Annotated in this window: 55 protein-coding genes and 1 tRNA gene; 26 read left to right on the top strand and 30 right to left on the bottom strand. The window is 64.2% G+C overall.

The genetic code is table 11. From position 1 onward, the window contains the following. Window positions 1–132: 132 nt before the first annotated feature. A complete protein-coding gene (locus tag ACL02S_RS15565) occupies window positions 133–1,554 on the bottom strand; it encodes an MFS transporter (RefSeq protein WP_412803131.1) in 1,422 nt (473 codons plus the stop codon). 106 nt (window positions 1,555–1,660) lie between these two features. Between ACL02S_RS15565 and ACL02S_RS15560 the strand changes: the two genes are divergently transcribed. The 6 genes from ACL02S_RS15560 (at window position 1,661) to ACL02S_RS15535 (ending at window position 10,483) form a co-directional block, all read left to right on the top strand. Continuing rightward, a complete protein-coding gene (locus ACL02S_RS15560; protein WP_412803130.1) occupies window positions 1,661–2,227 on the top strand; it encodes a helix-turn-helix domain-containing protein in 567 nt (188 codons plus the stop codon). Window positions 2,228–2,562: 335 nt separating this feature from the next. Further along, window positions 2,563–4,107: a type I restriction-modification system subunit M gene (locus ACL02S_RS15555; protein ID WP_412803129.1), complete on the top strand. Its 1,545-nt coding sequence runs from the start codon at window positions 2,563–2,565 to the stop codon at window positions 4,105–4,107. Continuing rightward, a complete protein-coding gene (locus ACL02S_RS15550) occupies window positions 4,104–5,279 on the top strand; it encodes a restriction endonuclease subunit S (RefSeq protein ID WP_412803128.1) in 1,176 nt (391 codons plus the stop codon). The genes ACL02S_RS15555 and ACL02S_RS15550 overlap by 4 nt, the downstream gene beginning before the upstream one ends. Beyond that, window positions 5,276–6,202: a restriction endonuclease gene (locus ACL02S_RS15545; protein ID WP_503129062.1), complete on the top strand. Its 927-nt coding sequence runs from the start codon at window positions 5,276–5,278 to the stop codon at window positions 6,200–6,202. The genes ACL02S_RS15550 and ACL02S_RS15545 overlap by 4 nt, the downstream gene beginning before the upstream one ends. A gap of 219 nt (window positions 6,203–6,421) precedes the next feature. Continuing rightward, entirely contained in the window at window positions 6,422–6,784 is a 363-nt protein-coding gene (locus tag ACL02S_RS15540) for a hypothetical protein (protein WP_412803127.1), read from the top strand. Between the two features lie 255 nt (window positions 6,785–7,039). Beyond that, complete coding sequence (locus ACL02S_RS15535) at window positions 7,040–10,483, top strand: DEAD/DEAH box helicase family protein (protein ID WP_412803126.1); 3,444 nt, start codon at window positions 7,040–7,042, stop codon at window positions 10,481–10,483. 123 nt (window positions 10,484–10,606) lie between these two features. On the opposite strand, the gene ACL02S_RS15530 is transcribed toward ACL02S_RS15535, so the two are convergent. The 5 genes from ACL02S_RS15530 to ACL02S_RS15510 all read right to left on the bottom strand — a co-directional run bounded on the left by ACL02S_RS15530 (window position 10,607) and on the right by ACL02S_RS15510 (window position 15,002). Continuing rightward, complete coding sequence (locus ACL02S_RS15530; protein ID WP_412803125.1) at window positions 10,607–12,076, bottom strand: hypothetical protein; 1,470 nt, start codon at window positions 12,074–12,076, stop codon at window positions 10,607–10,609. Next, window positions 12,060–13,052, bottom strand: coding sequence for a hypothetical protein (locus ACL02S_RS15525; protein ID WP_412803124.1), 993 nt, complete (start codon window positions 13,050–13,052; stop codon window positions 12,060–12,062). The genes ACL02S_RS15530 and ACL02S_RS15525 overlap by 17 nt, the downstream gene beginning before the upstream one ends. 236 nt (window positions 13,053–13,288) lie before the next feature. Further along, window positions 13,289–14,212 carry a PfkB family carbohydrate kinase gene (locus ACL02S_RS15520; RefSeq protein ID WP_412803123.1) on the bottom strand — a complete coding sequence of 308 codons (924 nt, stop codon included), beginning with the start codon at window positions 14,210–14,212 and terminating at the stop codon, window positions 13,289–13,291. Next, a complete protein-coding gene (locus tag ACL02S_RS15515; RefSeq protein ID WP_412803122.1) occupies window positions 14,212–14,487 on the bottom strand; it encodes a hypothetical protein in 276 nt (91 codons plus the stop codon). The genes ACL02S_RS15520 and ACL02S_RS15515 overlap by 1 nt, the downstream gene beginning before the upstream one ends. Before the next feature lie 441 nt (window positions 14,488–14,928). Then, window positions 14,929–15,002 (bottom strand) — tRNA-Pro (locus ACL02S_RS15510). Between the two features lie 242 nt (window positions 15,003–15,244). Between ACL02S_RS15510 and ACL02S_RS15505 the strand changes: the two genes are divergently transcribed. The 4 genes from ACL02S_RS15505 to ACL02S_RS15490 all read left to right on the top strand — a co-directional run bounded on the left by ACL02S_RS15505 (window position 15,245) and on the right by ACL02S_RS15490 (window position 19,156). Further along, complete coding sequence (locus tag ACL02S_RS15505; RefSeq protein WP_412803121.1) at window positions 15,245–15,655, top strand: hypothetical protein; 411 nt, start codon at window positions 15,245–15,247, stop codon at window positions 15,653–15,655. Between the two features lie 130 nt (window positions 15,656–15,785). Beyond that, window positions 15,786–16,136 carry a hypothetical protein gene (locus ACL02S_RS15500; protein WP_412803120.1) on the top strand — a complete coding sequence of 117 codons (351 nt, stop codon included), beginning with the start codon at window positions 15,786–15,788 and terminating at the stop codon, window positions 16,134–16,136. 128 nt (window positions 16,137–16,264) lie between these two features. Further along, the gene (locus ACL02S_RS15495; RefSeq protein ID WP_412803119.1) at window positions 16,265–17,797 is read left to right on the top strand and encodes a carboxylesterase/lipase family protein; all 1,533 of its coding nucleotides are present in this window, start codon (window positions 16,265–16,267) and stop codon (window positions 17,795–17,797) included. A gap of 390 nt (window positions 17,798–18,187) precedes the next feature. Next, a complete protein-coding gene (locus tag ACL02S_RS15490; RefSeq protein ID WP_412803118.1) occupies window positions 18,188–19,156 on the top strand; it encodes a glycosyltransferase in 969 nt (322 codons plus the stop codon). Here ACL02S_RS15490 and ACL02S_RS15485 read toward each other — a convergent pair. The 3 genes from ACL02S_RS15485 to lpqS all read right to left on the bottom strand — a co-directional run bounded on the left by ACL02S_RS15485 (window position 19,125) and on the right by lpqS (window position 22,104). After that, complete coding sequence (locus tag ACL02S_RS15485) at window positions 19,125–20,471, bottom strand: MDR family MFS transporter (protein WP_412803117.1); 1,347 nt, start codon at window positions 20,469–20,471, stop codon at window positions 19,125–19,127. The genes ACL02S_RS15490 and ACL02S_RS15485 overlap by 32 nt on opposite strands. Then, window positions 20,468–21,595: a PLP-dependent cysteine synthase family protein gene (locus ACL02S_RS15480; RefSeq protein ID WP_412803116.1), complete on the bottom strand. Its 1,128-nt coding sequence runs from the start codon at window positions 21,593–21,595 to the stop codon at window positions 20,468–20,470. Before ACL02S_RS15480 ends, ACL02S_RS15485 begins: the two co-directional genes overlap by 4 nt. Before the next feature lie 101 nt (window positions 21,596–21,696). After that, complete coding sequence (gene lpqS / locus ACL02S_RS15475; RefSeq protein WP_503129060.1) at window positions 21,697–22,104, bottom strand: putative copper homeostasis (lipo)protein LpqS; 408 nt, start codon at window positions 22,102–22,104, stop codon at window positions 21,697–21,699. A gap of 289 nt (window positions 22,105–22,393) precedes the next feature. Here lpqS and ACL02S_RS15470 point away from each other — a divergent pair, with 289 nt between their 5' ends. After that, entirely contained in the window at window positions 22,394–23,902 is a 1,509-nt protein-coding gene (locus tag ACL02S_RS15470; RefSeq protein WP_412803232.1) for a DHA2 family efflux MFS transporter permease subunit, read from the top strand. Here ACL02S_RS15470 and ACL02S_RS15465 read toward each other — a convergent pair. Continuing rightward, window positions 23,893–24,324 (bottom strand): type II toxin-antitoxin system Rv0910 family toxin, encoded by a 432-nt coding sequence (locus tag ACL02S_RS15465; RefSeq protein WP_412803114.1) that lies wholly within the window; start codon window positions 24,322–24,324, stop codon window positions 23,893–23,895. The genes ACL02S_RS15470 and ACL02S_RS15465 overlap by 10 nt on opposite strands. A 389-nt stretch (window positions 24,325–24,713) precedes the next feature. On the opposite strand from ACL02S_RS15465, the gene ACL02S_RS15460 reads away from it, so the two are divergent. The 6 genes from ACL02S_RS15460 to ACL02S_RS15435 all read left to right on the top strand — a co-directional run bounded on the left by ACL02S_RS15460 (window position 24,714) and on the right by ACL02S_RS15435 (window position 30,449). Further along, window positions 24,714–26,081, top strand: a complete 1,368-nt coding sequence (locus ACL02S_RS15460; protein WP_503129059.1) for an ATP-binding protein — start codon at window positions 24,714–24,716, stop codon at window positions 26,079–26,081. Then, window positions 26,081–26,506, top strand: coding sequence for a roadblock/LC7 domain-containing protein (locus ACL02S_RS15455; RefSeq protein WP_412803112.1), 426 nt, complete (start codon window positions 26,081–26,083; stop codon window positions 26,504–26,506). The genes ACL02S_RS15460 and ACL02S_RS15455 overlap by 1 nt, the downstream gene beginning before the upstream one ends. A 73-nt stretch (window positions 26,507–26,579) precedes the next feature. Continuing rightward, window positions 26,580–26,930 (top strand): DUF742 domain-containing protein, encoded by a 351-nt coding sequence (locus ACL02S_RS15450; RefSeq protein WP_412803111.1) that lies wholly within the window; start codon window positions 26,580–26,582, stop codon window positions 26,928–26,930. Beyond that, on the top strand, window positions 26,905–27,510 hold the full coding sequence (locus ACL02S_RS15445; RefSeq protein ID WP_412803110.1) for a GTP-binding protein: 606 nt from the start codon (window positions 26,905–26,907) through the stop codon (window positions 27,508–27,510). The genes ACL02S_RS15450 and ACL02S_RS15445 overlap by 26 nt, the downstream gene beginning before the upstream one ends. 430 nt (window positions 27,511–27,940) lie before the next feature. After that, window positions 27,941–29,209: a cytochrome P450 gene (locus tag ACL02S_RS15440; protein WP_412803109.1), complete on the top strand. Its 1,269-nt coding sequence runs from the start codon at window positions 27,941–27,943 to the stop codon at window positions 29,207–29,209. A gap of 10 nt (window positions 29,210–29,219) precedes the next feature. Beyond that, window positions 29,220–30,449, top strand: coding sequence for a cytochrome P450 family protein (locus ACL02S_RS15435; RefSeq protein WP_412803108.1), 1,230 nt, complete (start codon window positions 29,220–29,222; stop codon window positions 30,447–30,449). Between the two features lie 116 nt (window positions 30,450–30,565). On the opposite strand, the gene ACL02S_RS15430 is transcribed toward ACL02S_RS15435, so the two are convergent. The 3 genes from ACL02S_RS15430 to ACL02S_RS15420 all read right to left on the bottom strand — a co-directional run bounded on the left by ACL02S_RS15430 (window position 30,566) and on the right by ACL02S_RS15420 (window position 32,433). Next, window positions 30,566–31,111: an OmpA family protein gene (locus ACL02S_RS15430; protein WP_412803107.1), complete on the bottom strand. Its 546-nt coding sequence runs from the start codon at window positions 31,109–31,111 to the stop codon at window positions 30,566–30,568. Window positions 31,112–31,423: 312 nt separating this feature from the next. Further along, window positions 31,424–31,822, bottom strand: coding sequence for an NUDIX hydrolase (locus ACL02S_RS15425; RefSeq protein WP_412803106.1), 399 nt, complete (start codon window positions 31,820–31,822; stop codon window positions 31,424–31,426). 194 nt (window positions 31,823–32,016) lie between these two features. Further along, the gene (locus ACL02S_RS15420) at window positions 32,017–32,433 is read right to left on the bottom strand and encodes a hypothetical protein (protein WP_412803105.1); all 417 of its coding nucleotides are present in this window, start codon (window positions 32,431–32,433) and stop codon (window positions 32,017–32,019) included. Window positions 32,434–32,605: 172 nt separating this feature from the next. Between ACL02S_RS15420 and ACL02S_RS15415 the strand changes: the two genes are divergently transcribed. Both ACL02S_RS15415 and ACL02S_RS15410 read left to right on the top strand, forming a co-directional pair. Then, window positions 32,606–33,013, top strand: coding sequence for a TIGR03668 family PPOX class F420-dependent oxidoreductase (locus tag ACL02S_RS15415; RefSeq protein WP_503129063.1), 408 nt, complete (start codon window positions 32,606–32,608; stop codon window positions 33,011–33,013). A 146-nt stretch (window positions 33,014–33,159) separates the two neighbouring features. Further along, on the top strand, window positions 33,160–33,591 hold the full coding sequence (locus tag ACL02S_RS15410; RefSeq protein WP_412803103.1) for a nitroreductase/quinone reductase family protein: 432 nt from the start codon (window positions 33,160–33,162) through the stop codon (window positions 33,589–33,591). Window positions 33,592–33,617: 26 nt separating this feature from the next. Here ACL02S_RS15410 and ACL02S_RS15405 read toward each other — a convergent pair whose 3' ends face one another. Further along, window positions 33,618–34,835, bottom strand: a complete 1,218-nt coding sequence (locus ACL02S_RS15405; RefSeq protein ID WP_412803102.1) for an MFS transporter — start codon at window positions 34,833–34,835, stop codon at window positions 33,618–33,620. A gap of 500 nt (window positions 34,836–35,335) precedes the next feature. Between ACL02S_RS15405 and ald the strand changes: the two genes are divergently transcribed. Next, window positions 35,336–36,442 carry an alanine dehydrogenase gene (gene ald, locus ACL02S_RS15400; RefSeq protein WP_412803101.1) on the top strand — a complete coding sequence of 369 codons (1,107 nt, stop codon included), beginning with the start codon at window positions 35,336–35,338 and terminating at the stop codon, window positions 36,440–36,442. Window positions 36,443–36,463: 21 nt separating this feature from the next. Here the strand turns inward: ald and ACL02S_RS15395 are convergent, their stop codons facing one another. Continuing rightward, window positions 36,464–36,976 (bottom strand): Lrp/AsnC family transcriptional regulator, encoded by a 513-nt coding sequence (locus tag ACL02S_RS15395; protein WP_412803100.1) that lies wholly within the window; start codon window positions 36,974–36,976, stop codon window positions 36,464–36,466. 75 nt (window positions 36,977–37,051) lie between these two features. After that, entirely contained in the window at window positions 37,052–38,449 is a 1,398-nt protein-coding gene (locus ACL02S_RS15390; RefSeq protein WP_412803099.1) for an amidase, read from the bottom strand. Between the two features lie 180 nt (window positions 38,450–38,629). Between ACL02S_RS15390 and ACL02S_RS15385 the strand changes: the two genes are divergently transcribed. Then, complete coding sequence (locus ACL02S_RS15385) at window positions 38,630–40,189, top strand: phytoene desaturase family protein (RefSeq protein ID WP_412803098.1); 1,560 nt, start codon at window positions 38,630–38,632, stop codon at window positions 40,187–40,189. Here ACL02S_RS15385 and ACL02S_RS15380 read toward each other — a convergent pair. The 9 genes from ACL02S_RS15380 to ACL02S_RS15340 all read right to left on the bottom strand — a co-directional run bounded on the left by ACL02S_RS15380 (window position 40,177) and on the right by ACL02S_RS15340 (window position 48,488). Continuing rightward, the gene (locus ACL02S_RS15380) at window positions 40,177–41,163 is read right to left on the bottom strand and encodes a zinc-binding dehydrogenase (RefSeq protein ID WP_412803097.1); all 987 of its coding nucleotides are present in this window, start codon (window positions 41,161–41,163) and stop codon (window positions 40,177–40,179) included. The two genes, ACL02S_RS15385 and ACL02S_RS15380, sit on opposite strands and share 13 nt — an antisense overlap. 17 nt (window positions 41,164–41,180) lie before the next feature. Further along, window positions 41,181–41,603, bottom strand: coding sequence for an organic hydroperoxide resistance protein (locus tag ACL02S_RS15375; RefSeq protein ID WP_412803096.1), 423 nt, complete (start codon window positions 41,601–41,603; stop codon window positions 41,181–41,183). Window positions 41,604–41,605: 2 nt separating this feature from the next. Continuing rightward, window positions 41,606–42,052, bottom strand: a complete 447-nt coding sequence (locus ACL02S_RS15370) for a MarR family winged helix-turn-helix transcriptional regulator (RefSeq protein ID WP_412803095.1) — start codon at window positions 42,050–42,052, stop codon at window positions 41,606–41,608. A 92-nt stretch (window positions 42,053–42,144) separates the two neighbouring features. Beyond that, entirely contained in the window at window positions 42,145–43,065 is a 921-nt protein-coding gene (locus ACL02S_RS15365) for an LLM class F420-dependent oxidoreductase (RefSeq protein WP_412803094.1), read from the bottom strand. 33 nt (window positions 43,066–43,098) lie between these two features. Continuing rightward, window positions 43,099–43,893 carry a M50 family metallopeptidase gene (locus tag ACL02S_RS15360; RefSeq protein WP_412803093.1) on the bottom strand — a complete coding sequence of 265 codons (795 nt, stop codon included), beginning with the start codon at window positions 43,891–43,893 and terminating at the stop codon, window positions 43,099–43,101. A 125-nt stretch (window positions 43,894–44,018) separates the two neighbouring features. Beyond that, window positions 44,019–45,011 (bottom strand): LLM class flavin-dependent oxidoreductase, encoded by a 993-nt coding sequence (locus tag ACL02S_RS15355; RefSeq protein ID WP_412803092.1) that lies wholly within the window; start codon window positions 45,009–45,011, stop codon window positions 44,019–44,021. A gap of 226 nt (window positions 45,012–45,237) precedes the next feature. Beyond that, window positions 45,238–45,639: a DUF779 domain-containing protein gene (locus ACL02S_RS15350; protein WP_412803091.1), complete on the bottom strand. Its 402-nt coding sequence runs from the start codon at window positions 45,637–45,639 to the stop codon at window positions 45,238–45,240. Continuing rightward, entirely contained in the window at window positions 45,639–47,156 is a 1,518-nt protein-coding gene (gene adh, locus ACL02S_RS15345; RefSeq protein ID WP_412803090.1) for an aldehyde dehydrogenase, read from the bottom strand. Before adh ends, ACL02S_RS15350 begins: the two co-directional genes overlap by 1 nt. A 126-nt stretch (window positions 47,157–47,282) precedes the next feature. Beyond that, entirely contained in the window at window positions 47,283–48,488 is a 1,206-nt protein-coding gene (locus ACL02S_RS15340) for a helix-turn-helix domain-containing protein (protein ID WP_412803089.1), read from the bottom strand. Between the two features lie 131 nt (window positions 48,489–48,619). Here ACL02S_RS15340 and ACL02S_RS15335 point away from each other — a divergent pair, with 131 nt between their 5' ends. Next, window positions 48,620–49,129, top strand: coding sequence for a mycothiol transferase (locus ACL02S_RS15335; RefSeq protein ID WP_412803088.1), 510 nt, complete (start codon window positions 48,620–48,622; stop codon window positions 49,127–49,129). Window positions 49,130–49,164: 35 nt separating this feature from the next. Here the strand turns inward: ACL02S_RS15335 and ACL02S_RS15330 are convergent, their stop codons facing one another. Then, window positions 49,165–50,472, bottom strand: coding sequence for an AIM24 family protein (locus tag ACL02S_RS15330; RefSeq protein ID WP_412803087.1), 1,308 nt, complete (start codon window positions 50,470–50,472; stop codon window positions 49,165–49,167). Window positions 50,473–50,642: 170 nt separating this feature from the next. Then, window positions 50,643–50,939: a hypothetical protein gene (locus ACL02S_RS15325; protein ID WP_412803086.1), complete on the bottom strand. Its 297-nt coding sequence runs from the start codon at window positions 50,937–50,939 to the stop codon at window positions 50,643–50,645. Between the two features lie 241 nt (window positions 50,940–51,180). On the opposite strand from ACL02S_RS15325, the gene ACL02S_RS15320 reads away from it, so the two are divergent. After that, entirely contained in the window at window positions 51,181–51,369 is a 189-nt protein-coding gene (locus tag ACL02S_RS15320) for a hypothetical protein (RefSeq protein ID WP_412803085.1), read from the top strand. Window positions 51,370–51,886: 517 nt separating this feature from the next. Here ACL02S_RS15320 and ACL02S_RS15315 read toward each other — a convergent pair. Beyond that, window positions 51,887–52,636 carry an LGFP repeat-containing protein gene (locus ACL02S_RS15315; RefSeq protein WP_412803084.1) on the bottom strand — a complete coding sequence of 250 codons (750 nt, stop codon included), beginning with the start codon at window positions 52,634–52,636 and terminating at the stop codon, window positions 51,887–51,889. 177 nt (window positions 52,637–52,813) lie between these two features. Then, window positions 52,814–53,710 (bottom strand): LysR family transcriptional regulator ArgP, encoded by an 897-nt coding sequence (locus tag ACL02S_RS15310; RefSeq protein ID WP_412803083.1) that lies wholly within the window; start codon window positions 53,708–53,710, stop codon window positions 52,814–52,816. Window positions 53,711–53,783: 73 nt separating this feature from the next. Between ACL02S_RS15310 and ACL02S_RS15305 the strand changes: the two genes are divergently transcribed. From ACL02S_RS15305 to ACL02S_RS15295, 3 genes are all read left to right on the top strand, one after another. Then, a complete protein-coding gene (locus tag ACL02S_RS15305) occupies window positions 53,784–54,407 on the top strand; it encodes a LysE/ArgO family amino acid transporter (RefSeq protein WP_412803082.1) in 624 nt (207 codons plus the stop codon). A gap of 109 nt (window positions 54,408–54,516) precedes the next feature. Continuing rightward, the gene (gene curA / locus ACL02S_RS15300) at window positions 54,517–55,533 is read left to right on the top strand and encodes an NADPH-dependent curcumin/dihydrocurcumin reductase (RefSeq protein WP_412803081.1); all 1,017 of its coding nucleotides are present in this window, start codon (window positions 54,517–54,519) and stop codon (window positions 55,531–55,533) included. Window positions 55,534–55,859: 326 nt separating this feature from the next. Next, window positions 55,860–56,138, top strand: coding sequence for a hypothetical protein (locus ACL02S_RS15295; RefSeq protein ID WP_412803231.1), 279 nt, complete (start codon window positions 55,860–55,862; stop codon window positions 56,136–56,138). An 83-nt stretch (window positions 56,139–56,221) separates the two neighbouring features. On the opposite strand, the gene ACL02S_RS15290 is transcribed toward ACL02S_RS15295, so the two are convergent. Further along, window positions 56,222–56,476: a hypothetical protein gene (locus ACL02S_RS15290; RefSeq protein ID WP_412803080.1), complete on the bottom strand. Its 255-nt coding sequence runs from the start codon at window positions 56,474–56,476 to the stop codon at window positions 56,222–56,224. Window positions 56,477–56,558: the final 82 nt, after the last annotated feature.

Below are 56,558 nucleotides of genomic sequence, written 5' to 3'. Positions count from 1 at the left end.
AGGAATAGTTCGGGCCGGAGACGTTCATCGCTGTCGTCGTAGGCATGGCCTGCATCTCGTTGCCCTACACCGGCACCGTGACTCGTGACATCACCTGTGCGGCGAACCCCGACTCTCGGTTGGCCACGGCATTCATCGGTCCGGTGACGTGGCGGACTGTTCAGGCTGCGAGTTCCGTGGGCGTCCCTTGGCGGCGTCGGCGACTACCAACAGGATGATCCCGCAGGCGGTGACGGTCAGCAGGGCCGGGAGGGCGGCGGTCAGGAAGTCCTCGGTGGGAGCGGCGGCGACGGCGCTGCCCGCGAGCGCGATGCCGAGCGCAGTGCCGAGTTGGCGTGCGGTGGAGGCGGTTCCGCTCGCGACTCCGGCGCGGTGCGGGGGCAGCCCGCCGACTGCGGTATCGGTGATGGGCGCGTTGGCGAATCCCACGCCCGCGCCGATGCAGAGGTAGGCGGCGACCAGCACGGGCAGCAGCGGACCGTTGCCGAGGCCGAGTAGCAGGACACCGCCGGCGGTGAGGCAGGCGCCGGCCAGCAGCAGCGGAGTGCGCGGCCCGATCCGGCCGACGAGGTAGCCCGACAGCGGTGCGCAGAGGGTCGCGGTGACGGCCATCGGTAGTGTTGCCGCGCCTGCGACGACGGGTGTCCAGCCGTGGACGTGTTGGAGGAACAGTGTGGTCGTCAGCAGCGTCACGCTGAAGGCGACGAAGACCGCGACCGCGCCCAGGATGGCGCCGGCGAAGCTGGGGATCAGGAACAGGCCGGGTTCGATCAACGGTTGGTCGACGCGCGACTCGACGCGTACGAACACGACGCCTAGCAGGATGAGGGCGGCATAGCCGCCGAGCACGATCGGCGCGGTCCAGCCAAGCCGTGGTCCCTCGATGAGCGTGGCCACCGTTATCCACAGCAGCGCGATGAGCAGCAGTTGGCCCGGCATATCGAGCCGGCGCGGGCGCGGTCCGCGCGATTCCGGCACCAGGGCACGGACCAGCACGAATGCGATCAGCACCACCGGGACATTGATCCAGAACACCGCCCGCCAGCCGAACAGCCCGATCAGCGCACCGCCGGTGACAGGGCCTACAGCCATGCTCAGCCCGAACATCGCACCCCATACGCCGATCGCCTGGGCCCGCTCCCGCGGGTCGGGCATCGCGTTGACCACGATCGCCAACGCGACCGGACTCAGCATCGACGCGCCGATCCCCTGCACGACGCGCGCGGCGACGAGGAATTCCGCCGTCGGCGCCATCGCGCAGGCCAGCGACGACAAGGCGAACACGACAAGTCCCGTCTGGAACACCCGCCGCCTGCCGAACCGATCCGCCACGGCTCCGGCGGTGACGAGCAGGCTCGCGAACGTCACGGTGTAGGCGTCGACGAGCCACGCCGTGCGCTGTTCCCCCACGCCGAGTCCGTGGCCGATCTCCGACAGCCCGACCGTCACGATCGTCGTGTCCAGACCCACGAGGAACAACGCCGACGCACAGATCGCCAGTACCGTCCACCGTCGGCGCGTACTCAGCGCGGGCGCCTCGATCGTCTCGGTCACCGGACACTCCTTTCTACAGCCCCGACGGTGCCGCCGGGCCTGTAGATGGTGTCCGCAGACCGGAGCGCGAGCCCAGCGGTTTTGCGGAATCTGCAAATATGGCGGTATGGATGCCGAGACCGAGACGACCCTCGACGCCATCGGTCCGCGACTGCGGGCGCTGCGTCAGGAACGCGGGCTGTCGCTGAGCACCGTCGCCGACCGCGCCGGCCTGTCGGTCAGCACCCTGTCCCGACTCGAGACCGGACGCCGCAAACCGAGCCTCGACCTGCTCATCCCATTGGCCAGGACTTTTCGGGTGTCACTGGACCGGCTGGTTGCCGCGCCCGCCACCGGCGACCCCCGCACGGACCTGCGCCCGCATCGCCATGCCAGCGGCGGAGTCGTCGTGCCGTTGACCGGATATCCCGGCCGCGTACAGGTGTTCAAGCACATCCTCGGCCCGCGTGCACCCCGCTTGGTGTCGCACGAGGGACACGCCTGGCTCTACGTACTGGCGGGCACGCTGCGGCTGCTCCTCAGCGATCGTGAGCACCTGCTCCGTCCCGGTGAGACCGCCGAGTTCGACCCCCGCACCCCGCATTGGTTCGGCCCGGCCGACGACGGCACGGTCGAGATCCTGCACCTGTTCGGACCGCACGGCGACAAGGCCGTCCCTCGTGTGACTCACTGATCACCGGGACTGTTCGAGCCGGGCCTGGTGAGGGTCATGGCGCGCAGCATCGGACGGTTCGGAAGGTGGAGGTCGCGTGGGGTGGAGTTCATTCAGGCCGAAGGGCGGCGCGGGCGGTCTTCTCGGTGAGGTCGGGGTGCAGCTCGAGGGGATTGACAGCTGTCGATCACGCAGTGGCGAAGGATGCTTATCGGCAAGGAGCCGGACAGAATGACAGGGCCGATCGACTATGTTCTCGAGCGATGCCGAAGTGGGTCGGTGGCGCGTTGTATCGGTGGGTGGTCTATACAGTTCTGTTGGTCTTCGTCGAGCAGAACAGGCAGGTATCGGTATCCGTGATCACCGGTGACATCAAGAACAAGGTCGACGCAGTCTGGGACGCGTTCTGGACTGGTGGCATCTCCAACCCCCTCGAGGTGATGGAGCAGATCACGTACCTGCTGTTCATCCGCCGACTGGACGACGAGCAGACCCGCGCGCTGGAGATGGCGAACCTGCTGGAGCAGCCGATCGAGGGCAACCCGTTCCCGGAAGGTGACGACCCGGAAGGTCGGCCGTACAACGACCTGCGATGGTCGGTGTTCCGGGACCGGCATGCCGACGAGATGTTCGACATCGTCGCGAACCGGGTGTTCCCGTTCATCAAGGAGATGCGCGGCGAGGACTCCACGTACGCGCACTTCATGAAGGACGCGCGGCTCACGATCCCGAATGCGGGCATGTTGCAGCGGGTGGTGGATCGCCTGGACAAGGTGCCGATGGAGAACCGCGATACGAAGGGCGACATCTACGAGTACCTGCTCGCGAAGATCGCGTCCGCCGGCCAGAACGGCCAGTTCCGCACCCCGCGGCACATCATCGAGCTGATGGTGCATATGACGGCCCCGAAGCCGGGCGACACCATCGTCGACCCGGCGTCCGGGACGTGTGGCTTCCTGGTGGGTGCGTCTGAGTACATGCGTGTGAACCACGCGGACGCGATCAACTCGGGTGCAGGCAAGCGGCAGTACCACCACGAGATGTTCCACGGCTTCGACTTCGACAACACGATGCTTCGAATCGGTTCGATGAACATGCTGTTGCATGGTATCGAGCAGCCCGACATCCGCTACCGGGATTCCCTCGCGGAGGCGAACACCGGTGACGCCGAAGCATATTCACTGATCCTCGCGAACCCGCCGTTCGCCGGCTCGTTGGACTACGAGAACACCGCGAAGGATCTGCAGCAGATCGCGAAGACGAAGAAGACGGAGCTGCTGTTCCTGGCGCTGTTCCTGCGACTGCTCAAGCCCGGTGGCCGTGCGGCGGTGATCGTGCCGGACGGGGTGCTGTTCGGCTCGTCGAAGGCGCACAAGGAGCTTCGGCGGATTCTGGTGGAGGAGCAGAAGCTCGATGCGGTGGTGAAGCTGCCGTCGGGTGTGTTCAAGCCGTACGCCGGTGTGTCAACGGCGATCCTGTTCTTCACCAAGACCAATTCGGGTGGCACCGACAACGTGTGGTTCTACGACGTGCAGTCCGACGGCTGGTCCCTGGACGACAAACGCAATCCGCTGCTGGACGGGGACAAGCTCGGTGCCCTCTCGAAGCTGTCGGAGGACGAGCACGCGAAGAACAACCTGCCGGATGCGTTGCGACGCTGGGCTGAACGCGACGGGACAGAGCTCGAACGGGCACGGACTGCACAGAGCTTCTGCGTACCGAAAGACGATATTGCCGCCCAAGGATATGACCTGTCGTTGAACCGGTACAAAGAGATCGTGCACGAGGAGGTCGAGCACCGGTCGCCGACCGAGATCCTCGACGAGTTGGATCGGCTCGAAAAGGAAATCGCCGATGGCATGGCACAGCTGCGGGAGATGCTTGCTGGCGGTGCAGCGTGAGTGGGTGGCCGACAGCTTCTCTCGGTGAAGTAGTTGACGTGCGTATCGGTCCGTTCGGCTCGCTGCTGCACAAGGAGGATTACACGGAGAATGGTGTACCCCTCGTCAATCCGATGCACATCGATGGTGGGTCGATCGTTGCCGATCGCAGGCATTCGGTCAAGGAAGAGAAGGCCGCCGAGCTCGCCGGGTACCGGATGATGCCAGGGGACGTTGTGCTGGGACGGCGAGGCGAGATGGGTAGATGCGCGGTCGTCCAGCCTGCAGAGGCGGGGTTTCTGTGCGGTACCGGCTCTCTGTTCCTCAGGCCTGACAAGTGTATGAGTCCGGAATTCCTGGCCAAGTTGATGTCGAGTCCCGACATGGTGAGACGCCTCGAACGTGAGTCCCTCGGCACAACGATGCCGAACCTGAATCGGACGATAGTGTCGAACATTCAGATCATGTTGCCGCCGATCGAGGAGCAGCGACGGATCGCGGCGATCCTCGACCACGCCGACGCCCTCCGCGCCAAGCGCCGAGAAGCCCTCGCCCGCCTCGACGAGCTGACCCAGTCGATCTTCATCGACATGTTCGGGGCGGGACTGCCGACGCTCTCCGACAGGTGTGATCTGGGCGAAAAGCTATCGTTCCTGACGAGTGGATCTCGTGGTTGGGCAAAGCACTACGCCGATGAAGGTCAACTGTTCCTCCGCATCCAGAACGTCGGATACGACGAGCTGCGACTTGATGACGTTGCCTACGTGCAACCGCCCGAAACTACCGAGGCGAAGCGGACGAAGGTTCAAGCGGGCGACGTCTTGTTGAGTATTACTGCTGACCTGGGGCGAACCGCGGTCGTGGACAGCGCCACTGCTGGTGGCTATATCAACCAGCATCTCGCAATTCTTCGGACTGACCAGTATCACCCGGCATACCTGTCAAAGTACCTTTCCAGCTCCGCCGGTCAGAATCAGATCTCGGCCAAGAGTCGTGGGGGGACCAAAGCGGGCTTGAACTTCGATGATGTTCGCAGTCTTCAGGTTCCGTGTCCTCCGATCGCGGTTCAGTGCGAGTACGCACGGCGAGCAGAAACGATTGGCGGGATGAAATCCCGTCACCGTGCCGCCCTCACCGAACTCGACGACCTCTTCGCGTCCCTGCAGTCCCGCGCGTTCCGAGGCGAGCTGTGACCGCACCAGTGTCGGCGATGCCGGTGTGGTCCGGCTTCCTCACCCCGGTGTTGGAAGTGCTTACCGATGGCAAGATCTGGCGCAAGCGGGACCTCCACACGGCGGTGGAGGACCATGTCGGGCTGACAGCCGAACAGCGGGCCGAGGTGCTGCCATCGGGGCAGCAGCGCGCTGACAACCGGATCGGGTGGGCGCTCAGCGGGCTGTACCGCGCGAAGCTGGTGGACAAGCCGGCCCGCGCGACATTCGTCATCACCGACGCGGGTCGTGCGCTACTCGAGGCCCATCCAGGCGGGATCACCGAGAAGACCCTGAAAGCACTACCCGAATACCGCGACTACACCCCGTTGCGTTCGAACTCGTCGAACGTCGCGCCGGCAATCAGCGCCGTGGACACAGACGAAGACGTCGACCCGCTCGAGCAGATCGAGCACGGCGTCGAACGACTCCACTCCGAGGTCGCGGCAGATCTGCTCGCGCGGCTGCGCGGTCAGGACCCTGCGTTCCTGGAACAGTCGGTGCTCGACGTGCTCGTCGCCATGGGCTACGGAGGCACCGAAGGTCGGGCCGCTCGCATCGGTGGCTCCGGCGACGGCGGCGTCGACGGTGTTATCGACCAGGATCCGCTCGGCCTCGAACGCATCTACGTGCAGGCCAAACGCTACGCAGCGGAGAACACTGTCGGCCGTCCGGAGATCCAGGCGTTCGTCGGTGCATTACACGGTGTCGGCGCAGCCCGCGGCGTCTTCATCACCACCAGCGCGTTCACGTCGGGTGCCCGCGAGTACGCTCACAGCATCAGCACCCGCATCATCCTCATCGACGGCAGGCGCCTCGCCGAGCTGATGATCCGCTACGGCGTCGCCGTCCAGACGCGACAAACCTTCACGATCGTCGAGGTCGACGAGGACTACTTCGAGTGACCCAAGGATTCCCATGAGCACACTCCAGCCCTCCGCCAGCGCTGAGAACTACAGCAGGACTCGTTCTTCGACCCCGCCGTCGACCTCATCGCCGACTACCTCGTCGACGCCTTCGACGACCCCGCCGCCGGGGAGGTGGTCCAGTGGACGCTGAGTGCGCTACCCGCCACGAACAGGACCGCTGAACATGAGCGTCTGTTCACGCTGAACATCGGGCCGATGGAAGTGCTGTACGTCGAGCGATTCCTGGAGGGCAACGACATTGTGGACTACCGCATCGCGATGTATGTGTCGGAGTCCGCGCTCACCGGGGAGACCTCACGCACCCTTGATCAGTTGAGAAACACGTTTCCGCTGTTGAATTTCCACCGCACCGATATGGCCTCGGCGGGCGGCGACGGGATCGTCGTCGACTGGTTCCGCTCCGACGAAAGCGCCGACGAACGGTTCTTCGGCCTGCCTCTCGCCGTAGCGATCCGCCGCCTCGCGGAGCTCCTTGTCATCAAGGGGCGTGGACCGTACGCGCAGTATCACAACCGCGCCTTCGCGGCTGATGTCCTCGGGCGCATCGGCGGCGCCTGAAAATCAGCATCTACCGATTCTTGTCGTAGGGTCGCACCGATATTCGAATATATTCTCGAACGGCGGTATCGGCAGGTCTGAACGACGGGATCGCACCGGCAAACTCCGCGGGCTTTCCCGACGGTGCGAATCTGTCGGACCCTGCCCGTAATGTTCTTTGGCTCCGGCAAAGTTCGGACGCCTGTGCCAAGATCGAGCACGGAACGACACGTCACTGCGCACGGCGCACACGAGTTCGGAGAGGACTACGGGGATATGGTGGGGAACTTCGACTTCCTGCAGGCCGAATGGCCGCAACTGCACGCCGAGGCCAAGAATGCGGAGCGTGACGCGCTGTTCGACCCACGCACCACCTGTTTTTACGCACGCCGCGCCGTCGAACACACCGTCAAGTGGATATACCGCACCCAGAACCTGCCCGAGCCGTACAAGTCGGACCTCGCGGCCCGAATCCACGAAGGCAGGTTCGTCGGTATCGTCGGCCACGGGCTCGTCACGAAGATGGACTTCATCCGCCGACTCGCCAACACAGCCGTCCACGACGTCAATCCGGTGTCCAAGGACGTCGGCAAGAAGGCGCTCGCCGAGCTGTTCCACATCCTGTCGTGGCTGGCCCGCACCTACGCGACGCAGCCGTCGAGCAAGCCGTCGCCGCAGCAGCAGTTCGACCCCGACCGTCTACCCAAGCCCGGTGGTGGTGCCGTCGTCGCGAAGACCGTCGCGCAGCTCGGCAAGCTCGAAGCGGAGCTGGCCGCCAAGGACGCGCAACTCGAGAAGTCAGAGGCGGAGAAGCAGGACCTCATCGCGCAGCTGAAGGCTCGCGACGAGGCCGCCGAGACGGCGGAACTCGAGAAGGCCAGCTACGAACAACTGATCGCGGAGTTGCGCGCCCAGATCCATGTCGCGCAACAAGCGAGCGCCGCAGCGCCCGACACGCACGACTATGACGAGGCGCAGACCCGCCGCGACCTCATCGACCTCATGCTCCACGAATCCGGCTGGGCGATCGACCAGAAGCGGAACCGTGAGTACCCCGTCGCCGGAATGCCCGACGGCAAGAACGGATTCGTCGACTACGTGCTGTGGGGCGCGGACGGTCTGCCGCTGGCCGTCGTCGAGGCGAAGAAGACGTCCGTCGATCCGATCGCCGGTCAACAGCAGGCCAAGCTGTACGCCGACTGTCTAGAGCAGAAGTTCGGCAGGCGGCCGGTCATCTACTACAGCAATGGATTCGAACACCATTTCTGGGACGACCTGCGCTACCCGCCGCGGGAGGTCGCCGGTTTCCACACCCGTGACGAACTCGAACTCCTCGTCACCCGCCGGACGACGATGAAGCCACTCGGTGAGATCCCCATCCCCAGGGAGATTGCCGGCCGGCCGTACCAGGAGGAGGCGATCCGCGCTGTCACCGAGCGGTTCGAGATCGAGAATCAGCGTGCCGCGCTCCTCGTCATGGCCACCGGGGCCGGCAAGACCCGCACTGTCGTCGCGCTCGCCGACATGCTGATGCGCGCCAACTGGGTCAAGCGGGTGCTGTTCCTCGCCGACCGCAAGGCCCTCGTCAAGCAGGCCGTCGGCGCGTTCAAGACACATCTGCCCGACTCGTCGCCGGTGAACCTGTTGACCGACAAGAACACCGAGGGGCGAGTCTACGTCTCCACGTACCCGACGATGATGGGCCTTATCGACGAAACAGACGGCTTTACAAGGAAATTCGGCCCCGGATACTTCGACCTCATTGTGATCGATGAGGCACACCGGTCGGTGTACCAGAAGTACCGGCACATCTTCCGATACTTCGACTCGCTGCTCCTCGGGCTCACAGCCACGCCGAAGGACGAGGTGGACTACAACACCTACCAGCTGTTCCACCTCGAAACCGGTATCCCGACGAACGACTATTCGCTCGACCAGGCTATCGCCGACAAGTATCTCGTCCCGCCGCGCGCGGTGAGCGTGCCGCTGACTTTCCCGGTGCAGGGAATCCGCTACGCCGACCTCACCGATGAGGAGAAAAAGCGGTACGAGTCCATCGACTGGGGCGACGACGTCCCAGACGACGAGATCCCCGACGTCGTCCAGGCCGAGGCCGTCAACAAGTGGCTGTTCAACATCGACACCGTCGATAAGGTCCTCGAAACCCTGATGACCCATGGGCATCGAGTCGCCGGAGGTGACCGGCTCGGCAAGACCATCGTCTTCGCGAAGAACGAGCTGCACGCCCAGTTCATCGCCGAACGGTTCGACGTGAGCTACCCAGAGTTCAAGGGCTCGTTCGCACGCGTCATCACCCACTCGGTCAACTACAGCCAGGACCTCATCGACAAGTTCTCCCAGCCCGACCAGGAACCGCACCTCGCGATCTCCGTCGACATGCTCGACACCGGCATCGACGTCCCCGAGGTCGTGAACCTCGTGTTCTTCAAGCCGGTGCGGTCGAAGTCGAAGTTCTGGCAGATGGTCGGTCGTGGGACTCGGCTACGCCCTGATCTGTACGGGCCCGGCCAGGACAAGACCGACTTCTTCATCTTCGACGTCTGCGGCAACTTCGACTACTTCGAACAGCACCCCGACGCCTCGGAAGGGGCACTCGCACCGTCGCTCTCGCAACGGCTGTTCACCACCCGAACCGAATTGCTCGCAGCCCTCGACCGATCCGGCGCCTCGCAGGCGTTGCGCCACGACACCGCAGACCTGCTGCACGGACAGGTCGCGGGCATGCGACTGGACAACTTCATCGTCCGCACGCGGCGCCGTGCGGTGGAGAAGTACGCCGACCGCGCCGCCTGGGAGTCCGTCATCGAACAGCAGGTCGCCGAGATCATCGAGAACCTGGCCGACCTGCCCACCACCGTCCGCGACACCGACGAGATGGCGAAACGATTCGACCTCGTCGTCCTGCGCGGACAGCTCGCCGTCGTCGTCGCCGACGGCACCCTGTCGCGGCACGCCGACACCGTCCGTGGCGTTGCGGACGGGCTCCTCGACGAGGGACTCGCCATCCCGAAGGTGAAGGCCAAAGAGGAACTGCTGCGGGAGGTGGCGAGCGACGAGTGGTGGGAGGACGTCACCGTCGAGATGCTCGAACACGCTCGGCGTGAGCTCCGTTCCATCGTCGGGCTGCTCGACAAGAAGAAGCGCGTCGTCGTCTACACCGACTTCACCGATACCCTCGGCGAGGTCGTCGAACGGGACATGCCGGAGATGCGGTCCGGTACCGACGTCGAGCGGTACACCGCGAAGGTGCGTGACTATCTGCGCCGCCAGCCCGACAACCTGGCGCTTCAGAAGCTGCGTTCGGGCAAGTCGTTGACACCGGCCGATCTGGAATCACTCGAGGAACTGCTGGCCCGTAGTGGTGCCGGCGAACCCGACGATATGGAACGCGCCGTCGCCAACGCCCACGGACTCGGACGTTTCATCCGCTCTCTCGTCGGCCTCGATCAGCAGGCCGTGCAGGAAGCGTTCGCGGAGTTCCTCGGCGAACGCACCGCCACCGCCAGCCAGATCGACTTCATCAACCTCGTCATCGGTCACCTCACCCGGCACGGCGAGATGGACCCGAAACTACTGTTCGAGGCGCCGTTCACCGACGCGGCGCCGCAGGGGCCGACACAACTGTTTGCCCCCGAGCAGACGAAACGGCTCGTCGGCGTCATCCGGTCGATCAACGACTCGGTGGCCACGACCGCCTGACCCCGGACACTGCCTCGACAGCCCGATCGGCCGCGGCCCAGTTGGGCTGCCACGGATTCCATAGCAAGATGGCAGACGCAAGTTGAGGGATAGGTTGCCGCATCGGCTGTGGTCTCCCTCTCGCTAATCGAGGAAGTAGGCGTCGAGCTTCTTATCGGAATCCAGGATCTCGTCCGAAGCCACGCCGAGTTCCGCCGCTAGCTTGACCGATCCGACGAGCGCGACCTGCACGTCAGGCGAGAAGGCGCGTTCGAGCAGCCCGAGATAGTCCGACATGCTCTGGTCCAGCTTTTCCAGTATGGCCTGGTACTGCGCGGCGAGTTGCTCGTCGAGCGTGCGCTGCTCGTCGAGGTAACGCTCGATCAGCGCCGCCTCTCGCTTCGTCAACGACGATGCGACGGCCTTGTGCATCACAGTGCCGACCGTGGTGCCGATGACGGCGCCGAGGACCGGGATGGGGATGGTCGCCTGGCCGACGCAAGAGGCCAGCGCGTGTACTGCGGTCTGTAGGGCGATGAGCTCGGAGTTCTCGATGAACTCGAGTTCGTCGATCTGGTCCCGGCGGAGTTTGTTCGCTTGTTCTGCGATGCTGAAGGATGTGGTGACGATAGAGCTGGCGACGGCTGCGCAGGTCGCGGTGAAATTTGTGAGCGCGTAGATGCTCAGTCCTCGGACGCCACCCTTGCCGAAACCTGTGCCGGTCTCGCCTGCGAGGTCGATCCAGTCGCGCTCGCTGAACTCGCTGAGCCGCTTGCCTTCCCGGCGTTTGGCGACCACGGCCAGTACGAACGCGGTCCCGCCCGCAGTCGCGGCGGTCGTGAGTGCGGCCATGCCTCCTTCTCGCAGCGTCGGGCGGCTGCGTTGGTAGGCATCGTCGCGCAGGGACCGGTCCGTGGCGTGGAGCGAGCCCTTTTCGGCCGCCATGGTCGAGGTGTAGACATCGCGCTGCACTTCGCTGTACTCGAGTGTCGAGGGCTCGAGCGATTCGAAGCCGACCGATCTGTCTCGGAAGAACGCCTGGACCCGCTGCCAGTCTCTGAGGGAAGGTCCGTCGCCGCTGTGTGACAGTAGTGTGTTCGCTTCCTCGGGCGATAAGGCATGTAGCCGTTGGATCACCTCGAAGTGATCACGGGGGATCTGGTATTTCCCACCATTGCGCACGTATTCGGGATATTTCTGGAGGTGCTCGGCGATCGCGCCCAGTGAGAAGCGGCCACCCGCTGCGACGAATTTCTGCTGGATCTCGACACTTCCGCGCATCAGGTCGACGGGGCCGTTGTCGTTGACCCACTGGTAGACGGCCTCGTAGCCGAGGATCTGCTTTCGGGCGTTGCCGATCCCGACCTCGGCGATCTCGGCGATGAAGCCGTGCATGCCACGCTGTCCGCCGCGGTTAGCGGCGACCACTTCGAGGTCGATCTTCTTGACGGCTTCATCGACGCTGGTGAGCGCGTCCCGAAGGTGCTCGTCTTGCCGGCTGAGCGCGCTCAGAAGGTTGTTGATGCGGAGCTGGTTGAGATAGCTCACCCAGGAAGCAACTGCCTGTTCCTGGGTGACCGTGACGAACTCGGCAGCGTCACTCACTGTCAGCATCCTGTTCGACGCGCATGCTCAGCATGGTCGCGCACGACTTCGTGTTGTTCACCAACGTAGCGAGTGTCGACCGCTCGGCAGGGGTGAGCGCGTGGAAATCGGCGCGGAAGTACACCAAGGCTTCGCCGTAACTCTTTACCAGCCCTTCGCGGAGCGAGGCGGTCCGCTGGAGGAGGTCGTCTATCCGAGCATCCATGCCTTCGACGAGGGCGGTGTTGTGCTTTATCGCAATCAGCGCTTCGTGCTTCGCCTCTCGATTCTCGAACTTCTTCTTCGCGAACAGAGCGATCGACGCGAGGAGGGTCGCGCCCGCGATGGTCCAGCCGATCGGGCCTGCGAGCGCGAGCAGTGTGGTGCCTGCCGCAGTGCCGCCCCCACCGGCGGCCAGTGTGCCGCCACCGAGCCACGCCAGTGCTGCCTGACTGGCTGCCGCCCCGGAAAGGGTCGAGATCGCGGTGCCGGTCGACGCTGTCCCGAAGGTGGTAGCGACCCACATCGCCGCCGATGGTGCCAGGCTCGCTACCGCGGTGCCCGCCGCGAACCCGGCGCCTGCGCCTGCAGCCGACATCCGCGCCGCTTCCAGCTCTTTCTGAGCGAAATCCTCCGCGTCCAGGAACCGTTTCCGATGTACCTCGATCTCGTCGAAGTCGGTATCGAATGATTTCGGGGTGTTGGCGATGCTGTTCACCAACTGCTCGACCAATTCGATCAGGTCCGTCGAACGTTCGCGCTGACGCAACAGAGACAGGCCCTTGTCGGCCATCGCCGTGAAGACGCCGTTGTATTCCGCTACGGCCACTTCGTAGGGGTCCGGCCCTTTCGCGGTCAGCTTCTCGACCCTGCCTCTGGCCGCGTCCTTGACGTTGCCGACCTGCCCGGCGAACTGCGATGAAGCGGTTCGGGCCGCCTTGCCGATACCGTCGACGGTCCTGCCGATGCCCTCCTTGGCGTTGCCTACGTCGAGCTGTTCTACCATCGCACCCCTCCAAGACCATTGCGGCTCAACTACATAACGGAGAATACCGACCACATGCGACAGCTTGGACGGTTTGCGCACTCCGATCCACCCAGGGGGCGGCCCCCCGGGGGTCGACTCACCGAGTGCCTTTGTGGTCCGCTCCACAGCTCGCCCTCGCAGTGCCGGCCTCCTGAGGTTCACCGGGGAAGTTTCGATTCGGGCGGGGTGGGGTGGCCGTCCGGTGGTTTGGAGGGTCAGCGGGTCGGCCCGGGAGGCATGGATGTGGATCCACCGGCGTGCTGAATCGAATACGCTGCGGCTGCGAGGGCGTCTGTAATCGATGTATCGATCGAGGAGCCGGATATCTTCGATGCGGCGAAGTGCGCGGTGAACGCGTCGCTTGCTCCGGTGGTATCGATAACTTCCGGGACCGGATGTGCGGGGAAATGTCCGGCCGAGTTATCCATGAAAGTGAAGCAGCCGTCCGCGCCGCAAGTGACGATGATGTGCGGGATTCCAGTTGCGTTGTGCAGCATGGCCGGTAGGTCCGCAGGGTTGGAGGTAGTTGCCATTCCCTTGGCAGCCAAGAGTGCGTGCGCCTCAGTTCGGTTCGGCAACAGCACGTCGACCCCGTCATACGGCAAGGTGTGTGCGCCGGTCAGTGGTGGCGAGGGCTGCACGACCACGGTGGCCGATGATGTCCGCAACACCGATAACGCATAATGCGCGGTATCCAGCGGAAGCTCATACGTCATCAGGACTGCGTCGGCTGAGGTGAGTGCTTGTTGGGCACGGTCGATATCGGCTGGTGTGATCGCCATGTCGTCGGGAATACGCCATAGGAAAGATGTTTCGCCTGAGTCACCGACGAAGCACAGGCACAGTGGGGTGTTCGCGGTGTCCTGGTAGCGGATCAGGCTGGTATCGACACGGTTGTGTTCGAGGGCATCGATCACGATGCTGCCTGCCGGATCCTGGCCGACGACGCCCAATGCCAGGACATCGGCCCCGAGCCGTGCGAGGGCAACGGCTTGGTTGAGCGCCTTTCCGCCGGGTAGCAGCGTGATCGATTCGGCTTGCACGTCGGATTCCCACGCCGGCAGGTGGCTCGTTCGCGCGATGCAATCCACGATGTACGAGCCGATCACGATGAACCGGCGCCCAGCCACGGTATCCATCAGGCCGGATAGTTCCACTGCTGACCGGTGCCACGGTATTGCGTCACCGGAATCGGCTGCGTGCCAGGCAACATCCGCGACCGGTACAGAAGTCCGGCCAGATGACCGGTGACCCGGGGCATCGCCGACTGCAGCTCAGCGACGATCTGCCGTGCGTCGTCGGCCTCATGAGGAAGGTCGAACGGCAGTGTGGGGCCGGATAGCACCGGAGCGCCCTCCTGAACAGTCCCGAGGGTCGATATCCGCTCGCTGGGAAGTGCTTCGGAGGTGGGCATCTCATCCTTCGGTTGATGGTTCTTGAAATGCCATTCAAGCTGATAGAGAGCGTGAAGCGGAGGATTGTTCCTGTTCCAGGAAAACTGGACGTGTTCACCGGACTTCATCCGATGAACAAGATCTTCGGATGACTATGCCGGAAGAAGGATATGCACCTGGGGGGCGCACAGCTGTGCACCTCCAGGTGCATATCCCGGTTTGTCCAGCCGACCAGTGGTGTGGTGGTGTCTGCTCGTCACGAGGCTACCGAGTACCCGACATACTGATCTCCGGATTATCCAGTGATAACTGGACCCGGATATAGAGGCGTTGCGCGACGCTGGCAACAGGCTGTCACAGCACCTAGAGGGCGGCTCTGGTCCAGAAGTGGTCCCGATTCTCTGGAGGGGGTGATAACACAAAACCCCTTCCGATGCAGTTCGGAAGGGGTTTTCTGTCTGTCGGGCTGACAGGATTTGAACCTGCGACCACTTGACCCCCAGTCAAGTGCGCTACCAAACTGCGCCACAGCCCGCCGCGCCGATCGTTCCGGCGCTCGAAGAGATTACCGCACGATCAGGCGAGTGGGCTAATCGACTGGTCAGAGCATGTTTGTCACGGTGCGCCTCGGGCTGCCGGAGGCGCTTTCCCCGGGATGCTTGCGTGACACCGTGGAGGCAGTTGTGGCTGTGGCGGAGTTCGGTGAGTCTGTAGCTGTGAACGGCTGTGGAGCCGGTGTCGAATCGGCCCGGCTTCCTGTGTGGAAGGAGACCGCAGGTGCCGGGTAGTGGTGTGCGACTGATCGTGGTGGATGCCGCGAATGTCATCGGTTCGCGGCCGGATGGCTGGTGGCGTGATCGCTCCGGCGCGGCTCGTCGGTTGCTCATGGCGGTGGCGGAGGCTTGGGAACGCCTCGGCCGGTCGGATGAGGTGGTGGTGGTCCTAGAGGGAGCTGCCAAGGCGGCGATTGCCGGGGGAGTGGGGCCGGAGCTGGATGGTCTGCGTGTGGTGCGGGCGGCCGGTTCGGGTGATGACGCGATCGTGGCGGTGGTGGCCGCGGCTGTCGGAGCGGCCGAGGATCGTCCGATCACCGTGGTGACGGCGGATCGGGGGCTCCGCGATCGGGTGGAAGCGCTCGGGGCGCGGGTGGTCGGCCCGCGCTGGCTGATGGACCGTATCGAGGTATAGCGGTCGGGGTGGGAGTCCGGCATCTGCGCGGTAGGAGGTAGCCCGCAGTGTGCTGGTAGGTATGGAATGACTCGGTGCGCTTCGGCGTTTCGCCCATCTGTTCAGTCTGTTTTGGGGCAGTCTGTGCGGTATGACCGTCTCCGATACCGTAGGTACGCCATTGCTCTACCTGATCGAGATCTCCGAACCGGGCCACTTCGATAGGCCGTGGTGGAAGATTGCCAGTACGGGTGAGCCGAACCAGGTGGCGGCGGCGCTGGCCGAGCTGGCTGTCCGCACCGAGCGTGATATCGAGCGCGGTAGCAGCTTCGGTCGTTGTTGGTATCGCTATGACGTGCGGTGGTCCGATGGCGTGATGTTGGAGTCTTTTCAGGGGTCGATCCGGTCGGTATTGATCCCCGGTGAGTTGCGCTGTCTGTCTGTCGCGCTGGCCTCGGCATCGGGCACCGGCTCGCACTCCGTCGAGCGGCCACGGTGTTGAGATCCACGGTTCCCGGAGTACGCGTTCGACTACGGCGGAGGTAGCGGAGGTACCGGACCGCGATGATGCGTTCGATCAGACGAACTGCGATATCCGTGCTGGTGGCTGCCGGTCTCACGATTGCGGGTGTGCCGGGTCCCGTGTTCGCGGCGCCGCTGTTCACGGTGGAGGTGACCGGTGGCGCGATCGGGGGTTTCGCCGCGGACGGAATCATCAAGTATCTGGGGATTCCCTTCGCCGCGGCCACCGGTGGCGCGGCGCGATTCGGCCCGCCGCGGCCGGTGCCGCCATGGTCCGGTATCCGGCCTGCTATCGGCCATGGGCCCAGGTGTCCGCAGGAGGGAGGCTTTCCGCCGGCAGGTCCTATGAGCGAAGACTGTCTGAATATCGACCTGTATGTGCCCGCGGGCATTGGCGACAGACGACTGCCGGTCATGGTGTTCTTCCACGGCGGTGGCTATACCAGCGGTGCCAACAGTCAGTACGACGCACCGAGCCGGATGGTCGCTGAAGGCGATGTCATCGTGGCCATCCCGAACTATCGTCTCGGGCCGTTCGGGTTCTTGTCGCTGCCGGAGTTAGCCGCCGAATCAGGCGGAGCCACGGGAACCGCGGGCATTCAGGACCAGCAGGCAGCCCTGCGGTGGGTTCGCGATAATGCTCCGGTGTTCGGTGGTGACCCGGCGAATGTCACGATCTTCGGTGAATCGGCCGGTGGTGGAAGTGTCTGTACACATTTCGCCGCTCCCGCTTCCGATGGTCTCTACGACAAGGCCATCGTGCAAAGCGGTTCCTGTGTGAGATCGCCGGTGGTTCCGGGTAGTCGCGACGATGCCACCGACCGTTCGGAGCGTTATGCCCAAGAGGTCGGATGCGGCGACCCAGCAACGCGATTGGCCTGTCTGCGCGCGTTGCCGACGGCGCGGTTGCTGGAGTCGGCGGGTGTCCCTCCCGACCAGCAGACTCCGCGCTGGTTTCCCAGCATCGACGGCGTCGTGGTAACCATGACATTGGCTGCTGCGCTCGGCAGAGCCGACCGAAAGATTCCCTTGCTCATCGGGACCAACAGCGCCGAGGGGACGCTGCTCGTGGCCACATCCGACTATGCCCGCGGTCATGTTCCGGATGCCGCGAGCTATGAAAGTTATGTCCGCCGCTCGTTCGGCGCCTATGCCGACCGGGTGCTCGCCGAATACCCCCTCGCGCGATATCCGTCGCCTGCGGCCGCGCAATCCGCGGTGATCACCGACGGCTTGTTCGCGTGTCCTACGTTGTTCACCAGCAGGCTCGCTCGTGACGCCGGTCATCCGCTGTGGCAGTACGAATTCGACCAGGCGCCGTTCGGTACTGCCAATAGTGTGCTGCCAGGCGCTTTCCATACCGCTGAGTTGCTCTATCTGTTCAGCAGTCTGATGGGGGTACCGATACCGTGGACCGGCCGATCGGCTGATTTCGCCGGGCAGATGCAGCGATGGTGGACTACGTTCGCGCACACCGCGGACCCGAATGGACCCGGCTCGCCCTGGTGGCCTGCCTGGCCAGGGCCGACCGAATCCGGTCGGGACGGGCCTGCGCTGATCATGCGGGCGACCGGCAGCACTGTATCCCTGGATTTCGGCGCCAGGCACAACTGCGGATTCTGGTCCCGGCATCCGCGCTGAAGCCGCGTTGCGCACCGCATCGGTGCCCGGTATTCGCGCGGAACGGATTTCTGCGCCGCATAGCGGGAGCAGCCCGAGTGGGGGATAGCCGCGCGAGCATGAATGTTTGCTAACGAATAACTGGGGTAGCACGGTTGCATCGCGTATCAGTCCGGGAAGGTCCGATGCTATGAGGAGCACGCCGAGGGATGCCCCAGCGATCGGTGCCGGCATCGAGGAGCTCGTCCATGCGGCGGTGATCATGGTGGTACGCCGATCCGGCCGCGCTGTTCGTGAGCCGAATCCTGCTGGAGGCCGCCGCTCGATCCGGGGGAGAAGTATTGCGGCACCGCCGCGGCCGGGGCGTGGCGGATGATCGGGTATTACGTCCATCATCACGGATCGGGGCATGTGCTTCGAGCGCAATGTATTCGCGCGCATATCGAGCAACCGGTCGTCGCGCTGTCGTCGCTGTGGCTCGGCGACGACCACACCTTCGACGATACGGTGTGGCTGCCCGCAGGTGGTCGCGCCGCAGGTGTGGACGATTCCGCTGCGGCGGAGGCCCCGCACCGGGTGCCGAGACTCGATCACGAGCCTGCCGATCGGATGGCGGCGGTTGCCACCTGGATCGCCGAGGCACGTCCGGATGCCCTTGTGGTCGACGCATCGGTGGAGATCGCGCTACTGGCCCGGTCGCACGGGGTGCCCGTTATCGCTATGGCACTGCCGGGAGTTCGTATCGACCCGGCGCATCAGCTGGTCTACCGCAGCGCACAGCGATTGATCGCCGCATGGCCGCACGGGCTCTATGACCCGCTGTGGTTGCGTCCATACGCGGACAAGACCTGCTACGTCGGCGGCATCACTCGTTTCGATGGCAGGGCGCTGGTCCGGACGGACCTCCCGGACGAGCGCCCGACCGTACTCGTGCTCGGGGGCGCGGGCGGAATCCCGTGTACCGCGGCGATGGTGCGTGCCTGCGCCGCGCGCCACAGTCGATACCGCTGGCGTGGTATCGGATCGGGCGATCGGGTGGACGATCCGTGGCCGCAGCTGTGTGAAGCCGACATCATCGTCTCGCACGCCGGGCAGAGCGCGGTCGCCGATATCGCGGCCGCGGCCAAACCGACCATCCTCATCCCGGCGGACCGTCCGTTCGGTGAGCAGCATGCCACGGCCCGCGCGCTCGCCGCCGCGAAGATGGCGCTCACTCTCGATCGCTGGCCGGATCTCGATGCTTGGCCCTGGTTACTCGCCGAGGCAGGTGCGCTGGATACCGACCGATGGCGATGGTGGCATACGCGCGGCGCGGCGGCACGGGCGGCGGCGGCCGTCACGGAGGTCGTCACGGCAGGCGATCTCCAGCCCGCCTGGTGAGGGCAGCCGTCGAGAGCCCGTCTCGGGGAGAATCTTCCGGTGCCAGGTGTTCCGGCGGAGGATGCCGGCCGCCTGGGTGCGTGCCGGTGCCGGTGCCGGTGTGCGCGTATTCCAGCCGGTATACCGCGAACGCCGCGATACCACCGATAACACCGAGACCTGCCCAGGTCGCCCAGTCCGCCCCGGCGTCGCGGGCGGCACCGACGACGGCGCCGGTAGCCAGGTTGCCCACGAGGATGCCGATGCCGACCACGGTGTTGTAGAACCCATAGTGCGTTGCCACCAGTCTCTTTCCGGACAAGGCGACGACGGTGTCCATTTCGAAGGGGAAAACGGCCGCGGTGCCGACCGCGAGGATCGCGGCGCAGGCCAGCAGGGCGATGACCGCGGCCGGTGCGCCGAAACGGTGGGGGCCGGGGACTATCAGTAGCGGCAGGAAGGAGGCCGCGAGAATCACTATGCCGATAACCAGACTTCGGCTTGTGCCCCAGCGGGCTCGCAACCACGCGGTAATGCGCAGCTGTCCGGCGATGGCCACCACCCCTGACACCACGAACAGTGCCGATACCAGCAGCTGCGCCCGCGCTCCGGCGATGAACTCCGCCTGCAGCGGTAGCGCGAGATAGATCTGGAACGACAGGATATAAGAGCCGATCATGGCCACCGAGAACCAGACGAACCGGCGGTTGGTGACCACCGTCCGCCATTCGCCGAGTACGGAGGTTCGCTCGGTGAGCTCATCGGGGCGCCGGGCCGGCAGGGCGAACAGCTGGGCCACGGTCAGGGCCGCGAATACCGCGGCTGCCACTCCCGCGGTCACGGTGAAATCTAGGGTGAGCAAGGCCAAGCCGACCAGTGGACCGGCGAGGATGCCTGCCTGATAGAAGATGTTGAATACCGCGAAGGCTTCGATCCGTCGTTCGCCGGTGTCGGCGGCCAGATAGGCGCGCACAGCGGGATTGAACAGTGCCCCCGCGAAACCTGTCGCCGCCGAGGCCACCAGCAATCCCGGTAGCGAGGTAACGAACGCCAGCAAGGCGAAACCGCCGGTGCGAAGCAGGCAGCCCGCGACGATCAAGGGTTTGTAGCCCAGCCGGTCGGCCAGTGTGCCGCCGATCAGGAACATGCCCTGCTGAGAGAAGTTGCGTACGCCGAGCACCAGCCCTACCGCCCATGCCGCCAGTCCGAGCGGACCGGACAGATAACCGGCCAGGTAGGGCATCAGCATGTAGAAACCGAGGTTGATGCCGAACTGGTTGATCATCAGTAGCCGGGCGGCCGGATCGAAGCCACCGAACTTCCGTATCACGGTCACAGCGCGGGCTCTGCGGCGCAGGCGATGTTTCGCGGATCGACCACGGTGGCGCACCGGGTCCAGGAGTGCGCCACCCGCTGAGTGGGATGGGTGATCGTCTCCGGTTCGACCGGCGGATCGGCGGCGAGCAGTCCGTTTTCGCCGCAGTAGTCGTCGTTGTAGATCGTGTCGAAGTAACGGTGTGGGCCATCCGGGAAGATCGCCGCGATCCGGGTATCGGCATCGAACACCCGTGCCGCCCATCCCGCGACCAATCCGACCGCACCGACACTCCAGCCGCCGGTGGCGTGGTGCGTCGCGGCAAGGGTGCGGCAGGCCCACACTGCTTCGGACGGCGCCACCCAGTGCACTTCGTCGAAGGCCGCGTAGTCCACATTGACCGGATAGATGCTCGACCCGAGACCGCGCATCAGCCGCGGGCCCGCTGGTTGCCCGAAAATCGTCGAGAACACGGTGTCCACACCGATCAACCGCAAGGTCGGATCGAACCGGCGCAGTACTCGCGCGACTCCCGCGGAGCTGCCCCCGGTGCCGACCGCGCACACCAGCACATCCACGTCACCGAGCTGTTCGATCAGTTCGAATGCCAGTGATGCGTAGCCGTCGACGTTATCCGGGTTGTTGTACTGGTCAGGGCACCACGCATCGGGCTCGGCCGCGAGCAGTTCGGCCACTCGATCGCGCCGGGCCTGTTGCCAGCCACCGATCGGGTGCGGTTCGGTCACCAGATCGATCTTTGTTCCGTAGGCGGTGAGTATGCGGGCGATGATCGGCTCGAGTCCGGGATCGGTCACCACCGTTACCGGATGATGCCGGACCATCCCCGCCAGTGCCAGCCCCAGACCCAAGGTGCCACTGGTGGACTCCACGATCCGCGCACCCGGCGCCAGTTCACCGCGATCCGTTGCGCTGCGCACCATATGTAATGCGGGACGGTCCTTCATCCCTCCTGGATTGAGTCCTTCGAGTTTGGCCCAGAACCCCCGCCCCACCGGGGCGAGGGGCGCTCCGATCCACAGCACCGGGGTGTTGCCGACCAGTCCGTGTGGATGGCGGGTGGCCACCGGCGCCCCGATCAGGGCTGCCGCGGGGTCGTTGAACGTATCGAGCGCGACCTTGGTCATGATTGTTGCTTTCTGTATCGGAACCACCGAACGGTGGAGATGACGTGTACGGTCAGCGGACACCGGTCGACGGCGCATGACGTCGACCTGGCGCTGGCCGATCAGCGCCGGGCGATACAGAGCAAGGTCAGAGTGACTCGGCCACCGGCGCGCGGTGGGCCCCGGATACAGCTGATAGCGAGCGAGGTAGCGGAGACCGCGGCGAAGACCGTGACCACACTGAACAGCAGCAGGATCAGCGAGGCGATATTCCAACGGTCGGGGAGTATCGATTGCGCGATGCAGTGATCGCGGTGCGATGTGCACTCGTGAATCAGCACATCGGAGATCCCGTGCGCGGGGATCTCCCTCGTGGCCGACTCGAGGTGTCGTGCGGCCATGATTATCGGCGTAGCGGGATGTGACTCGGTTCCTGCCAGGGTGCAGTCGAGTATCGGCACAATGAGCAACGCCGCAGCTAGCAATGCTGCTGCGGGTCTGACATGCCGAAACCGAATGGATAACCGCACAGTGAGGCGACTATAGCAACTATTTATGAGAAGAATGCTCCTGGTGTGCCTGGATATGCGGTCGAGCCGCGTCGTGGGCTGTGTTCGGACCCCGATTCGCGGTATGAGGCCGCAGTCCGCGCTCAGTGGCTGGATCGGCGCTGTTCCCCGGTGTGATACGGAAGGAGCGGGCCGCACTCAGGCAACTTTCAGCAAAAGAAACGACAAAATGCTGGTGCTCGGATATGGGTAGTGTCAGGCTTAACCGGTGGCATTTCCTCCGGATGCTCAGGTGGCAGGGCCGGATCCGATGACGGATAAGCTGGACGCGGCGGTATTCAAGGTCGCGGGTGTGGTCGTGCTCGGCGCGATCATGTCGATTCTCGATGTCACCGTTGTCAGCGTCGCGATCCCGACCTTCCAGCGCGAATTCGGCACGAGCTACGCCATCGCGGCGTGGACGATGACCGGATACACACTCGCATTGGCCAGCGTGATCCCGCTGGCCGGATGGGCGGCGGATCGGTTCGGCACCAAGCGGCTGTACATGATGGCGCTCATCTTCTTCGTCCTTGGCTCGCTGCTGTGCAGCACGGCGTGGAACATCGAATCACTCATCGCGTTTCGCGTGATCCAGGGCCTCGGCGGCGGCATGCTGATGCCGCTCGGCATGACGATCATGACGCATGCGGCCGGTCCGCGGCGGATCGGCCGGGTGATGGCTGTGCTCGGTGTGCCGATGTTGCTCGGTCCGATCGCGGGCCCGATCCTCGGCGGCTGGTTGATCGAGAACTTCAGCTGGCACTGGATCTTTTTGATCAATGTGCCGATCGGTGTGAGCGCGCTGATCTCGGCGGCCATCGTGTTACCCGGGGATCGGCCGGAACCATCGGAGTCGTTCGACTTCCGCGGTATGTTGCTGGCCTCACCCGGTCTCGCCCTGTTCCTGTTCGGTGTTTCCTCCATCCCGGAGGCGGGAACGGTTGTCGCGGCGAAAGTGCTGATCCCCGCGGTGATCGGGGTGCTTCTGATGATCACCTTCGTGTTCCACGCATTGCGTACCGAACATCCGTTGATCGATCTGCGCCTGTTCGCCGACCGCGCGCTGACCTTCGCCGCGCTCACCATGCTGCTGTTCGCGATCGCGTTCTTCGGCATGGGCTTGCTGCTGCCGACCTATTTGCAGCAGGTGCGTGGGGAATCGGCGCTGGACGCGGGTCTGCTGCTCGCGCCACAGGGTATCGGCGCCATGCTCACCATGCCGGTCGCGGGCCGTCTGGTGGACAAGATCGGTCCAGGGAAGATCGTGCTGACCGGGATCACGCTGATCACGCTCGGGACGACCTACTTCGTCCGGATCGACGCGAATGATCCGTATCTGCCGATGCTGATCGCCTTGTTCGTAATGGGACTCGGCATGGGCTGCACGATGATGCCGACCATGACCGCGGCGATCCAGACCCTGACCCACCACCAGGTGGCTCGCGGTTCGACCTTGATGAACATCGTCAACCAGACCGCCGGTTCGATCGGCACGGCGACCATGTCGGTGGTCCTGACCAACGTGCTGAAGAACAAACCGCTGGCCGGTCCGGCGATCGCGGCGAATTTCGATCCCGGCCTGGCGGCCACCCTCCCACCGGGCGCGCTCGACACAGGTTTGCGGCAGGCCGCGCAGGCGTTCGGCCACACCTACACGGTGGCACTTGTGCTGATCGTCCTCACCGTGATCCCGGCTTTCTTCTTACCGCGGACCGAACCGGTGAATCCGGAGACCGCCGAGGATGCGGTCGGTGCCGGAGCCGCCTCTCAGGTGTAGCGGGCGATGAAGCGGTCGAGAGACCGTTCGATATCACCTCTGACCGCACGAGCGACACCGGAGCCGATCGGCCCGAACAGCGGTGCGCCACCGAGTTCCATGTCTATGGCGACCTCGGAACCCGAGCCTTTGGGGGTGACGATCAACTGCAGGCCCAGTTTGGTTCCTCCTTTACCGGCGCCGATCAAATGCAGGCGATGAGGTGGTTGCGCGGCGCGCACCGTCCAGGTGACCCGATTACGTAAGCCTTTGACGGAGGCGATGCCAACCAGTTGTGTGCCGACGGTCAATTCGGTGGGGACCGCACCGCGCCATGCTTCGTGCATGGTCAGCCAGGTGCCGAGTTCAGCGAGATCGGAGGTGTGCGACCAGGCCTCCTCTGGGGAGATCGGGACGTCGACCGATACCTTCAGCTTTGCCATGGGCGCATGGTATCCGGCGCTGTTCGGCTGCCCGATGGGGGCAAAGCACATGGTGCCCATCCATCCGGCTGAGGAAATCCGGTACTGGTTAAAAGATCTGAAGAGACTTCGGTGGAATGCTGCTAGTGTGCGAATAGTCGGGTTCTGGTCGCTGTTGGACATGATCCGCACGGGCGGTGATTCGTGATGTAATCGCCTGTCCTGTGGGCATTGTGCGGTAGGCGCTCGGTCGGAGTGTCGGTCGATGCGGGGCTCTGGTGTCCCGGCGCGGAGGTGTCCCGACACGAACCCGATCAACCAGTCCGTCCACGGTCGGCAGGCGAGGAAGGCGAGCGAAGCAGGGTAGCGGAAAGCCGATTCCTCCAGACCAGTCAACGACGAAAGAACTGATGAATCAAGATATCGCTGTGGCGCTTTCATGGATCTTCGCCGCCGCTTTGGTGATCGCGGTAGCAGGGGCGCTCTACGCAGTGCAGTACGGCAGGGCTCAGCGAGCCAAGGTCGAGGCTCTGACCAGGGAACAGCGTGCCACGGAGGACACACTGGAACGGTTTGTCACCACTACGCTTCCCGCGGTCGCCGATTCGATACGCAGATTCGAGCCGCAGGTGCCGCCGGTGGAGGTACAAGCGGACATAGAAGATTCGCGGACGGCGCAGTACCTGCGTTGGATCGGTGAGCGATACGCCGACGATCTGAACCTGATACGTGCGGAGACCAGGGAATTCGCCGATAACGAAGCGCAACAGGCGATCAAAGCCGCAGAAGGGGCAGCGCGCGCCGAGGTCTCTGCCTCGGCGCGGCAGGCGACCAGTGCGGCGGTCCGCTCGTTCGGCACCTCTGTGGTGAGCCTCGGTGCCGATGTCAGCCAGGTGGTGAGCGCCGCGCTGCGCGAACATCGCGACGACCAGGTGTACGAGACACTCACTCGGATCGATCATTCTGTGCAGCAGATGATCCGACAGGCGCAGTCCTACGTGATCGTCTGTGGCGGCCTACCCGGTCGGCGCTGGCCCGCGCAGTCCCTGACCGATGTAGTCGGTGGCGCCATCGGCCGCGTCCGCGAATACCTGAGGGTGCGGCCCAACCAGCTCGATCGGGTGGTCACCAGCCGCGCGGTGGAGCCGCTTGTACACACGCTGGCGACGTTGCTCGACAACGCATTGCGGTACTCTCCGCCGACGTCCTACGTGGATGTCAGTTTTCAGGAGGGCCACCACGGTGTCACCGTCATCATCGATGACGCCGGCGTGCGGATGAACGCCGAGCAGATGGAAGAAGCTCGGCAGGTGCTCGCGCAGGAGCGGCCCGTCGACATCCACCAGCTCGGCCCGTCGCCGAAGGTCGGTTTCCCCGGAGTCGCGGCGTTGGCTCGTCGTTACGGTTTCACCGTGTACATCGATGGGCCGAACGTCTACGGGGGGATGCGCGCAATGGTCTATATCCCGGAGTCGCTGCTGGCAAGTCCGCAGAACACCCAGGAGGTCGCACCAGTGAGCGAGGCACAGTCAGAACTGATCACCGCCGCTGCCGTGGTGCCTGGTACGCGGCAGAGCAACGAAGAGCACGAGCTGGAGCTGCACGAGATCACCAGCGGCGGTTTACCCAAACGACGCCGCCGGACGGTCGCGTTGGCCCCGGTCGGTCCGCGTTCCGAGTCAGGAACGGCTCGCCCCGAGATCGCCGCGGCATGGCATACCGGCTCCAAGCGCGGCCGCGCCGCCGCATCCGATGACACGGAAGGGATGACATCCTGATGGCCACACCCGTGACCGACAGCAGCAACAGACTGGGCTGGCTACTCGAAGATCTCAATATCTCCGGTGTACGGTTCGCGGTGCTGCTATCCGACGACGGACTACGCATCGCGCACTCCACAGGAATCACACGTGACGAGGCCGAACGCTTCGCTGCCGCCGCATCGGGTCTGCGCTCGCTCGGTAAAGCGCTCGGCGAGTTCTGCGGTGATTCCTACAACGGTGTGCGGCAGAACATCACCGAGTACGACCAGGGGATGATCCTCATCACCGCGGCGGGAGAAGGCGCGCTACTAGGCGTCGCGACGACTGCCGATATCGATGTGGGTCTCATCGCGCATCGGATGAACGAGCTGGCCGGTCGAGTCGGACATGAGCTGGGCAGTCAGCCGCGCAGGCGCATAGACGGTAGCGAAATACCATGATCGAGTACAGCGAGCGAGTCGAAGGTGTTACCGCGCCTGGCATTACGGAACCGAACAGGCGCGGGGTGACGTTATGAGTAAACATCGTCGCGACCCGGACTTGGTCCGGGCTTATGTGCGCACCGGGGGGCGCACGCGTCCTACTCGCGAGCTGGACTTGGTCACTTTGGTGTTGACCGCCAAGGATCCGCTTCCCGGTGCCTCGCCCGATGCGCGCCGGGTCATGACGCTGTGCAGTCGCCGAGGGGCGCTCTCGATCGCCGAGATCGCCGCGTACCTCGATCTACCGCCATCCGTCGTGAAGATCATCGCGTCCGATCTCATGGACAGCGGGCAGTTGGTCACCCCAACCCCGGCTGAATCCCTGCCGGAGATCGCTCTGCTGGAGGAGGTACTCAATGGGCTCCGTGCTCTTGCCGTCTGACCGGGCCGTCGACTATGTGCCGGAGACCGTTACCCGCTCGGTGAAACTGTTGGTAGCAGGCAACTTCGGTGTCGGCAAGACCACGTTCGTCAGCAGTGTCTCGGAGATCAAGCCACTGCGTACCGAGGAAACCATCACCGAAGCCAGTGTCGGCGTCGACGATATGGCGGGCTTGCCCGGTAAAGCACAGACCACTGTCGCGATGGACTTCGGCCGGATCACGCTCAGCCCTACTTTGGCGCTCTACCTGTTCGGTACGCCCGGTCAGCAGCGTTTCGTGCCTTTGTGGGAGGAGCTGGCCAAAGGTGCGCTCGGTGCGCTTGTGTTGGTCGATACCCGCCGCATCGAGAAATCCGATGAGGTGCTCTCGGTGCTCGAAGAACGCGGTGTCCCGTATTCGGTTGCGGTAAACCAATTCGAGGGGTCTCACCAATACCCGCTCGACGAGGTTCGTGATGCCCTCGATCTGGAACCGGACACCCCGTTGACCGCCCTGGACGCGCGGGACCGCGGCACGTGCCTGCGTTCGCTGATCACACTTGTCGAATTCCTGTTCCACCGTCAGGAATCTCGTCGTTGACCACCTCCCAGCCTGTTCGAGTGGGTGACATCGGCGTATGAGGTGCTCGCGGCATCGGTGATCGGCTGTCGCCGCACGTTCCGTATACCGAATGGTCCGGATTACTGTCCAGCAGGTTTCCGAGTTCCGGCCCAGCTGTCCGGTCGAGTTCTCGTAACCCTCTGCGCACCAGGTGCTCCCGGCTCCAGCGAGGTATGTCGTCCTCGCTGGAGCCGGGAGTACGGCAGAGCTTTTCACTGATAGAACTGCCCACCGATACCGAAGGGAGACAACCAGGCACAGGTCGGGCAGTGCCGTATCTCTATGCGATATACGCCGATTCGACCTGGAATCCGATACATCCATATCAACTCGACGCACTTGAGCGAAGCGCAGAGCCGCGCATCGACCGCACTCGTCGAATGTTCATTCCCCTCTGGAGTCTTTTCTCGTGACCACGCCACAGTTCTCGCCACCCACCTCAGCGTCCGCGAATGGCTGCCCTGTCCAGCACGGCTCGCCGATCGACACCGCAGGGCCGCGCTATGCGCTGTATTCGGAGGAGTACGCCGCGGATCCGCATCGGGCCTATCGTGAGATGCGCCGCACGTACGGCTCGCTCGTTCCGGTGGAGCTCGCGCCGGATGTGCCCGCCACCTTGGTGATCGGATATCACACCGCACTACGTATCCTCAACGACCCCGAGCATTTTCCCGCGGACCCGCGTACCTGGCAGAAGAATATTCCCGCTGAGTGCCCGGTGCTGCCGATGCTGGAATGGCGGCCGAACGCATTGCGCAGCGCGGGCCTGGAACACCTGCGCTACCGGCAGGCGAACGTGGCGAGTATCGCCGATATCGATTTGCACGCCCTGCACAGCACTGTGGAGCGGATCGCGGTCCCGCTGATCAACTCCTTCTGCCAGGACGGTGCGGTGGATCTGATCAGCCAGTACGCGTTTCCGCTCACCTTCGAGGTACTCAATGCCATGCTCGGCTGCCCAGCGGATATCGGGCAACAGGTCGCGACCGGTATGGCCGCCATGTTCGAAGGCATCAACGCGGACAAGGGCAATCAGATGCTCACCGACGCGTTGTTCGATCTGGTGCGACTGAAGCGAGAAGAGCCGGGTGACGATGTCACTTCCCGATTGTTGCTGCACCCCGCCCAACTGGACGATACGGAGATGATCCACCAGCTGGTCACCCTCTACGGCGCGGGCATCGAGCCGCAACAGAATCTGATCACCAACACGTTGTTGTTGATGCTTACCGACGACCGTTTCGCGGGAAGTTTTCTCAGCGGCAGTCTTTCCACCCGCGATGCCCTCGACGAGGTGTTGTTCAACGACCCGCCGATGGCCAACTACTGTGTCAGCTACCCGAAGCAGCCGATTCTCATCGACGGCGTGTGGTTACCCGCGCATCAGCCGGTCGTGATCAGTATGTCCGGCTGCAACAACGATCCCGCCATCGGTGTCGGCGAACGCACGGACAACCGGGCGCATCTGGCATGGAGTGTCGGGCCGCATGCCTGCCCGGCCCGATCCGCTGCCTATCTGGTGGTCCAGGACGCCATCGACCAACTCCTCGACGCGCTGCCCGAGCTGAGCTTGGCTGTTACGCCTGACCAATTGACCTGGCGACCGGGACCGTTCCATCGTGCCTTGGTCTCCTTGCCTGTTGTTTTCCCGAAATCCCCTCCACTGAATATGTTCTAAGGAGATTCTCATGGACCTACAACCCCTGGTGCTCGACCCGATGGGTACCGATATCCAAGGTGAGTCCGCTCGCCTCCGTGAGCGGGGGCCGATCACGCTTGTCGAGCTGCCCGGTGGTGTCAAGGCCTGGTCGGTCACCGATGCGGGCATCCTCAAGCAGCTGCTGGCCGACTCGAGGGTGTCGAAAGATGCCAAGCAGCACTGGCCCGAGTTCATCAACGGGGAGATTCCTCAGGATTGGCCGCTGTTCCTGTGGGTGGCGGTGAACAACATGTTCACCGCTTATGGCGCCGATCATCGCAGACTGCGCAAGCTGGTCGCGCCCGCTTTCACGCACCGCCGTACCCAGGCGATGCGGCCGATGGTCGAGCAGATCACCACGAATCTGCTCGACGAGCTCGCGGCGACGCCCGCGGGTGAGGTGGTAGACCTGCGGGAGGGATTCGCCTACCCGCTGCCGATCCAGGTCATCAGCGCGCTGATGGGTGTTCCGGAATCTCTGAACGCCGGCTTGCGCACCTGCGTCGACGGTATCTTCGACACCTCGCTCAGCCCTGAGGAGTCGCAGGCCAACTATATGGAGATGTACCGGATCCTCGGGGAACTCGTCGCCCACCGCCGTGCGGAGCCTGGCGACGATATGACCAGCCTGTTGATCTCATACCGTGCCGAGGACGATGGCGCGCAGCTGACCGAACAGGAGCTGATCGATACGCTGTTGCTCGTGATCAGCGCTGGGCACGAGACCACGGTGAACCTGCTCGACCAGGCGATTTTCGCGCTGCTGACCCGCGCCGACCAGCGCGGTGAGGTGACCTCGGGGCAGGTGCCATGGACCGATCTGATCGAGGAGACCCTGCGGTTCGAATCGCCGGTGGCGCATTTGCCGCTGCGCTTCGCTGTCGACGATATCGAGATCGATGGTATCCGGATCGCCAAGGGGGAGCCGATCCTCGCCTCCTACGCCGCGGCCAACCGCGATCCGAAACTACACGGCCCGACCGCAGATGAATTCGATCCACGTAGGCCGAGCAAAGAGCATCTGGCCTTCGGTTACGGGGCGCATCACTGCCTGGGAGCGCCATTGGCCCGGTTGGAAGCCGAGATCGCCTTGCCGGGTATCTTCCAGCGCTTCCCGAATATGCGTCTGGCCGCCGACCCCGCCGAACTCGGCACCGTATCCAGTTTCATCTCCAACGGCCATGCCAGGCTGCCGGTTTACTTGGAGCCGACGGACTAGAGCTCGTTACCGCTGCGGGCGCCTGCGGCCACCCGGTCGTGGGCGCCCACAGCGGTAGTATCCGGCTCGGCATGCTCGGGGTGAGGGGTACGGGTGGCCGGCTATTCGGCGATAACCTATTCTTCGGGGACCACCGAGACGTCTGCCTCGTCCACCTGAACATCATCTGATGTGTCCGGGTTTCCCTCGGCCTTTACGCTGATTCTTTCCTTGTCGACTCCAGCGGATTCGAGTTCGTTCATGATGTTGTTGCCACGGGCCTCGGCCAGCGCGTCGGCGGTATCACTGTCCGAATCCTCGGCGTAGGTCTTGACCTCTATCTTGGCGTCGTTCCCCTTCAGGGTGAGCGCGACCGCTCTGATGGCGGCGACATCCGCTGTGCTGAGGTCGGAACTGCCGCTGTCGAAGGTGATGGGTGCCGCGGCCAGTGCCGCGTTGATCGCGTCCTGGATCATCTGCTGCGCGGTGTTCAGGGCAGAGCTCACGACAGAGGAGGTTGTCGTGGCGGCACTGCTGCGTTGATCATCCGCGCTTTTAGTGGTCGTGGTCGTCGAGGTGATCGTGGCCGTCGATTCGGTGTCGCTGTCGGATCCGCATGCCGCGGTCATGAGCAGTACGGCTGTCGTAACGGCGATTCCACTGACGCTTCTGGTGGATATCATCTGCCTCTCCTGTACGTGGTGGAGAATCCTGTTCGCGTCATTCACTACGTTGCCTGGAGTCAGCTGCTCGGGATTATCGGCAGCTCGCCGGATCGAACCCCGGCGGATGATCCGCGTGCGCACGCCGATCGCTGGTGCCGGTACCGATCCTCGCACAGGTCCGTCGCCCGGTGTGCTGTTTCGCGGTCGCTCGGCTTTCGCGGCCCAGCCTGCCGTGCTTTGTCTCGGCTTTCGCGGCAGTCGACGTGTTCGGCGCGATCCGCATCACGGCCGGTACGGTGATCAGTGGCTACCGCGGGCGTTTTTCGTGCCTTACCAGTCGATCACGCCGAGTTCATGGAGTCTGCGAAAGACCAGCATCGAGCCGGGAGCGATATGGTCCATGGCAGCGTACTCACTCACGGTGAAGTAACGCAGCTCGGCGATCTCGCCCGCCGGTCGCGGCTCACCATCGAGTTCTGCGGTGAAGCAGGTCATATGCAGCCGGGTGTCCGGGGAATGCCCGTATGCCACTGCTTGGAATACTCCGAGTTCGCCGAGCGATACCACGCCGACATCGAGTTCTTCGCGCACCTCACGGTGTAACGCGTCCTCGGGTGTTTCCCCTGGGTCGATCTTGCCGCCGGCCATGTAGAAGACATCTTTACCGATCGAACGTGTCTGTAACAGGCGCCGATCCCGGATATGGGCCAACGCGGCTGTGCGAATCACCGGCCCACTGTATCGGGCCGGATATCTCAGCAGGAAAGCCGATATCGAGGTGGTGCTCCGGGACCCGGCCGCCGCGGCGGATTCGGCAGGGTGTACCGGATGGTGAGGTGGTGCCGCCGCGGTGGACGGAAGTGAGGTCGGCCCGCCGGACTACTGGAGCCGGGGGGCCGAAACCGATCCGCTGGACTGGTCGATCAGAGTTGCGCTGTTTGTTCGCGGGGCGGCAGCCCGTCGGCTTGACGGAGAAGATCAGCGAAGGACTCCAGGTAGAGCAGGGTACGTAAGGAGAGGCCGTCGACGGCTTGTCCGAGACGGCGCAGGGCCGAGTTGTCCAGATGCGCGATTACGTCCGCGTCCGCGGCCTGATCGGAGCCGGGGTCGAAACCGAAATAGCTGGGGTCGAGCCCGAAAACGTGAGCGAGCCCGGCACGGGCTTGCTCGGGGAGTGCGGTGGCCTGTCCGCTACGTACCTGCGCCAGGTAGCCGGGTGCCAGGTCGTACCCGGCGGCGGCCAACCATGATGTGACCGTGTCGTCGGCCAGCGGGCGCCCGTGCGCACGCTCCCACATCTCGAACGCTAGGTTCAGCCGGGTTGCGATATCGATGTCCACGACCGCCTTCCTTCTGGCGATATTGCCTGTTGAGGGGCCAAACATGCACTCGACCGTAGCGTGGTAGCAGTCGATCACCGTGATTTCATGGCAAATGTCCGGTTGCCTAGGGGAGGGAACGGGCTCGAGCCCTGGTTCCCCGAGTACCGACATCGAGGAGGACTGTGTGCGATTGAGTTCTGCGGAGGCCCGCGAGCGATTCGGGAACAGTACCGTCGCGCGGTTGGCGACTGTCTCGGCCGAGGCGCGTCCACGCCTGGTTCCGATTGTGTTCGCCGTCGTCGGCGAGGTGATCTACACCAGTGTCGACGCGAAGCCGAAGACCACCACCGCACTGCGCCGGTTGGCCGATATCGCGGCCAACCCGGCAGTCGCCGTATTGGCCGACTACTACAGCGACGACTGGACCCGCCTGTGGTGGGCACGGGCCGACGGTAACGCGCGCATCGCCGATGCGGCCGAGGCCGATACCGCGAAGCGGCGCTTGACCGACCGCTACCCGGTATATAGGGACCAGCCGCCGCCGGGGCCGGTGATCGCCATCGATGTCACGCGGTGGTCGGGATGGTCCGCGCGTTGAGTGCCGAGCTGGGGGATTCCGTTCGAGCGTAACCGCATTCGCGGGCCAGGGCACCAGGGTGTATATCCGGTACAGTCCGAGTGGCCGGGTCCCGGAGACGGAACTGCCGCGCCGGGTTATGTGTAGAGACGACTGTGAGGATGGTTATGCCTTCGAATTTCAGGCTGAAGGTAATGAACGCGGCGCATCGTGCCTTGCTGAAGATCAGCTTCGGAAAGCTGGGCGATCGGATCGCGGGTATGCCATCACTCGAGCTGACGACCATCGGGCGTAAATCCGGGCGACCGCATTCGGTCATGCTCACCGCTCCGATCATTGATGGTGACACCTACGTCGTCGTTGCTTCACGCGGAGGCGATCACATCCATCCGGCATGGTTTCTGAATGTGCGCGACAATCCGGATGTTGTCGTCTCGGTACGCAGTGGCCCGAAGGTGCCCATGACGGCTCGGGTGGCCACCGCCGAAGAGCGGGCGACATTGTGGCCGCGAGTCACCAGCGCCTACTCGGGCTATGCCGGTTATCAGGAGAAGACCACGCGGGAGATTCCGTTGGTATTGCTGACGCCGAAGAACTGAATGGCTCGTCGGCGGTCCGGTACGGGTCAGACTCGATAGTTGCGTAATACCAGGGTCAGGCACCCGGCCGCCGCCAGCGCGACAACACCGAACATCACCGGATAGCCGACACCGAAGCTCTGATGCAGGAATGACAGCAGCGCGGGGACGCCCAAGCCCAGGTAGCCGGTCGAATAGAACATTGCGGTCAGCCTGGCCAAATCGTCGGGGTTGGCGATGCGTTCGATCTCGCGCAGTCCGGCCACCATATCGATGCCATAGCCCGCGCCGAGCACAACGGCGGTGGCTGTCGTCGCCCACAGCGTCAGGATGTCGGAGGCCACCGCCGCCAGGAGCATCCCCGAGGTGATGATGGCCAGTGATACCGCGGCAGCTCGTGCGGTGCCGGGCTTGTCGATTCTGCGTGCTACGAATTGGATGGCGAATCCACAGCTCAGCGTAATAACGCTGACCATGGCGGAGAACGCGATCGGCGCGGTGCGCATCCGCGGTGCCATGAGAGAGGGCAGTACCACATACGCCGTCGCGGCGGAGGTGAACGGCCACAGCGCGATAGGAATGGCCACCGTGCGAAAGCGCCGGTGCGCGGCAGCGGGAATCCATAGACAATCACGGAGCCGCCAATGGTTCTGCTGTGGCCGGCGGGTTTCCGGCGCGTATCTGACCCATACGGCGGCGATCAGACAGAGTCCGGCGTTGATCAGGTACGCCAGTGTGTTCGGCCACGGCGCCCATTCCGCGAGTACCCCTGCGCAACCCGCGCCGCTCGCGAAACCGGCGGTGAGGCTCATCGCCGAGCGACGTGCCCCGGTGCCTGCGGGAAGGTTCGGTCCATATGGCGGTTGCGACAGTTCCTTCAGCCAGCTGCTACCCACGGCCATCACCAATCCGAGTGCGGCACCGCACAGCACTCGCCCCGCCGACATCAAGAGCACCGCCTCGTGCCCGAACGCCAACATCAGTGATCCGGTCATGCCGATCAGTGGTGCCGGTCGCAGCAGCATGCGACGGCCGTAGCGATCCGACATCGGGCCGCCGATGAGCAATGCGGGTACGATGCCGAGCGTATAGGAGAACAGCAGCAGATCCACTGTGGTCGCTGCCAGCCCGTTGCTCTTGTACATCACCAGCAGCGGGGTGAATTCGTTTCCGCCCCAGGCTACCGAGAACATCGCGGCGGCGACGCCTCCCCAGCGGGACCAACTGATCGAGCCAGGGGGTGCGGTAGTCGCGAGCTGCGCCATCACTGTCTTCGTGGTTCCGGTCGATCGCCGGGCGGATTCTCGGCCACTGTGTTGTGCCGAGGGCGCCGCTGTCCCCGTTTTTCGGTGTCAGGGCGAGGGAAAACGGCCTGCGCAGACCGGTGCGATGTGCCGGGTACGGGGAAGCTCTCGTACTCGTTGATCAGCTCCTCGCAGACCGGCGCACCGGAGCGGAGGGGCCGCATTGCCACGCTAACGGTGTTGTGCCGACGAACCTGCCATAAGGTGCATTCTAGGGATTGCGCAGGTCATCCTGCCGAGGCAGCCGAGCTGAGCGGTCCGATCGGAGTGGCCGGTATCGAAGATGTTGCGGAGTACGGCCCGAATACCTCAAGTTTTTCGCATACTGTGCTGCTTATCAGGCGTTTGCATGAATTATATTCATTTTTATAGATACTTTATCGTATTAAATTCATAATCTCGGATAGCCGCGAATCATTCCGGACAAATTGTGTAGTCGTCCACCGACGATCGGAGTGCAGGTGAGAATCGGAATCCCCCGCGAGGTCAAAAATCACGAGTATCGCGTCGCGTGTACGCCTGCCGGCGTACACGAACTCGTCTCGCGTGGCCATGAGGTGTATCTCGAGGCAGGGGCAGGGCGTGGTTCGGCTTTTCCGGACGAGGCGTACACCGTCATGGGTGCGCGCATACTCGACACCCCCGACGAAGTCTGGGCAACCGCCGATCTGATACTCAAAGTGAAGGAGCCGGTGCCCGAGGAGTACGGGCGGTTGCGCGCGGATCAGGTGTTGTTCACCTATCTGCACTTGGCCGCGTCGCGGGAGTGCACCGACGCATTGCTGGCCGCGGGTAGCACGGCCATCGCCTATGAAACGGTGACCGGTCGCGACGGCTCGTTGCCATTGCTCGCGCCGATGAGCGAGGTCGCGGGCAGGTTGGCCGTGCAGGCGGGTGCCTATCACCTGATGCGCAGTGCCGGTGGACGTGGGGTGCTGATGGGTGGCGTGCCAGGCACAAGGCCTGCCAAGGTCACCGTGCTCGGCGGGGGCGTCGCGGGTGGCAACTCGATAGCGGTGGCGCACGGTATGCGCGCTGAGGTCACTGTTCTGGACCTGAACATCGCGAAGCTACGCGAGATCGATGCGCAATACGGCGGTCAGGTGCGCACGATCATGCCCAATAGGCTCGAAGTCGAGGTCGCGGTACGAGAGGCGGATCTGGTGATCGGGGCGGTGCTGGTGCCGGGCGCCAAGGCGCCGACCCTGGTGTCTCATGACCTCGTCACGCAGATGAAGCCGGGTGCCGTGCTCGTCGATATCGCGATCGACCAAGGTGGTTGTTTCGCGGACTCGCGGCCGACCACACACACGGAACCGGTCTACCGAGTACACGAGGCGATATTTTACTGTGTGGCGAATATGCCGGGTGCGGTGCCGCATACCTCGACGATCGCACTCACCAACGCCACATTGCCGTACGTCGTCTCGCTCGCGGAGCGCGGATGGCGTGGTGCGGTAGCCGCTGATCCCGGTTTGGCCGCGGGGTTGAGTACCCATCACGGTGCGTTGCTGTCGGAGGCGGTGGCCCTGGCACACGACTATCCGACGCACAGTCCGGTGATATGAGGTTTCCGGTGGCAGTGCTCGTCAGGGGGTGCCCGATCGGGGACGCATATGCTCGAAGATGAGGATGGTCTCGGTCGAGGCGACCGCTGGGTGGTCACTGAGGTGATTCAGTACGAATACGCGCAGTTCGTCGGTGTTCGCGGTGGCGACATGCACCAGGTAGTCGTCGGCGCCTGCGATGAAGTACACGTTGAGCACACCCTCCAGCGCCGATATGTGCTCGCCGAACTGGGCCAGTTGCCTGCGGGCGCTCGCGCGTAGGCGTACCGCGATCATGGCCTGCAAGCTGTGACCGAGCGCCGCCGGGTCGATATCGGCATGGAATCCGCGAATGACACCGTGTTGCACCAATGCCCGCACCCGTCCCAGACAGGTCGAAGGCGCGATCCCCGCGGCGGCGGCCAGGGCATTATTCGTCATGCGCCCATCTCTGGCCAGATGTTCCAGCAGGGTCCGGTCGATATCGTCGAGCACGGTCTCAGCGGGTGAGTGGCCGGGCGCGGCAATATTGCCCGTGGCGTCGTTCCTGCGCATAAGTTGACAGTAGCGAACTTCTTTCGTTGGACCGGGTATTTCTATGAATGTTCTTCGATTGATTAGGTGACGGGATCATGCGTGTAGTCGAGGGTATGGGCGTGCCTGCTCGAGTTGTGCGGCTACCGGGAGGATTGTGGTCTCACCGTTCGCAGGACCGACCAGCTGAACCGACAAAGGGAGGCCATCCTCCCCGATACCGGCAGGCAGGGCGGCTGCCGGATGCCCGGTGACGTTCCACAGCGCGGTATAGGCGACCATCGGAAGGGAGGCGAGCTGGGCGCGTATTGTGTTCACTCCGTCGAGTACTCCCAGCAGCGGCGGGCGCATCGCGATAGTCGGAGTGAGCAACAGATCGTACTCAGTGAAGATCTGATCGACCCTGTGTGCCAGCGTTTCTCCCCGGCGTATCGCCCATTCGACAATGCGGTCGCGTGCCCACACACCCAGCGCGGCTGTTTGTCTGGTACGGCGTTCGACCAGCTCCGGATGGTCCATCTCGGCTACTTCGGCACGCACACTGGCGTAGAACTGCGGAAAGAACGCGGAGGTGGAGTCAGGGTAGTCCGGATCTGTTTCCACTACGGTATGCCCCAGGTCCTGGAGGAGAGCCGCGGTCTCGCGGACAGCCCGCGCATGTATCGGATCGAGTTTCACCAGCGACGCGGAAGGTTTCATGCTGTAGCCGATCCGCAGTGGCCGAGCCGGTTCGCGGGCCGCCGCCTCGAACGATATCGCCGGGTCCGGCGCCTTGAACCGATCGGTGGGGCTGCTGCCGCGAAGGACGTCGTAGACGACAGCCGAGTCGAGCACACCGCGGGTGAGCGGTCCGGCGACACCCAATGCCCCCCACAGATGTTTGTTCGGGGCCATCGGCACCCGCCCGCGTTGCGGTTTGAGGCCGAACAACCCACAGCATGCCGACGGAATCCGGATCGAGCCGCCGCCGTCGCCACCGATCGCGGCGGGGACAAGTCCAGCAGCCACCGCGGCGGCCGAACCACCGCTCGACCCGCCGGGGGAGTGGGCAGGACTCCATGGATTGCGAGTCGTTCCGAAGGTGGTGCTCTCGGTGAACGGCCACTGTCCGAACTCCGACATCGCGGTCTTCCCGATGATGATCGCGCCTGCCGCGCGCAGCCTGCGCACCATTTCGGCATCCGCCGCCGCCGGCGTCGAATTCGCGCGGGTACCGAAGGTGGTCACCACCCCCGCGACGTCGTATTCGTCTTTCACCGCGATCGGAATACCGTGCAAGGGACCCACAGCACCACCCGCGGCACGCTCCCGATCGCGTTCGACGGCCGCTGCCTTGGCTTCTTCGCGCAGCACCCGGGTGAAGGCACCGAGCTCCTCGGCGGCATCGATTTTGTCGAGGGTCTCCTCGATGAGCTGCTGCGCCGAGACAGTTCCTCGCGCCAATAGCTCACGCTGCTCACATATTCCCAACGAGACGACCTCGTGCTGATCCATCCGCCACTGCTCCCTCCGGCACCTGGGAGTCACCGTAGCCCGAAATATCGCTGTCTGTGGCGATAACCGGACTGCCGGGAAACCTTTCTCGCTCTGGCCACCTGGAGGTGTGGTGTCGGGCCGGTATCACTTCGGATCGCTCGGTATCCGCTGGTACCGGATCTGTGCTACGGAAGACGTATGGTTCCGGCTCGTTCTCGCTATGACGTCGTGATTGTCGGTGGTGGTCACAATGGTTTGGTGGCCGCCGCGTATCTGGCCAGAGCCGGGCAGTCGGTATTGGTACTGGAACGGCAGCGGCAGGTAGGCGGTGCCGCGGTATCGGCCCGAGTCTTCGCCGGTATCGATGCGCGCTTGTCACGGTATTCGTATCTTGTGAGTTTGCTACCGCAGTCGATCATGGACGATCTCGGGCTGCGGTTCGCGACTCGGCGTAGGTCGGTCTCGTCCTATACTCCGGTCGGTGCGGGAGGGCTGCTGATTTCCGCGGAGCAGGCACGGACCGAGGCGAGCTTCGCGCGGCTCACCGGTTCGGATCGGGAGTTTCTCGCGTGGCAGCGGTTCTATGGCGCCATCGGCGATATGGCCCGCCGGGTGTTCCCGACGTTGACGCAGCCACTGCCGTCCGAGACCGAGTTGCGGGGAATCGTCGCCGATCCGATGATCTGGGAAGCGCTCTTCGAGCGGCCCCTCGGGGAGACGATCGAGTCGGTCTTCGCCAACGACATCGTGCGTGGTGTGGTGCTCACCGACGCGTTGATCGGTACCTTCACCCACGCGCACGATCCGACACTGCGACAGAATCGTTGCTTTCTCTATCACGTGATCGGCGGAGGTACCGGGCAATGGGATGTACCGATCGGTGGTATGGGCGCATTGACCGACGCACTGGTCACGGCCGCGCGTTCGGCAGGTGCGCAGATCGTCACCGAATGTGCGGTGACGAGAATCGGAACCGATGGAAATACAGCGGAAGTGGAATTTCCCGACGGTAAGGTCGGCGCACGCTATGTGCTGATGAACGCCGCGCCATATCTGCTCGCGGAGTTGCTCGGTGAGCCACTGCCCCCGAAGCCGGAGGGTGCGCAGCTGAAGATGAACATGCTGCTGCGCCGGTTACCCCGCTTGCGGGACACCGAGGTCGATTCATCCGAGGCGTTTGCCGGGACCTTTCACATCGGCGAGTCGTACGGACAGCTGAATCGAGCTTATGGTGAGGCGGTGGCCGGTCGTGTTCCGTCCGCGCCGCCTGCCGAAATCTATTGTCATACGTTGACCGATCCGACGATTCTGGCGCCGGACTTGGCCGCACAAGGCACGCACACCCTCACGTTGTTCGGTCTGCACACCCGAGCGGAATTGTTCGCCGCCGATCCGGAGCGAGCGAAGGCAGAGGCGGTGAAAGCGACATTAGCGCAAGTGGATTCGGTTTTAGCCGAACCTATCGTCGACTGTTTGGCTACCGACGAGCATGGCGAGCCCTGTCTGGAGGCCGTGACTCCACTCGAACTCGAGCACGAGATCGGCTTACCCGGTGGGCATATCTTCCATCGCGATCTGGCTTTTCCCTATCTCCCTGAGGAGGTCGATCCGGCCGACCCAGCTGTCGGATGGGGTGTGTCGACCGGCCATCGCAACATATTCCTGTGTGGTGCCGGGGCGATTCGGGGCGGCGGGGTCAGCGGTATCCCAGGACACAATGCCGCGATGGCAGTACTGGACCTCGTTCAGGAGGGCTGAGCGCACAGCGCGATTTTGGCATTGCGGCCGGAGGCCTCGGCGGCGACCACTGCCTCGGCCACATCCTCCAGCGGATATACGGCTTCGAAATCACTCCGCAACCCACCCCGGGCTGCGAGTTCGATCAGTTCCTCTGCCATCTGGATGATTCGTGTTCGGCCGAGCTTCGCGTTCGACTTGTTGACCCAGAATCCGTCGACCACAGCGTTTTTGAAGATGAGGGTGCCGGAGTTGATCGACATCGGCTCGCCCGTCAGCTGGCCGAAGGAGGTTATGCGACCGCCAGGTGCGAGCAGCGCCAACTCCTCGTCCGCGGCGCGACCGCCCAACTGATCGATGGCTCGGGTGATCAACGCGCCCGATGTCGCGGCCTCGACCTGGTCCATCCAGTCCGGGTTTTCGGTGTCGAGTGCCGGGTCGTATCCGAGTTCATGCATCGCCGCGACGGCGGCGGGCCTGCGCACGAGGTTGAGTACGTGTAGACCGCGCCGCCGCGCGAACAGATTGACCAGCTTACCGACCGCACCGTTGGCGGCGTTGATCATCAGCCAGTCGCCTGCCCGCAGATCGAGGTGATCGACCAGCGCTCTCGCGCTCCATGGCATGAGGAGTACCTGGGCCGCGGTCTCGTCGGGAACCGAGTCCGGCACCGCGACCACCCGCCAGGCGGGGCACACGAAGCGTTCGGCCCATACATGTTGATCTCGGTTGAGCGCTCCACGTTGACCGACCGACAGGTGGGTGACGCCGGGACCTACCGCTGTGATCCGGACGAGTGCTTCGGTGCCTGGGACGGCGGGCAGTGCGGGTTTATATCCGTAGAGGCCGCGTACGATCTCCAGATCGTGGTGGTGGATCGGTGAGAGGATAAGCGCGACCTGCACTTCGCCCGGCCCGGGTTCTGCCACCGTTCGCTCGGCGATGGTGAGCACGTCCCTCGGTTCGCCGTATTGCTCGAAGGCGATGGCGCGCATATCCACTCCTTCTCCGATCAGTCCTCCGCGAGGAGAACCTCGACGTCGATATTGCCGCGGGTCGCGTTGGAATAGGGGCACACCTCATGTGCCTTGTCAGCGAGTGCTCGGGCATCCTCCTTGGACAGATGAGGAAGCGATACTTCCAGGGTAACCGCCAGACCGAAGCCACCTGCATCGTTCGGGCCGATACCGACCTTCGCGCCGACCGCGGAATCATCGATGTTCGCCTTGGCTTGTTTGCCGACCAAGCGCAGTGCCGAATGGAAGCACGCCGCGTAGCCCGCCGCGAACAGCTGTTCGGGGTTGGTGCCTACACCGTCGCCACCCATCTCCTTGGGGGTCGACAGATCCACATCGACCTTGCCGTCGGTGGTGCGTGCGTGCCCGTTGCGGCCGTCGCCGCTGGCAAGGGCTTCGGCGGTGTAGAGGATCTGCATGGCTATTCTCCTTCGTTCAGATGGGACAGCAGTGACTGTGTGAGTCGCTGCAGGGTGTCGCGCACCGGAAGGAACTCCTCCGGTGGCATTCCGACGGCCTCGGCTATCTCGGCCGGGATGCAGTCGGTCTCGGCGTGGAGTGCGCGTCCACGGTCGGTGAGCTGGATATCGACGCGACGTTCATCGTCGGTGGCTCGCCGTCGCTCGATCAGGCCGGCTGCCTCCAGTCGCTTGAGTAGCGGGGAGAGCGTGCCGGAGTCCAGGTGGAGGGTGTGGCAGAGGTCGCCGACGCTACGTCCGTCGCGTTCCCACAGGGTCAGCATCACCAGGTACTGCGGATAGGTGAGCCCGAGCTGCTTCAGCTTGGGGCGATAGACCGCGGTCATGGCCCGGGATGCCGCGTAGAGCGTAAAGCACAGTTGCTCATCGAGGGCGAGTCGGTTGGTCACTCGAATGAATGTAGTAGTCAATTATATTTTGCACAATATAATTGTGAGTGGCGCTGGTCACACCATGATGACAGCAACCACGCGGCGGCGACTCAGAGTTGTGGTAGCACCTGCGCGGCGATCAGCTCCAGATGGTCGAGATCGGTCAGATCCAATAGCTGCAGATAGATGCGTCGAGAGCCGATCTCGGCGTATGCGCCGATCTTGTCGACCACTTCGGCGGGCGAGCCGGCCAGGCCGTTGCTCTTCAGCTCCGCCGCATCGCGGCCGATCGCTTCGGCTCGTCGCGCCACCTCGGCTTCGGTTGCGCCGACACAGACCACCAAGGCATTGGAGTAGATCAGATCGTCGGCAGCACGGCCGCGTGCCGTCGCGGCGGCACGGACCCGATCGAACTGCCGCGCGCTGTCCTCGACCGACGCGAACGGGATGTTGAACTCGGTCGCGTATTGCGCGGCCAGCCGCGGGGTTCGGGTGGTCCCGAGGCCGCCGAGCAGCAGCGGCACCGGATGCTGTTTCGGCTTGGGCAGTGCGGGGGAGTCGGTGAGCTGATAATGCTTGCCGGTGTAACTGAAGGTGTCACCGGGTTCGGTTGCCCACAGCCCGGTGATGATCGCCAGCTGTTCCTCCAGCCTGGCGAATTTGTCGACAGGGAAGGGGATGCCGTACGCGGCGTGTTCCTCGGCGAACCAGCCGGTGCCGAGGCCGAGTTCCACCCGTCCGCCGGACATCTGGTCCACCTGTGCCACTTGGATGGCCAGCGGACCGGGTAGCCGGAAGGTCGCGGCGGTGACGAGCGTGCCCAACCGAATCCGCTGGGTTTCCCTGGCCAGTCCGGCCAGTGTTATCCAGGCGTCGGTAGGCCCGGGCAGGCCGTCGGAGCTGCCCATGGCCAGGTAGTGATCAGAGCGGAAGAACGCGTCGAAGCCCAACTCCTCGGTGGCTTTCGCGACGGCCAGCAAGGTGTCATAACTAGCGCCCTGTTGCGGTTCGGTGAAGATGCGTAGTTCCATAGGAACATCCTGCCCGCTGTGCGGCCGCGGTGGTCAGCGCGTGGTGGAACAGGAGCCGAGGAACGAGTCGGATAGGCAGATCCCGTCGATATCGGCGACGAGTAATCCCGTGCCGAGCAGCAGCGCGCCGATCGCGATCGCGCCGAATACGAAAACCCACAGCAGTCCGGGCAGCCGGGTGAGCCGAGCGAGCTGATCGGCGTCGGAATCGATCCCTGGATACGGGGAACGCTGCTGCCTGGACCGTCCGCGTTGCAGTTCCACGATCGGCCGTGTCCCGGCGAACAGCAGGAACCAGGTACCCAGATACGCGAAACCCGCCTGCAGCGTATCGGCCCCGAACCAGGACACGAGGAAGACCGTTGTCCCGAGGGCGAGCACTGTGCAGGCACCGTAGATATTCCTGATCTTGACCAACAGTGCGGCGAGCAGCACGATAGCGGTCCAGAGCAGCAGCGTGATCCGACTCGCCCCGAGTAGTGCGGCGAACCCGAGCCCCAGTAGAGATGGCGCCGGATAGCCGGCCATGGTGGTGAGGATCATCCCGAGACCGTAGGGTTTTCCACTCGACACGGTGAGACCCGAAGTATCCGAGTGCACGCGGATACCGGTGAGTTTCCTGCCGGTCAGGAGTGCCACCAGCGCATGCCCGCCTTCATGCGCGATGGTGACGATATTGCGGGTAAGCCGCCAGATCGGGCGATAGCCCACCAGTATGAGCGCTGCCACCGCGGCCGCTGCCACCAGCCACCACGGTGGTTGCGCTTGGGGGGTCAGCAGTCGATCGGCGATGGCCGCACCGCGCTCGGCGAATTCCGCTCTATCCACCGCCGCACTGTAACCATCCGCAAGCGTTGTGTCCGGCGCACCGTGGTCCTGACCGGTTCAGCTCTTTCCTGCCGAGGCAGGAAAGAGCGCGTACTCCGGTCCGCCATCGCACTGCTCGCGGGGCTTCAGACCGAGACTTTCTCCCGCAGCAGTTCGAATGAGCGGGCCCGGTCGTCGAGATCGTAGACCAGCGTATTGATCATCAGCTCATCGGCCTCGGTGCGCCGTAGCAGCTCGGAGAGCTGGTCACGCACGGTATCCGGTGCGCCGAGCAGCTGCCCGGCTCTGCGCTGCTGGATGAATGCGCGCTCATGCGCCGAAGGTTGGAACGCGGCGGCTTCCTCCGGGGTAGGCAGTGCCCGCGGCGTGCCTCGTACCAGATTCAGGAAGGCCAGATCGCGGGGGCCTGCGAGAGTTTCGGCGCGTTCATCGGTGTCGGCGCAGATCGCGGCGACCGCCACCATGGTGTGCGGATGGGCCAGCCATTGCGAAGGCCGGAAGTGCTCGCGATAGAGCGCGAGTGCGGGCTCGGTGTTGTCCGGGCTGATGTGGTGTGCGAACGCGAACGGCAGGCCGAGTACCGCGGCAACCTGCGCGCTGTATCCGCTGGAGCCGAGCAGCCAGATTTCGGGTTCCTCGCCGCGTCCCGGCGTCGCGGCGATGCCACCGGGATCGGCGCCGCGGAAATAGCCGAGCAATGCGGACAGCTCTTGCGGGAAGGACTCCGCCGACAATCCGTTCTCGGTCCGCCGTAGTGCGCGGGCGGTCGCCTGATCGGTACCCGGCGCTCGTCCGATGCCCAGGTCGATACGTCCGGGATGCAGGGCGTGCAGAGTGCCGAACTGCTCGGCGACCACCAGCGGCGCGTGGTTGGGCAGCATGACACCACCGGAACCCACCCGGATGGTCGAGGTGGCGGCCGCCAAGTGGGCCAGCAATACGCTCGGCGCCGAGCTGGCGATGCCGGGCATATTGTGGTGCTCGGCGACCCAGAAGCGCCGATAGCCAAGAGCTTCGGTGCGCCGGGCCAGCTCGGTGGTCGCGTCGAGCGCCTCCCCTGCGGTGTGGCCGGACTGTACCGGCGCGAGATCCAATACGGACAACGGGACGTCGATCATGGCCCTCCTCGGAAGTATCGAACCTCCGGCGCAACGTCTGGCGGGCCCTGGGTATTTCTCAGCCGCCCCGATCTGCGTGATCGCCGCATACCGTGCCGCTTGTCCGGTGCTGGACTTTCGCTGCATTTCGTACTGGGTAGTGCGTGTAGTGTGGGTGCGCTGCCCACCGAGGTGATGACTCGATGGGCAGCCGTATCGGTTGTCTCCTCGACTCGTCCGGCCCCGGTCAGGGGGACGGATCCGCCCCGGTGCGTGGCGGCGTCGCGGCGAGAACCGCCAGTTCCTCATCGGTGAGCAACCGTGAGCGAATCAGGAAACGCACCCCCTCGGGCGCCTCCAGGGAGAACCCGCTGCCCCGTCCAGGCACCACATCGACGGTGAGCCGGGTGTGCCGCCAGTACTCGTACTGGTCCGCGCTCATCCAGAACGGAGTGTCTCCCTCTAGCTGCCCGAGCAGCACATCGGCCGCGCCGACCCGGAACTCGCCACGGGGGTAGCACATCGGTGAGCTGCCGTCACAGCAGCCGCCGGACTGATGGAACATCACCGGGCCGTGCTGCTCGATCAGCGTGCGTAGCAACGCCGCTGCCCGCTCGGTGAGCTCGACGCGGCGGACCGGATCGGACATCAGAAGAAACCGAGCTTATCCGTCGAGTAACTGACCAGCAGGTTCTTGGTCTGCTGGTAGTGGTCGAGCATCATGCGGTGATTCTCGCGTCCGATACCGGATTTCTTGTAGCCACCGAAGGCGGCGTGTGCGGGGTAGGCGTGATAGCAATTGGTCCAGACCCGGCCCGCCTTGATCTGCCTGCCGAGCCGGTAGGCGGCGTTGATATCCCGCGTCCACACCCCGGCACCGAGGCCGTAGAGGGTCTCGTTGGCGAGCTTCAGCGCCTCATCGGTGGAGTCGAATGTGGTCACCGATACCACCGGTCCGAAGATCTCCTCCTGGAAGATCCGCATATCGTTGTTCCCTCGGAAGATCGTCGGCTCCACGTAGTAGCCGTCGGGGTATTCCGCGACCTTGCGCGGACCACCGCCGGTGAGTACCTGCGCACCTTCTCCGCGACCGATATCGATGTAGGACATGATCTTCTCGTATTGGTCATTGCTGGCCTGGGCGCCGATCATGGTGTCCTCGTCCAGGGGGTCGCCACTCTGGATCGCCTCGGTCCGCTCGATGCACCTGGCCATGAACTCGTCGTAGATCGACGAGTGGATCAATGCGCGGGAGGGACACGTGCACACCTCGCCCTGGTTGAGCGCGAACATCACGAAGCCCTCTACGGCTTTGTCCAAGAAGGCATCGTCGGCGGCCATGACATCGGGCAGGAAGATATTGGGGCTCTTCCCGCCGAGTTCCAGGGTGACCGGAATGATGTTCTCACTGGCGTACTGCATGATCAGCCTGCCGGTTGTGGTCTCACCGGTGAAGGCGACTTTGGCTACCCTCGGGCTGCTCGCCAGTGGTTTACCTGCTTCGACACCGAAGCCGTTGACCACATTGAGCACGCCGGGCGGCAGCAGATCGGCGACCAGTTCGACCACCTTCAAGATCGAGGCCGGAGTCTGTTCCGCAGGCTTGAGCACCACCGCGTTTCCCGCGGCCAGTGCGGGCGCCAGCTTCCAGGTGGCCATCAAGATAGGGAAGTTCCACGGAATGATCTGCCCGACCACTCCGAGCGGCTCGTGGAAGTGATACGCGATGGTGTCTGCGTCGACCTCGCTGATACTGCCCTCTTGGGCGCGCAGCACCCCGGCGAAGTAGCGGAAGTGATCGACTGCCAGTGGCAGGTCGGCAGCCAGCGATTCGCGGATCGGTTTCCCGTTCTCCCAGGTCTCGGCGACTGCCAGCGACTCGAGGTTGTCCTCGATCCGGTCGGCGATCTTGTTGAGCACGGTGGCGCGTTCGGCGGCCGGGGTGGCGCCCCACGAGTCGGCCGCTCGGTGCGCGGCATCGAGGGCGAGATCGATATCGGCGGCCGAGGAGCGGGCCACCTCGCAGAATGTCTGCCCGTCCACGGGGGAGGGATTCTCGAAGTAGCGGCCCTCGACGGGAGCGGTCCATTCGCCGCCGATGAAATTCTCGTAGCGCGTGGCGAATTCGACGAGGCTACCTTCGGTTCCCGGCTTTGCGTAGTTCATGGCGGATGACTCCTCGAGTGGTTGCGGGCGCGCGGCGCCCGGCTATTCCGTCGTGATGTGAATCACTATGCCGTGTGTGGGTTGAGGAAACGTTGAGACGCACGACGCGGGATGACACCAGGGAATTCAACTTCGGAGCGCACTGTGCAGCCGGGCCGCGGCGAGGGCACGTCTGCCGTCATCCGGGGGTAACAGGCGGAGCGCGTGTTCGTGGATCTCGACGTCGTCGGGCGCGCGCTCGCCGTAGCGCAGCGCGTGCTCGGCGATCCCGCTGGAGAGCACCGCGGTGCGCACACCGACCTCTAGATGCGCACGCCACTGCACGATTCCCGGGGTATGCGATGTGGGGAGCAAGGGTCCGCGATACAGCTCGACAGCCGTGGTGGTGTCGCCTGCCGCCAGCGCGGCGAGTACCTCGACCGCATCACACGACAGCGGGCTCAGCAGCCGATAGACCCGGCTGGTGATATCACCGCCGGTCGCACGCCGCAGATAGGACATCTCGGATTTGAGGGTGCTCGTGCCGACCGGGCGATCCCCGTATACCGCGAAGTGCAGACGTTCGTGGGTGAAGCCCTCGGGCTCCAGCGCCAGCAGGGTCAGGATCTCCACGTGCCGGGGACGTAACCGCACGGGTGCGCCGCCACGGGTCAATCGGCCGCCGCCGAGACAGGTCAGCCTGCTTTCCCGTGGTGCGTCTATCCGGTGGCGCATGGCGGTTTCGATGGCAGTGACCAGAGCGGTGACCGTGGACATGGCCAACGGATGGGCGCGGTCCCAGGTGGTGGACAGATCGAGCACACCGAGTTGCCGCCCGTCCATCGCGTGGATCGGTGCGCAGTAACAGACCCAGCCGTGCAGGACAGCCACCAGATGTTCGGCGGAGAACACGGTATGTGGTTGTTCGGTGCGCAGGGCCAGTGACAACGCGTTGGTGCCCATATGCGCTTCGTCCCATCGGCCGCCGGGGGCGAAGTTCACCCGCTCGGCGCGGCGTCGCATGATCGGACTGCCGTGTGACCACAGAATGGTGCCCGTTTCGTCGGTGATCGCCGCGACGAAGCCCGCCTCCTCGGTAATGCCGCGCAGCTGGCCGCTGAGCTCGGATACCGGTGCGCACAAAGGGGATTCGGCCCAGCGAGCGGCCACATCGGCAGTGGCGGGGGGTGCGTACTCGCGCGCCGGATCGACGGTGGGTAGCGACCGTAGCCAGGACTGGGCGACCTCACCGCGCACGGCGGAATCATGCTGTGGTGTTCCGGTGGGAATCCATCGGGACCACTCTTGTTCTAGTGCAGCGCGTTGCTGCGAGAGGGAACTGCGCAGTGCCATCTCGCGGATCCTGTGTCGTCGATCCGATTTGTCTGTGTGCCCTCTTATCATGCCTCACAGAGTGGGCGGGGTATTCCGTTTCGGCGTGCTCGGTACTGCGGGGATATCGGACACCGAGAGAGGAGTCGACGATGACTAGTGCCGATGTGCTGATCGAGGCCTATACGCGGATCAAGGAAACCGTGCACGGGGCGGTGGACGGACTGAGTGAGGAGCATCTTCGTCACCGAATCGATCCGGGTGCCAACTCGATCGCATGGCTGGTCTGGCATCTGACCCGGGTACAGGACGACCACATCGCAGCGGTGGCCGAGAGTGAGCAGGTCTGGACCGCACAGGGCTGGTACCACCGGTTCGATCTGCCTATCGACAAGAGGGCGACCGGCTACGGTGACCTCCCTGCCGATGTCGCCGTCCTCCGAGCCTCTGCCGGGTTGCTGACCGGCTATTACGATGCGGTGCACGAGCAGACGCTGCGGTTCATCCGGACATTGCGGGAACACGACCTCGAACGCATCGTCGACACCCGATGGGACCCGCCGGTAACGCTGGGCGTGCGGTTGGTCAGCGTGCTCGACGATGATCTGCAGCATGCCGGGCAAGCCGCCTTCGTGCGTGGTGTGATCGAACGAATCGGGTGAGCGTACAGCAGGCCGAAGCTATCCGAAAACCGGAGCTATCTGAACAACCCGCCGAGCATACCGCCGCTCTGGCCTGCCTCCTGTCCGCCGCCGGTGCCACCGATGAGACCGCCGGGTGGCAGCTCGGAGGGCTGCACGATGACGAAGCCGCGGCCGGAGAACGACAACGTCATTCCCTCGCCGGTGCTGCGACCTATGAGTCGGCCGAGGCCGAAGGAGTCGTTGCGTTTGATTCCGGTCTGCAGGCTCGACGACCAGGCCACCGCGGCCTGCGGATCGGCGTAGGTCGGCTGATCGACATCGAGGACCACCGGTGTGCCATTGGTGCTGATGGCGATGCGGCCGGAACCGGTGAAGACACAGTTGAAGAGCCCGGCATTGCTTGCGAATCCCGCGGCGCCCTGCACCATTCTGATGTCGTATCGCAGGGTCGGATCGAAGGCGAGCACGTTGGCGCCGTTGATGGTCAGGCCGTCGGTACCGTCCAGATCGATAGTGTGCACCTCGGTGGCGCCATTGGCGACGAAAAGATCACCACGGCCGGATACCCGCATCAGTGGGACGCCCTCACCGGTCAGCCGCTGCTGGATCGCCCGGCCGATACCACCGGAGCCGAGTGCCTGGAATTGCAGGTCGCCCTGGTAGGCGACCATCGAGCCTGCGCGAACCATGACCTCGCTGGTGACAGCGACCTTGATCATTTTGCCGCCCTGCTTCTGGATACCGGCGCCGGTGACTTCGGCATGGCTGGGGGCGAACAGTTCGCTGTGCATCGGCAGCGCTCCTTGCTGTGGTGCTGGTATCGGTGCTGGGGCCGGAGTCGGCGCTGGTCGGTCCTCCGCAGGGTTGTCATCGATATTCACGCCGAATGCTGTCGCGATACCGGCGAGGCCGTTGTCATAGCCTTGACCGACCGCTCGGACTTTCCACCCGCCGCCACGGCGATAGATCTCCACGCACACCACGGCGGTTTCGGTGCTGAGCTCGGTCATCGGAAAGATCAGCGTGCCGGAAGCGGACGCGATGGTCGCGCGCAGCGAGCCGACGGTCGCGAATGTGGGCGGTCCGCTGCCGTCCAGGCTCGCGGTGACCACCACCCGGTCGATATCACCGGGCAGAGCATCGGTCCGAATATCGACTACATCGCCTGCGCCTCGGCCGTGTCGATAGGTGATCCCTGGCCCCGCGGGCTGGTTGAAGAATACGAAATCGGCATCGGAACGTACGGTGCCCGCTTGGTTCAACAACAGCGCGGAGACGTCGACAGGAGCCGAGCAGGTGACAGTGACCGCCAGCCGGTTGTCCGGTGTGGGGCGGTTCTCTCCCCGAGCGAGTTCGGTCATAGCAGGTCGTCCAACGCGGGTGTACGCCGAGGAGAAGACATACGATTCACGGCCTCCAGTGTGTCCTGCGTCCTGGAGGTGCGCTACCGGCTCGGCGCAGCCGGTCCGCTGATCAGGTGTTCCCGGTGCCGATTCGGTACGAGCGGGTCCGGATCCGGATGCGCCGCTGTTCAGAGCACCTCGGCGTACATGGTGCCGTCGAGGATGCCGAACTCGATCTGCCCGGGGAATATCGGCGGCGCGCCGACGGCACGTTTGGCGTGGTTGAGCGCTATGGTTTCGGTCGCCCACTGGTGCAATGGCTCAGGTAGCCGCAGGACTCGGTGATCGGTGCAGCGGATGTACGGGTAGGTGATCTCGCCGGGGCCGGCGAGGGGATTGTGGATGTCGAGGGAAGCGACGTCCAGGATCAGGCCGGTGTGCTTGGCGGAGGCGACGCTCGGTGGCTGCAATTCGATGTCGTCCATGATCGAAAACGGTAGCTCCAAGGATGCGCTGTTCCGGTGATTCCGTCCGCATGTCCGCAGGTTTTCGGGAGGGCGGACGGCGTGATCCGCTCCGGTATGGGTCCGGCGGGTGAGTGTGATCGGTCTCGATGTGCGGTGGGTGCAGAACCATTCTACTATCGTGCAGCGTGAAATCAGTTGTGCGCGTTCGATATCCGTTGACTACACGGTAACGATTCGTTTCTCGGGAAGGTGGGAATTCGTGGTGTACGCAGTTGTGACGACCATTGTCGCTGCCTTATTGGCCGGGTCGGCGGCGGCGATGGTGTGGGACCCGTTGCGTCGTGACCGGCCGGGCGAACTCGATCTCGAGCCGGAGCAGGGTGGTGTCGCGCCGCAGGGATCCCCTGAACGGCGTGGTGTCGAGTGGCCGCGAAAGGAGATGCGCTGAGCGGACGGCATCCGAGTCCTCTGTGGCTGTCACGATACCCGAAGGTGTCAGGTCCGGTCCGACTGCGCTTCCATGCTTTCGCGGAAACATCGGGGCGAGAGTGTATTTGCCACTGTTCATGTGAAATGTTTTGCCCGCGAGGGTGATCCGAATGGGTTTCGGGCTGATTCAGGTAACGGTTCGGTGTCGACGAGGAGGTTTCGATGCTGAATCGTTATCCGAAAGCGCTTCGCCGCCAAGTTGTTCGAGCGTCTCGCAGTCGCTGTCGTCCGTACCGATGCATGAGCAGATGTACGTACCGATGGGCGTTCGCCGATCTGACGCGGCTGCCACGATGTGGCAGTATTCCGGGCGAGGTCGGGGTCTGAGGATCGACTCGGGCACCGGCCGGTTCGGCCACGGTGGCCCCATCGTAGGGTGGGGCCCCGGTGGCGCCGAGCCGAATCCGTGGTTCGTCGTCGAAACTATGGACTTGCCTACTGTGTGATCGATCCGGCGGCCGGTTCGGCGATGTGGTTCAGGGACGCCAGGTGATGCGGCCACCCTGGAAGTCTTGGGCTTTGCCCTCGGCGACATCGTATTCATCGCTGATGGGGTAACCGTAGCGACCGGCTTCGGCGCCCGCGGCCTCCCAGTTTCCTCGGATCGCTCCCCAGATGACGTGGGCGTCCGTGGTAGGAGACCAGTAGATAGCGCCGCCGCCGAAAAGGCTGTAGCGGCCGTTGCCCGCGCGGGCGGGAGTTTCGTCGGTGATGGGGAAGCCGAGCGGGCTGCTCTCCCAGCCGTAGGAGCCCCATTTGTCCCGGATCGAACCACCGATCTGATGCGCCGCGGTACCGATCGACCAGTAGATGGAGCCGCCTTGGAAAACGTTGTAGCGGCCTGGCTTCGACGGCGTCGCCATTTCTCGCGTGACCGGATAGCCGAGTGGACCGCCCTCGTAGCCGAGATCACCCCATTTATCGCGGATAGCGCCGCCGATTTGCTGGGCTCCGGTGTCCGGGTGCCAGTAGATGGAGCAATCACGCTCGAAGAGCTGATAGCGTCCGCCGCGGGCAGCGGCGGACTCGGGGGAGAGGGGCTCGCCGAAGAATGCGAGCCCGCCGACTCTGTCGTACTCGGCTTCGATCGCTCCGCCCACGTCATAGGGGCCGATCGGGCGGGCGGTCACCTCGACCGCGCTGCCGACCAGCACTATGCCTGCGACGGCAGCGGCAGCGGAAGCGCTGCGGAGGTGGGAGCGGTACGGGTGCGGGTGCCGGGCCAAGTGGACTCCCTGAGCGTGGGGGATCAGATATGCGGTGGAGCGGATCTGTGGTCGGCGTGCTGAGCTCCAAACTACCCCGCGGCGTGCTGCTGCCGCCGGAGCGGACGTGCGCGAGGGGTGAGTGTCGCGAGGGGGCCTATGCGAGCTCCTGGTGTTACGCAGACCGGTATCAGCGCGCTATGTCTCTGCCGTTGGTCGTAGTGCGTCCGCGGCTGCCGCGGCGATGGTCGCCGCGACAGCACCGAGGGCGGGAGAGTCCAGCCGCCATTGCTGCCAGTACAGCGGGACATCGATGACGACACCGGGATCGATCGTCACCAAGCGGCCGGTGGTTCGATCGTCTCGCGTTTGCAGGTCGGGCAGCATGCCCCAGCCGAGCCCGAGCCGGACCGCCTCGGCGAATCCGGTGGACGAGGGGACATAGTGGCGTGGCGGATCGAGTGGTGTCGGGCTGCGATGACGTAACAGGCGGTCCTGCAGGTCGTCTTTGCGGTCGAAGAGCACCACCGGGGCATTCGCATAGGACTGGGTGGTCGCGCCGTCGGTGAACCAGGTGTTCGCGAACTCCGGGCTGGCCATCGGCCGATAACGGATCGCGCCGAGGTGATCGACCTTGCATCCTTGCACCGGTTGCGCGGTGGCGGTGATCGCCGCCATCACGGTGCCATCGCGCAGCAGTTGCGTGGTGTGTTCCTCGTCTTCGCGATGGATCTCGAAGCACACTCCGCGCGGTGTGCGGCCGAGCGCGGGGATCACCCAGGTCTCCAAGGAATCGGCGTTGACAGCGAGAGGTACCCGGACCGGACTGCTGCGGTGATCGCCGCCGAGTTCGCGTGCGGTATCCCCGGCCAACAGCTGGATCTGCCTGGCCAATCGAAGGACCGTATGGCCGGATTCGGTGGCGCGTACCGGTTTCGCGCGTTGCACGAGGATCCGGCCGGTCGCTTCTTCCAGAGCTTTGATCCGTTGACTGATCGCCGATGGCGTGATGCGCAACCGCCGCGCCGCGGCCTCGAAGGTCCCCTCGGTGATCACGGCCTCGAAGGCACGAAGCTGGTCGAGCTGAAGATCCATATTAAGCAATGCTAATCATAGTTAAGAAAGATTAGTTTGTCTTGGTATTGTGTGCGCCTTAGCGTCATCGGACGTGAGCTTTTCTTCCGCGGTAGTGGCGAGTGCGTCCGGTCTGGGCTTCGGCCTGTCGTTGATCGTGGCGATCGGTGCGCAGAATGCCTTTGTGCTACGCCAGGGGATCAGCGGCAGGCATGTGGTCGCGGTGGTCGCGGTGTGCGCGATATCGGATATCGTGCTCATCGCGGCAGGAGTCGGGGGGTTCGGCGTTATCGTCGAGTCCGTTCCGGCGGTGCTGGTCGTGGCACGCTACGGCGGCGCGGCGTTCCTGCTCGGTTATGCGGTTCTGGCCATCCGGCGCGCGTTCGGCTCCGCCACGCTGATCGCCGAATCGGTCAAGACCACCGCGGCACTCGGTACGACGGTGGCCACCTGTCTGGCATTGACCTGGCTCAACCCGCACGTCTACCTCGATACGGTGGTCCTGCTCGGTTCGTTCGCCAATACCTATACGAGTCCGGACCGCTGGTTCCTCGCGGCGGGGGCGATGCTGGCCAGTGTGCTCTGGTTCACCGCTCTCGGTTTCGGTGCCCGGCTGGCCGGACCGTTGTTCGCCCGTCCGGTCGCCTGGCGGATTCTGGACTCGGTGATCGCGGTGGTGCTGCTCGGTCTCGGCTTCTGGCTGCTGTACACCGGCTGACCGCGGTACGCGGTCTTCCCCAGGTACGGGACACCATCCCGGTGCGCACCGTGGACACGCGTCGAATGCGGGCACCGGGCGACCGCACTGTCCGGTTAGGGTGGAGCTCATGGTCGAGTCGACGCGAATCGTGCTTGCTTCCCGGCCGGAAGGCGCACCCACCCCGGAGAATTTTCGGACCGAGACCGCGGAACTCCCAGCTCCCGCCGAGGGGGAGGTGCTGCTGCGCACGCTGTATCTGTCCCTGGATCCGTATATGCGCGGCCGGATGAGTTCCGCCAAGTCCTATGCCGACCCGGTGGAGATCGGTGCGGTGATGGTCGGCGCAACGGTGGCCGAAGTACTCGAATCCAAGGATCCGGCGCTGGCGGTGGGCGATGTGGTGCTGGCCTACTCGGGGTGGCAGACACATGATGTCGCGCGGGCGAGCGGTGTCCGGAAACTCGACCCGGCCAAGGCCCCGGTCTCGACCGCATTGGGTGTGCTCGGCATGCCTGGATTCACGGCATACGCGGGATTGCGCAAGATCGGTAAACCTCAGCCGGGCGAAACAGTGGTTGTCGCTGCCGCGACCGGGCCGGTGGGCTCGGCGGTCGGGCAGATCGCCAAGATCGATGGTGCGCGCGCCGTCGGTATCGCGGGCGGGCCGCGCAAAGTGGCCCATCTGAAGGAATTGGGCTTCGATGCCGCGATCGATCATCGCGCTCCCGATTTCGCCGAGCAGCTGGCGGCGGCGGTTCCCGACGGTATCGACGTCTACTTCGAAAATGTCGGCGGTGCCGTGGCCGACGCGGTCTATCCGCTGCTGAATACCTATGCGCGGGTGCCGGTGTGTGGACTGATCGCGAACTACAACACGATCGGTGATCCGGAGGGGCCGGACCGGTTGCCCGCCTACTACCGCCGGATCCTGACCAAGAGCCTCACCGTGCGCGGATTCATCCAATCCGAGTTCGTTCGCGAGCTGTATCCCGACTTCCTGCGCGATATGGGCGAATGGGTCGCCGACGGCCGGGTCCGCTATCTTGAGGATGTCGTGCCCGGTTTGGCCGCCGCCCCCGAAGCCTTCATCGGCATGCTCGAAGGCCGTAATTTCGGCAAGGTCGTGGTGAAAGTCGCCGACTGACGGCACTGTTCAGTACACCGGCCACACGGCAGCGGCAACGAGTCACCGATGCGGTGACCGGAAACCCCCGGCTGTGCGCCGATCTATGCGCATAGCGGCGTGTCGAAGGGGAATGTCGCATGCCGATGCGCTCTAATTGGTATTGTCGCGCGTCTCTCGGCAATCACCCGGAAAACAGGATACGACCACGATCGCGGACGTCGGATCGGCGTCCGCGATCGGCGCGAAGCGCCCGTAGCGCGCCGACCGCCCCGGCAACGCAGCTCTTTCTCTCGAATTTGTCTCCAGCAGCACCTCGGCATGCGAAAAGGAGCACGAACGTGAGTATGATTCTCGCCTCGTTACACGAGACCGTTGTCGCGCAATTCGATGATCCGACCGCGGAAGCACCGCCGCTGGCCGACAAGCTGTTGCAGATGGGACGGTACTTCACCTGGTTGGTCCAGCTATCCGGCATCACCGCGATCACCTACGGCGGCGGCAGGTTCGCCTGGGAGAAATGGAACGGTGGTGGCCTGCAGTCGCCCAAGATGATCGCCAGCGCTATGGCGGGCGGCGCGGTAGCGACCAGCGCGGGAACGATCATGAACACCGTCATCGGCTGACCGGGCCAGACGCGTGACCACCGGCTCGACGACCGATTCGTCGAGCCGGTTCGCTTATCCAGCGGCATCGCGGCCGGATCGGGTCAACGATCAGGTCGTACGCCCGTAGTGGTGGAAGACAACGGGTCACCCGGTGACGGCGCAGGCGCTTTCTGCTCGGCTCGCACTTCGATCTCGACCCGAGTTCGCGCGGCACCCGGATCCCACATCTCCTGGAAGGGGCCGACAACCGAACCACCGAGGCCGCGTCGGCGCGCACGCGTTACCGCCCATGCGAATCCGGCCGGAATAAGTATCACCGGAACGACCGACATCACGAACAGTAAGAAACCGTCCATGTCGGTGCATTCTACTGTGAAATACACTGTGCCCTAAAACCTTGGAGCCAGCGGGACAAGAGCATCACACTTTCGCGCGGTA

The organism is Nocardia spongicola (genome assembly GCF_047200775.1).
In the GTDB taxonomy this organism is placed as follows: Bacteria; Actinomycetota; Actinomycetes; order Mycobacteriales; family Mycobacteriaceae; genus Nocardia.
The sequence above is the reverse complement of the archived record's forward strand: the minus strand, read 5'-3'. Positions and strand labels throughout refer to the sequence as shown.

Bases quoted from the DNA above. Each gene is read 5' to 3' on its own strand.
- ACL02S_RS15445 (WP_412803110.1), top strand. From the start codon at position 26,905: ATGGGCTCCGTGCTCTTGCCGTCTGACCGGGCCGTCGACTATGTGCCG.
- ACL02S_RS15325 (WP_412803086.1), bottom strand. From the start codon at position 50,939: ATGGACGACATCGAATTGCAGCCACCGAGCGTCGCCTCCGCCAAGCAC.
- ACL02S_RS15430 (WP_412803107.1), bottom strand. From the start codon at position 31,111: ATGATATCCACCAGAAGCGTCAGTGGAATCGCCGTTACGACAGCCGTA.
- ACL02S_RS15355 (WP_412803092.1), bottom strand. From the start codon at position 45,011: ATGATCGACGTCCCGTTGTCCGTATTGGATCTCGCGCCGGTACAGTCC.
- ACL02S_RS15450 (WP_412803111.1), top strand. From the start codon at position 26,580: ATGAGTAAACATCGTCGCGACCCGGACTTGGTCCGGGCTTATGTGCGC.
- ACL02S_RS15470 (WP_412803232.1), top strand. From the start codon at position 22,394: ATGACGGATAAGCTGGACGCGGCGGTATTCAAGGTCGCGGGTGTGGTC.
- ACL02S_RS15295 (WP_412803231.1), top strand. From the start codon at position 55,860: ATGATTCTCGCCTCGTTACACGAGACCGTTGTCGCGCAATTCGATGAT.
- ACL02S_RS15335 (WP_412803088.1), top strand. From the start codon at position 48,620: ATGACTAGTGCCGATGTGCTGATCGAGGCCTATACGCGGATCAAGGAA.
- ACL02S_RS15290 (WP_412803080.1), bottom strand. From the start codon at position 56,476: ATGGACGGTTTCTTACTGTTCGTGATGTCGGTCGTTCCGGTGATACTT.
- ACL02S_RS15535 (WP_412803126.1), top strand. From the start codon at position 7,040: ATGGTGGGGAACTTCGACTTCCTGCAGGCCGAATGGCCGCAACTGCAC.
- ACL02S_RS15330 (WP_412803087.1), bottom strand. From the start codon at position 50,472: ATGACCGAACTCGCTCGGGGAGAGAACCGCCCCACACCGGACAACCGG.
- ACL02S_RS15395 (WP_412803100.1), bottom strand. From the start codon at position 36,976: ATGCGCAGGAACGACGCCACGGGCAATATTGCCGCGCCCGGCCACTCA.
- ACL02S_RS15375 (WP_412803096.1), bottom strand. From the start codon at position 41,603: ATGCAGATCCTCTACACCGCCGAAGCCCTTGCCAGCGGCGACGGCCGC.
- ACL02S_RS15410 (WP_412803103.1), top strand. From the start codon at position 33,160: ATGCCTTCGAATTTCAGGCTGAAGGTAATGAACGCGGCGCATCGTGCC.
- ACL02S_RS15365 (WP_412803094.1), bottom strand. From the start codon at position 43,065: ATGGAACTACGCATCTTCACCGAACCGCAACAGGGCGCTAGTTATGAC.
- ACL02S_RS15500 (WP_412803120.1), top strand. From the start codon at position 15,786: ATGACCGTCTCCGATACCGTAGGTACGCCATTGCTCTACCTGATCGAG.
- ACL02S_RS15350 (WP_412803091.1), bottom strand. From the start codon at position 45,639: ATGTCCGATCCGGTCCGCCGCGTCGAGCTCACCGAGCGGGCAGCGGCG.
- ACL02S_RS15540 (WP_412803127.1), top strand. From the start codon at position 6,422: ATGGAAGTGCTGTACGTCGAGCGATTCCTGGAGGGCAACGACATTGTG.
- ACL02S_RS15560 (WP_412803130.1), top strand. From the start codon at position 1,661: ATGGATGCCGAGACCGAGACGACCCTCGACGCCATCGGTCCGCGACTG.
- ACL02S_RS15405 (WP_412803102.1), bottom strand. From the start codon at position 34,835: ATGGCGCAGCTCGCGACTACCGCACCCCCTGGCTCGATCAGTTGGTCC.
- ACL02S_RS15460 (WP_503129059.1), top strand. From the start codon at position 24,714: ATGAATCAAGATATCGCTGTGGCGCTTTCATGGATCTTCGCCGCCGCT.
- ACL02S_RS15465 (WP_412803114.1), bottom strand. From the start codon at position 24,324: ATGGCAAAGCTGAAGGTATCGGTCGACGTCCCGATCTCCCCAGAGGAG.
- ACL02S_RS15310 (WP_412803083.1), bottom strand. From the start codon at position 53,710: ATGGATCTTCAGCTCGACCAGCTTCGTGCCTTCGAGGCCGTGATCACC.
- ACL02S_RS15520 (WP_412803123.1), bottom strand. From the start codon at position 14,212: ATGGATACCGTGGCTGGGCGCCGGTTCATCGTGATCGGCTCGTACATC.
- ACL02S_RS15385 (WP_412803098.1), top strand. From the start codon at position 38,630: ATGGTTCCGGCTCGTTCTCGCTATGACGTCGTGATTGTCGGTGGTGGT.
- ACL02S_RS15515 (WP_412803122.1), bottom strand. From the start codon at position 14,487: ATGCCCACCTCCGAAGCACTTCCCAGCGAGCGGATATCGACCCTCGGG.
- ACL02S_RS15455 (WP_412803112.1), top strand. From the start codon at position 26,081: ATGGCCACACCCGTGACCGACAGCAGCAACAGACTGGGCTGGCTACTC.
- ACL02S_RS15435 (WP_412803108.1), top strand. From the start codon at position 29,220: ATGGACCTACAACCCCTGGTGCTCGACCCGATGGGTACCGATATCCAA.
- ACL02S_RS15380 (WP_412803097.1), bottom strand. From the start codon at position 41,163: ATGCGCGCCATCGCCTTCGAGCAATACGGCGAACCGAGGGACGTGCTC.
- ACL02S_RS15340 (WP_412803089.1), bottom strand. From the start codon at position 48,488: ATGGCACTGCGCAGTTCCCTCTCGCAGCAACGCGCTGCACTAGAACAA.
- ACL02S_RS15525 (WP_412803124.1), bottom strand. From the start codon at position 13,052: ATGGTAGAACAGCTCGACGTAGGCAACGCCAAGGAGGGCATCGGCAGG.
- ACL02S_RS15390 (WP_412803099.1), bottom strand. From the start codon at position 38,449: ATGGATCAGCACGAGGTCGTCTCGTTGGGAATATGTGAGCAGCGTGAG.
- ACL02S_RS15480 (WP_412803116.1), bottom strand. From the start codon at position 21,595: ATGACCAAGGTCGCGCTCGATACGTTCAACGACCCCGCGGCAGCCCTG.
- curA (WP_412803081.1), top strand. From the start codon at position 54,517: ATGGTCGAGTCGACGCGAATCGTGCTTGCTTCCCGGCCGGAAGGCGCA.
- ACL02S_RS15530 (WP_412803125.1), bottom strand. From the start codon at position 12,076: ATGCTGACAGTGAGTGACGCTGCCGAGTTCGTCACGGTCACCCAGGAA.
- adh (WP_412803090.1), bottom strand. From the start codon at position 47,156: ATGAACTACGCAAAGCCGGGAACCGAAGGTAGCCTCGTCGAATTCGCC.